This is a genomic window from Nocardiopsis sp. N85 (assembly GCF_028882275.1).
Classification (GTDB): Bacteria; Actinomycetota; Actinomycetes; order Streptosporangiales; family Streptosporangiaceae; genus Nocardiopsis; species Nocardiopsis lambiniae.
In genome coordinates this window covers 57672-113619 of the sequence record NZ_JARBUT010000012.1, presented here as the reverse complement: position 1 = coordinate 113619, position 55948 = coordinate 57672, and the positions used below count along the sequence as shown (strand labels likewise).

The 55948-nt window shown below is 72.1% G+C and carries 54 protein-coding genes (2 of these 54 only partly in view); 17 read left to right on the top strand and 37 right to left on the bottom strand.

Going from position 1 to position 55948, the window contains the following annotated elements; genetic code table 11:
- From PWG71_RS17945 to PWG71_RS17905, 9 genes are all read right to left on the bottom strand, one after another.
- Nucleotides 1-150, bottom strand: partial view of a hypothetical protein gene (locus tag PWG71_RS17945; protein WP_274810942.1) — the beginning only. Its footprint begins 756 nt before the window's first position; 150 of the gene's 906 nt are visible here — the first part of the coding sequence; it begins with the start codon at nt 148-150; its stop codon lies beyond the left edge, outside the window.
- Between the two features lie 128 nt (nt 151-278).
- Complete coding sequence (locus PWG71_RS17940; protein ID WP_274810941.1) at nt 279-1520, bottom strand: cytochrome P450 family protein; 1242 nt, start codon at nt 1518-1520, stop codon at nt 279-281.
- Entirely contained in the window at nt 1520-2740 is a 1221-nt protein-coding gene (locus PWG71_RS17935; RefSeq protein WP_274810939.1) for a cytochrome P450, read from the bottom strand. Before PWG71_RS17935 ends, PWG71_RS17940 begins: the two co-directional genes overlap by 1 nt.
- 77 nt (nt 2741-2817) lie before the next feature.
- Nucleotides 2818-4062, bottom strand: coding sequence for a cytochrome P450 family protein (locus PWG71_RS17930; RefSeq protein WP_274810937.1), 1245 nt, complete (start codon nt 4060-4062; stop codon nt 2818-2820).
- A gap of 65 nt (nt 4063-4127) precedes the next feature.
- Complete coding sequence (locus PWG71_RS17925; RefSeq protein WP_274810936.1) at nt 4128-5345, bottom strand: cytochrome P450; 1218 nt, start codon at nt 5343-5345, stop codon at nt 4128-4130.
- The gene (locus PWG71_RS17920; protein WP_274810935.1) at nt 5342-5950 is read right to left on the bottom strand and encodes a GTP-binding protein; all 609 of its coding nucleotides are present in this window, start codon (nt 5948-5950) and stop codon (nt 5342-5344) included. Before PWG71_RS17920 ends, PWG71_RS17925 begins: the two co-directional genes overlap by 4 nt.
- Nucleotides 5931-6290 (bottom strand): DUF742 domain-containing protein, encoded by a 360-nt coding sequence (locus tag PWG71_RS17915; RefSeq protein WP_274810934.1) that lies wholly within the window; start codon nt 6288-6290, stop codon nt 5931-5933. The genes PWG71_RS17920 and PWG71_RS17915 overlap by 20 nt, the downstream gene beginning before the upstream one ends.
- On the bottom strand, nt 6287-6691 hold the full coding sequence (locus tag PWG71_RS17910; RefSeq protein ID WP_274811056.1) for a roadblock/LC7 domain-containing protein: 405 nt from the start codon (nt 6689-6691) through the stop codon (nt 6287-6289). The genes PWG71_RS17915 and PWG71_RS17910 overlap by 4 nt, the downstream gene beginning before the upstream one ends.
- Nucleotides 6691-8043 (bottom strand): ATP-binding protein, encoded by a 1353-nt coding sequence (locus tag PWG71_RS17905; RefSeq protein ID WP_274810933.1) that lies wholly within the window; start codon nt 8041-8043, stop codon nt 6691-6693. Before PWG71_RS17905 ends, PWG71_RS17910 begins: the two co-directional genes overlap by 1 nt.
- Nucleotides 8044-9514: 1471 nt before the next feature.
- Between PWG71_RS17905 and PWG71_RS17900 the strand changes: the two genes are divergently transcribed.
- Complete coding sequence (locus PWG71_RS17900) at nt 9515-9898, top strand: RNA polymerase-binding protein RbpA (RefSeq protein WP_274810931.1); 384 nt, start codon at nt 9515-9517, stop codon at nt 9896-9898.
- A gap of 67 nt (nt 9899-9965) precedes the next feature.
- Here the strand turns inward: PWG71_RS17900 and PWG71_RS17895 are convergent, their stop codons facing one another.
- The 5 genes from PWG71_RS17895 to PWG71_RS17875 form a co-directional block, all read right to left on the bottom strand.
- Nucleotides 9966-10769, bottom strand: a complete 804-nt coding sequence (locus tag PWG71_RS17895; protein ID WP_274811054.1) for an HAD-IIA family hydrolase — start codon at nt 10767-10769, stop codon at nt 9966-9968.
- Nucleotides 10770-10926: 157 nt separating this feature from the next.
- Nucleotides 10927-11691 carry an SCO1664 family protein gene (locus PWG71_RS17890; protein WP_274810930.1) on the bottom strand — a complete coding sequence of 255 codons (765 nt, stop codon included), beginning with the start codon at nt 11689-11691 and terminating at the stop codon, nt 10927-10929.
- A 7-nt stretch (nt 11692-11698) separates the two neighbouring features.
- Entirely contained in the window at nt 11699-12277 is a 579-nt protein-coding gene (locus tag PWG71_RS17885) for a DUF3090 domain-containing protein (RefSeq protein WP_274810929.1), read from the bottom strand.
- 10 nt (nt 12278-12287) lie between these two features.
- Nucleotides 12288-13031 carry an MSMEG_4193 family putative phosphomutase gene (locus PWG71_RS17880; protein ID WP_274810928.1) on the bottom strand — a complete coding sequence of 248 codons (744 nt, stop codon included), beginning with the start codon at nt 13029-13031 and terminating at the stop codon, nt 12288-12290.
- Between the two features lie 112 nt (nt 13032-13143).
- Nucleotides 13144-13983, bottom strand: coding sequence for an undecaprenyl-diphosphate phosphatase (locus PWG71_RS17875; protein ID WP_274810926.1), 840 nt, complete (start codon nt 13981-13983; stop codon nt 13144-13146).
- A gap of 231 nt (nt 13984-14214) precedes the next feature.
- Here PWG71_RS17875 and PWG71_RS17870 point away from each other — a divergent pair, with 231 nt between their 5' ends.
- The gene (locus PWG71_RS17870) at nt 14215-15168 is read left to right on the top strand and encodes an aldo/keto reductase (RefSeq protein ID WP_274810925.1); all 954 of its coding nucleotides are present in this window, start codon (nt 14215-14217) and stop codon (nt 15166-15168) included.
- Between the two features lie 312 nt (nt 15169-15480).
- Nucleotides 15481-17226, top strand: a complete 1746-nt coding sequence (locus PWG71_RS17865) for a helix-hairpin-helix domain-containing protein (RefSeq protein WP_274810924.1) — start codon at nt 15481-15483, stop codon at nt 17224-17226.
- 151 nt (nt 17227-17377) lie between these two features.
- On the opposite strand, the gene PWG71_RS17860 is transcribed toward PWG71_RS17865, so the two are convergent.
- On the bottom strand, nt 17378-17860 hold the full coding sequence (locus tag PWG71_RS17860; protein ID WP_274810923.1) for a glutathione peroxidase: 483 nt from the start codon (nt 17858-17860) through the stop codon (nt 17378-17380).
- Nucleotides 17861-17990: 130 nt separating this feature from the next.
- Here PWG71_RS17860 and PWG71_RS17855 point away from each other — a divergent pair, with 130 nt between their 5' ends.
- The gene (locus tag PWG71_RS17855) at nt 17991-18704 is read left to right on the top strand and encodes a response regulator transcription factor (protein WP_274810922.1); all 714 of its coding nucleotides are present in this window, start codon (nt 17991-17993) and stop codon (nt 18702-18704) included.
- Nucleotides 18701-20158 (top strand): sensor histidine kinase, encoded by a 1458-nt coding sequence (locus tag PWG71_RS17850; protein WP_274810920.1) that lies wholly within the window; start codon nt 18701-18703, stop codon nt 20156-20158. The genes PWG71_RS17855 and PWG71_RS17850 overlap by 4 nt, the downstream gene beginning before the upstream one ends.
- 62 nt (nt 20159-20220) lie before the next feature.
- Here PWG71_RS17850 and PWG71_RS17845 read toward each other — a convergent pair whose 3' ends face one another.
- The 4 genes from PWG71_RS17845 to PWG71_RS17830 all read right to left on the bottom strand — a co-directional run bounded on the left by PWG71_RS17845 (nt 20221) and on the right by PWG71_RS17830 (nt 24236).
- Nucleotides 20221-21897, bottom strand: a complete 1677-nt coding sequence (locus tag PWG71_RS17845; protein ID WP_274810919.1) for a CotH kinase family protein — start codon at nt 21895-21897, stop codon at nt 20221-20223.
- 5 nt (nt 21898-21902) lie between these two features.
- A complete protein-coding gene (locus PWG71_RS17840; RefSeq protein ID WP_274810918.1) occupies nt 21903-22589 on the bottom strand; it encodes a DUF4956 domain-containing protein in 687 nt (228 codons plus the stop codon).
- Nucleotides 22586-23452: a polyphosphate polymerase domain-containing protein gene (locus PWG71_RS17835; protein ID WP_274810917.1), complete on the bottom strand. Its 867-nt coding sequence runs from the start codon at nt 23450-23452 to the stop codon at nt 22586-22588. The genes PWG71_RS17840 and PWG71_RS17835 overlap by 4 nt, the downstream gene beginning before the upstream one ends.
- A 160-nt stretch (nt 23453-23612) precedes the next feature.
- Nucleotides 23613-24236 (bottom strand): TetR/AcrR family transcriptional regulator, encoded by a 624-nt coding sequence (locus tag PWG71_RS17830; protein WP_274810916.1) that lies wholly within the window; start codon nt 24234-24236, stop codon nt 23613-23615.
- Nucleotides 24237-24298: 62 nt separating this feature from the next.
- On the opposite strand from PWG71_RS17830, the gene PWG71_RS17825 reads away from it, so the two are divergent.
- Nucleotides 24299-25723 carry a serine hydrolase domain-containing protein gene (locus tag PWG71_RS17825; protein WP_274810915.1) on the top strand — a complete coding sequence of 475 codons (1425 nt, stop codon included), beginning with the start codon at nt 24299-24301 and terminating at the stop codon, nt 25721-25723.
- A gap of 60 nt (nt 25724-25783) precedes the next feature.
- Here PWG71_RS17825 and PWG71_RS17820 read toward each other — a convergent pair whose 3' ends face one another.
- The 5 genes from PWG71_RS17820 to PWG71_RS17800 all read right to left on the bottom strand — a co-directional run bounded on the left by PWG71_RS17820 (nt 25784) and on the right by PWG71_RS17800 (nt 30284).
- On the bottom strand, nt 25784-26545 hold the full coding sequence (locus tag PWG71_RS17820) for an SDR family NAD(P)-dependent oxidoreductase (protein ID WP_274810914.1): 762 nt from the start codon (nt 26543-26545) through the stop codon (nt 25784-25786).
- A 99-nt stretch (nt 26546-26644) separates the two neighbouring features.
- Nucleotides 26645-27409, bottom strand: a complete 765-nt coding sequence (gene fabI, locus PWG71_RS17815; protein WP_274810913.1) for an enoyl-ACP reductase FabI — start codon at nt 27407-27409, stop codon at nt 26645-26647.
- A 59-nt stretch (nt 27410-27468) separates the two neighbouring features.
- A complete protein-coding gene (fabG, locus tag PWG71_RS17810; protein WP_274810912.1) occupies nt 27469-28173 on the bottom strand; it encodes a beta-ketoacyl-ACP reductase in 705 nt (234 codons plus the stop codon).
- Between the two features lie 186 nt (nt 28174-28359).
- Nucleotides 28360-29019, bottom strand: coding sequence for a response regulator (locus tag PWG71_RS17805; protein ID WP_274810911.1), 660 nt, complete (start codon nt 29017-29019; stop codon nt 28360-28362).
- Complete coding sequence (locus PWG71_RS17800; RefSeq protein WP_274810910.1) at nt 29016-30284, bottom strand: sensor histidine kinase; 1269 nt, start codon at nt 30282-30284, stop codon at nt 29016-29018. Before PWG71_RS17800 ends, PWG71_RS17805 begins: the two co-directional genes overlap by 4 nt.
- 345 nt (nt 30285-30629) lie before the next feature.
- Here PWG71_RS17800 and PWG71_RS17795 point away from each other — a divergent pair, with 345 nt between their 5' ends.
- From PWG71_RS17795 to PWG71_RS17785, 3 genes are all read left to right on the top strand, one after another.
- Entirely contained in the window at nt 30630-31397 is a 768-nt protein-coding gene (locus PWG71_RS17795) for an ABC transporter ATP-binding protein (RefSeq protein WP_274810909.1), read from the top strand.
- Between the two features lies 1 nt (nt 31398).
- Nucleotides 31399-34053: an ABC transporter permease gene (locus PWG71_RS17790; protein WP_274810908.1), complete on the top strand. Its 2655-nt coding sequence runs from the start codon at nt 31399-31401 to the stop codon at nt 34051-34053.
- Between the two features lie 101 nt (nt 34054-34154).
- The gene (locus tag PWG71_RS17785) at nt 34155-35759 is read left to right on the top strand and encodes an MFS transporter (RefSeq protein ID WP_274810907.1); all 1605 of its coding nucleotides are present in this window, start codon (nt 34155-34157) and stop codon (nt 35757-35759) included.
- Between the two features lie 32 nt (nt 35760-35791).
- Here the strand turns inward: PWG71_RS17785 and PWG71_RS17780 are convergent, their stop codons facing one another.
- From PWG71_RS17780 to PWG71_RS17760, 5 genes are all read right to left on the bottom strand, one after another.
- Nucleotides 35792-36208, bottom strand: coding sequence for a hypothetical protein (locus tag PWG71_RS17780; protein WP_274810906.1), 417 nt, complete (start codon nt 36206-36208; stop codon nt 35792-35794).
- Between the two features lie 14 nt (nt 36209-36222).
- A complete protein-coding gene (locus PWG71_RS17775; protein ID WP_274810905.1) occupies nt 36223-36468 on the bottom strand; it encodes a hypothetical protein in 246 nt (81 codons plus the stop codon).
- Nucleotides 36469-36548: 80 nt separating this feature from the next.
- A complete protein-coding gene (locus tag PWG71_RS17770) occupies nt 36549-37367 on the bottom strand; it encodes a polyprenol monophosphomannose synthase (RefSeq protein ID WP_274810903.1) in 819 nt (272 codons plus the stop codon).
- A gap of 131 nt (nt 37368-37498) precedes the next feature.
- Complete coding sequence (locus PWG71_RS17765) at nt 37499-38305, bottom strand: DeoR/GlpR family DNA-binding transcription regulator (protein WP_274810902.1); 807 nt, start codon at nt 38303-38305, stop codon at nt 37499-37501.
- Nucleotides 38306-38357: 52 nt separating this feature from the next.
- Nucleotides 38358-38522 (bottom strand): hypothetical protein, encoded by a 165-nt coding sequence (locus PWG71_RS17760; protein WP_274810900.1) that lies wholly within the window; start codon nt 38520-38522, stop codon nt 38358-38360.
- Between the two features lie 104 nt (nt 38523-38626).
- Between PWG71_RS17760 and PWG71_RS17755 the strand changes: the two genes are divergently transcribed.
- Nucleotides 38627-39388, top strand: a complete 762-nt coding sequence (locus tag PWG71_RS17755) for a 4'-phosphopantetheinyl transferase family protein (protein WP_274810898.1) — start codon at nt 38627-38629, stop codon at nt 39386-39388.
- Between the two features lie 171 nt (nt 39389-39559).
- On the opposite strand, the gene PWG71_RS17750 is transcribed toward PWG71_RS17755, so the two are convergent.
- Complete coding sequence (locus tag PWG71_RS17750) at nt 39560-40720, bottom strand: acyl-CoA dehydrogenase family protein (RefSeq protein ID WP_274810897.1); 1161 nt, start codon at nt 40718-40720, stop codon at nt 39560-39562.
- Nucleotides 40721-41140: 420 nt separating this feature from the next.
- On the opposite strand from PWG71_RS17750, the gene PWG71_RS17745 reads away from it, so the two are divergent.
- Nucleotides 41141-42103, top strand: a complete 963-nt coding sequence (locus PWG71_RS17745; protein WP_274810896.1) for a LysR family transcriptional regulator — start codon at nt 41141-41143, stop codon at nt 42101-42103.
- Here the strand turns inward: PWG71_RS17745 and PWG71_RS17740 are convergent.
- Genes PWG71_RS17740 through PWG71_RS17725 form a run of 4 tightly spaced genes read right to left on the bottom strand, consistent with a single transcriptional unit; the run spans nt 42057 to nt 45914 of the window.
- Nucleotides 42057-42494 (bottom strand): hypothetical protein, encoded by a 438-nt coding sequence (locus PWG71_RS17740; protein ID WP_274810895.1) that lies wholly within the window; start codon nt 42492-42494, stop codon nt 42057-42059. The genes PWG71_RS17745 and PWG71_RS17740 overlap by 47 nt on opposite strands.
- The gene (locus PWG71_RS17735; RefSeq protein WP_274810894.1) at nt 42491-43057 is read right to left on the bottom strand and encodes a hypothetical protein; all 567 of its coding nucleotides are present in this window, start codon (nt 43055-43057) and stop codon (nt 42491-42493) included. The genes PWG71_RS17740 and PWG71_RS17735 overlap by 4 nt, the downstream gene beginning before the upstream one ends.
- Nucleotides 43054-44010: an enediyne biosynthesis protein UnbU gene (locus PWG71_RS17730; protein ID WP_274810893.1), complete on the bottom strand. Its 957-nt coding sequence runs from the start codon at nt 44008-44010 to the stop codon at nt 43054-43056. Before PWG71_RS17730 ends, PWG71_RS17735 begins: the two co-directional genes overlap by 4 nt.
- A complete protein-coding gene (locus tag PWG71_RS17725; protein WP_274810891.1) occupies nt 44007-45914 on the bottom strand; it encodes an FG-GAP repeat domain-containing protein in 1908 nt (635 codons plus the stop codon). The genes PWG71_RS17730 and PWG71_RS17725 overlap by 4 nt, the downstream gene beginning before the upstream one ends.
- 204 nt (nt 45915-46118) lie before the next feature.
- Between PWG71_RS17725 and PWG71_RS17720 the strand changes: the two genes are divergently transcribed.
- Nucleotides 46119-48560, top strand: coding sequence for an excinuclease ABC subunit UvrA (locus PWG71_RS17720; RefSeq protein ID WP_274810890.1), 2442 nt, complete (start codon nt 46119-46121; stop codon nt 48558-48560).
- Between the two features lie 67 nt (nt 48561-48627).
- On the opposite strand, the gene PWG71_RS17715 is transcribed toward PWG71_RS17720, so the two are convergent.
- Genes PWG71_RS17715 through PWG71_RS17705 form a run of 3 tightly spaced genes read right to left on the bottom strand, consistent with a single transcriptional unit; the run spans nt 48628 to nt 50830 of the window.
- On the bottom strand, nt 48628-49392 hold the full coding sequence (locus tag PWG71_RS17715) for an ABC transporter permease (RefSeq protein ID WP_274810889.1): 765 nt from the start codon (nt 49390-49392) through the stop codon (nt 48628-48630).
- 20 nt (nt 49393-49412) lie between these two features.
- Complete coding sequence (locus PWG71_RS17710; protein WP_274810888.1) at nt 49413-50399, bottom strand: ATP-binding cassette domain-containing protein; 987 nt, start codon at nt 50397-50399, stop codon at nt 49413-49415.
- A 53-nt stretch (nt 50400-50452) separates the two neighbouring features.
- A complete protein-coding gene (locus PWG71_RS17705; RefSeq protein ID WP_274810887.1) occupies nt 50453-50830 on the bottom strand; it encodes a hypothetical protein in 378 nt (125 codons plus the stop codon).
- A gap of 270 nt (nt 50831-51100) precedes the next feature.
- On the opposite strand from PWG71_RS17705, the gene PWG71_RS17700 reads away from it, so the two are divergent.
- The 5 genes in view from PWG71_RS17700 to PWG71_RS17680 are tightly spaced (at most 19 nt apart) and all read left to right on the top strand, a layout consistent with a single transcriptional unit that may run on beyond the window.
- Complete coding sequence (locus tag PWG71_RS17700) at nt 51101-52366, top strand: ester cyclase (protein ID WP_274810885.1); 1266 nt, start codon at nt 51101-51103, stop codon at nt 52364-52366.
- A gap of 17 nt (nt 52367-52383) precedes the next feature.
- Nucleotides 52384-53862, top strand: coding sequence for a Dyp-type peroxidase (locus PWG71_RS17695; protein ID WP_274810884.1), 1479 nt, complete (start codon nt 52384-52386; stop codon nt 53860-53862).
- 19 nt (nt 53863-53881) lie between these two features.
- Nucleotides 53882-54325, top strand: a complete 444-nt coding sequence (locus PWG71_RS17690) for an SRPBCC domain-containing protein (protein WP_274810882.1) — start codon at nt 53882-53884, stop codon at nt 54323-54325.
- Nucleotides 54322-55530 (top strand): AarF/UbiB family protein, encoded by a 1209-nt coding sequence (locus tag PWG71_RS17685; protein WP_274810880.1) that lies wholly within the window; start codon nt 54322-54324, stop codon nt 55528-55530. Before PWG71_RS17690 ends, PWG71_RS17685 begins: the two co-directional genes overlap by 4 nt.
- Nucleotides 55531-55546: 16 nt before the next feature.
- Nucleotides 55547-55948, top strand: partial view of a hypothetical protein gene (locus tag PWG71_RS17680; protein WP_274810879.1) — the beginning only. It continues 957 nt past the right edge of the window; 402 of the gene's 1359 nt are visible here — the first part of the coding sequence; its start codon is at nt 55547-55549; its stop codon lies beyond the right edge, outside the window.

The following is a 55948-nucleotide window of genomic DNA, read 5'->3' as shown; positions in this document are numbered from 1 at the left end:
CTCCCCCTCCGGGCTCGGCGGGGCGGCCGGGGCGTCGGTGATCCCGGGTTCCCGGGTGCCGCCGTCGGTGGGATCGATGGTCTCGGCACCGCCGCCGCAACCGGCGAGGAGGAGGGCGAGGGGCAGGGTGAGGAGCCTCGTCGCGACCATGTCCGCCCCTCTTCGTCGAGAACACACGACGCGGGGAGCTTATGGCCTTATGTCGCAAAAAGGGGCTTTTGCGAAGGCAAGGAGTTCACACGGAGCGGTGGGGCCGTCACGTGGACGGCCCCACCGTCTCACGGACGCAGTACGACCGGGAACTCCTTGAGGCTGTTGACCGACAGGGCCGAGGCGACTTCGAGCTCCTCGTCCGGGACGGCGAGCCCGAGGTCGGGGAAGCGCTCGAAGAGCATCGGCAGGATGATCCCCGCCTCCAGGCGCGACAGGGGCGCCCCCGGGCAGATGTGCGGGCCGTACCCGAAGGAGATGTGCCGCCCCTTCTCCCGGTCGGGGTCGAACACCTCCGGGTCCTCGCCGAACTCGGCGCGGTCGCGCGAGGCCGCCCCGTAGTGGGTGAGCAGCGCCTCGCCCTTCTCGATGATCCGTCCCCCGATCTCGACGTCCTCGGTGGCGAACCGGAACATCATGAGGTTGTTGGGCGGGTCGTAGCGCAGCGTCTCCTCCACGACCGCCTCCCAGGTGACCTCGCCCCTGCGCAGCCGCTCCAGCTGCTCGGGGTGCGCGAGCAGGGCGCGCACCACGTTGGTGAGGAGGTTGACGGTGGTCTCGTGCCCGGCCGCCACCACCGTCAGCAGGGTGAGGATGATCTCCATGTCGTCGAGACCGTCGCCGTCCTCGCTCGCGCGGATGAGGTCGGCGGTGAAGTCGTCGTGTTCGTCGAGGGTGGCGCGCTTGCGGGCGACCAGCTCGCCGAAGTACTGGAACAGGGTGCCGTAGATCCGGAGGTGCTCGCCCTCCTCCGTGGTGCCGGAGAACAGCTTGGCGTACATCTCGCCCAGGTTCTCGTACTCGGCCTCGGACACCCCGTACAGCTCGCCGATGACGGCCATCGGCACCCGGAAGGTGAACTCCGACTTCAGGTCCAGCGTCTCGGACGCCCTGGGCTCCAGGGCGTCCAGCGCCAGGCGGGTGATGCGCTCGATGCGCGGGCGCAGCCGCTCGACCCGGCGCGCGGAGAACGGGCCGGCCGTGAGCTGTCGCAGCCGTCGGTGGGCCGCGCCGTCCAGGGCCAGCATGTTGGTGTTGTCGGTGGGGATGGTGCCCAGCAGCGGCCACCCCTCGGGGACCCGGCCCTCCTGGTAGTCGGCCCAGTGGTCGACGCTCTTGCGGAACCTGGGGTCGTTGAGCGTGGCCTTGCTCGCCTCGTGGTGGGTGGTCGCCCAGGCCCGCACGCCGCCGGGCAGCTCCACCCGGGTGACGGGGCCCGCCCGGTACAGGCGCTCGCGGTCGGCCTGGACGTCGTCGGGAACGGCGTGGATGAGGGGGACGCCGTCGGCCGCCTGGTGGGGGCAGGACATCAGAGCACTCCTTGGGGGGTTGCGGGGGTGAAGGTGACCGGGAGCGCGACGACGCCCCGGACCCAGGGGGAGGGCCGCCAGCGGACCTCATCGGCGGGGACGGAGAGCTCGATGTCGGGCAACCGGTCGAGGAGCACCTCGATGGCGGTGACCGCCATCGTCTCGGCGAGTCCGCGTGCGGCGTGGGGGCAGCTGTGTTCTCCGTGGGAGAAGGACAGGTGGGCGTGGTTGACGCCGTGGCCGGTCTCGGGTGCCTCGGCCCGCAGCCGGGGGTCGTTGTTGGCGGCGGCGTAGCCGAGCAGGAGCAGATCGCCCTCGCGGATGAGGTTCCCGCCCAGTTCCACGTCGTGGGCGGCGAAGCGGCCCGCGTTCATCTGGGAGGGCGAGTCCTCCCACAGGACCTCCACGAGGGCCTCGCGGGCGCTGCTGCGGGCGCCGAACAGGGAGGCGCCGAAACGGTCGTCGGTGAGCATCGACCGCAGGGCGTTGCCGATCCACTCACCGGTGGTCTGGTGGCCGCCGCCCAGGATCGCGATGAGTTCGGCGTTGAGGTCCTCGTCGCCGTACCCGACGGCGTGGGTGATCATCCGGGAGACGATGTCGGGGCCGGGCTCGGCCCGTCGGGCGGCGATGAGCCCGGTGAACACGGCGACGATGCGCCCGTGGGCGGCGACGGCGTCGGCACCGGCGTTGAACACGGTGTTCATGTCGGAGGTGACGGCGTCGCCGGTGGCGTCGTCCAGGCCGAACATCCGGCACAGCACCAGGGCGGGGATGCGCTCGGAGTACCGGGAGCGCAGGTCGGCCTCTCCGGCACCGCAGAACCCGTCGATGAGGCGGTCGGCGATGCGGGAGATGAGCGTGCGCAGCTCGTGCGGGTCGGCGCCGTTGATGGCGTCGTTGACGGCGCGGGTGCGCCGCCGGTGGTCCTCCCCCTCCGCGGAGAGGAGGTTGGGCAGGGGGGCGAGCACCGGCAGCAGGGGCCAGTCCGGGGGCACCTTCTCCCAGGAGTTCCAGCGGCGGGGGTCACGGGCGAACGTGTCGGAGTCGCCCAGGACACGGTGCAGTTCGCGGTAGCCGATGACCAGCCAGGCCGGGATGTCCCCGTCCATGAGGACGGGCACGACCGGGCCGTGCGCGGCGCGCATCTTCCGGTAGAAGCCTTGGGGGTCGGCGTTGAAGGCGGGATCGTAGAGCCGGACCGGGGTCGTGGTGTCCACCGGGCACCTCACGTGTTCTGGGGGGCGGTTACGACGAACGGGGCGGGCCGCCCCGGCGGGACGGCCCGATCGCCGGATCAGGGGCGCAGGAGAACGGGGAGTTCCTTGAGGCTGTTGACCACGATCGAGGGGTGATGGCCCAGCTCCTCGTCGGGGACGGCCAGTCGCAGGTCGGGGAAGCGCTCGAAGAGCATCGGGAGGGCGATCCGCCCCTCCATGCGGGCCAGCGGCGCTCCGGGGCACACGTGCGGGCCGTATCCGAAGGACATGTGGCGGCCCTGGGCGCGGGTGAGGTCGAAGGTGTCGGGGCGGGGGTCCTCACCGTGCTCGGCGCGGTCGAGGCCGATCGCCCCGTAGGAGGTCATCAGGGCCTCGCCCTTGGCGATGACGACCCCGCCGACCTCGACGTCCTCGGTGGCGAACCGGAAGATGAAGTTGGAGGTGGGCGGGTCGAAGCGCAGGGTCTCCTCCACCACGGCGTCCCAGCCGACCTCGCCCTTCCTCACCGACTCGAACTGGTCGGGGTGGGCGAGCAGGGCGCGCACCGCGTTGCACAGCAGGTTGACGGTGGTCTCGTGGCCGGCGGCCACCACCACCTGGAGGGTGCCGCGCACCTCCAGGTCGCTGAGGGAGTCGCCGTCCTCGCCCGTGTCGAGCAGTTCGGTGGTGAGGTCGTCACCGGGGTTCGCGCGCTTGGCGGCGATCATGTCGTCGTAGTAGCGCTCCAGGGTCGCGTAGGTCTCCAGGAACTCCTCGGGCGCGGTGACCGAGCTGAAGAACTTCACGTACAGGTCGCGCAGAACGCCGTGCTCGTCCTCGGGCACGCCGTACAGTTCGCCGATGACGCTCATGGGGAGCTTGAAGGCGAACTCGGCCTTGAGGTCGAGCGGTGCGTCGGCCCGGGACTCCAGGGAGTCGAGGAGTCCGCGGGTGATCTCCTCGACGCGGGGGCGCAGTCGCTCGACGCGGCGGGCGGAGAACGCCTTCGCGGTGAGCAGCCGCAGCCGCCTGTGCTCGGCGCCGTCGGTGCCCAGCAGGTTGGTGGGGGTGGGCGGGATGGTGCTGAGCAGCGGCCAGGTGCGGGGGATCCGGCCCTCCTGGAAGTCCGCCCAGTGGGCGATGTCCTTGACCAGCCGGGGGTCGGTGAGCAGGGCGCGGGCCTCTTCGTGGTGGGTGACCGACCAGGCGCTCACCCCGCCGGGCAGTTCCACCCGGGTCAGGGGACCCGCGGCGTGGAGGGTCTCCCGCTCGGCGCGCAGGTCGGTCACGTAGGGGTCCAGGACCACGGCGGCGGGGGAACCGTGGGGCACGGGGCAGGGCATGCAGACTCCTCGTCGAGGGTGCGGGGGGTGAGGGGCGCCGTGGTCGCGGGGAGGGCGCCCCGGGCTCAGAGGGGAGGGGAGTGGAGCGGAGGCGCGGAGGAGAAGACGACCGGCAGGCCGGTGACCCCGCGCATCCACGGTGAGGGTCGCCAGCGCAGTTCTCCGGCCGGGACGGCCAGTTCGAGATCGGGCAGGCGGTCCAGGAGGACCTCGACGGCGGTGACCGCGATGATCTCGGCCATCTCCCTGGCCGAGTGGGGGCACCGGTGATCGCCGTGGGAGAAGGACAGGTGGGAGCGGTTGGCCTGGTGTCCGCCGGGGACGCGGTGCAGGGCCGGGTCGCGGTTGGCCCCGGCCAGGCCGAGCAGGATCAGGTCTCCGGTACGGACGCGGTGCCCGCCCAGGTCCACGTCGTGGGCGGCGAACCGGCCCGCGTAGATCTGGGTGGGGGTGTCCTCCCACAGCACCTCGTTGAGGGCTTCGGAGACGCTGAGGCGGGAACCGGACAGGGAGGCGCCGAAACGGTCGTCGGTGAGCATCAGCCGCAGCGCGTTGCCGATCCACTCCCCCGTGGGCTGGTGGCCGCCGCCCAGCAGCACGATGAGTTCGGGGATCAGTTCCTCGTCGGTGAACTCCTCCCGATGGCCGATGAGGTGGGAGACGACGTCCGGTCCGGGTGCGGCACGGCGTGCGGCGACCAGGGCGGTCATCTCCGCCAGGAGGGTGCCCTGGGCGGCCATGGAGTCCGGTCCCCCGTCGAGCATGGTGGTCATGACCGTGGCCAGGGCGTCGCCGTGCTCCTCCTCCAGGCCGTACGCCCAGGCCAGGACCAGGGCGGGCAGGCGGGAGGAGTAGGCGGCGCGCAGGTCGGCGGAGCCCGCGGCGCAGAACCCGTCGATGAGGCGGTCGGCGAAGCGGGTGGTAACGGTGCGCAGTTCGTGCTGGTCGATGGCGGCCAGGGCCTCGGCGATCGCGCCGGCGCGACGCCGGTGCTCCTCCCCCTCGGCGTTGAGCACCGTGGGCATCGGCATCACCAGGGGCATGAGGGGCCAGTCCGGGGGGACCCGGTCCCAGGCGTTCCACCGGCGTGAATCGCGGGCGAACGTGTCCGGACGGGTGAGCACGTCCTGGAGTTCGCGGTAGCCGATGACCAGCCAGGCGGGGACGTCCCCCTCCAGGAGTACCGGGATGACGGGACCGTGTTCGCAGCGCAGGCGGTCGTAGAACCCACCGCCGCCCGCGCCGATGTCGGGGCCGTGGAGGACGACGGGTTCCGTGCTCATCGGGCGGCCTCGGCGACCAGGGAGCGGACGTGTTCGATCAGGGCGATGAGGACGCCCTTGGCGGAGGTGCGGTCGCGGGCGTCGCAGCGCAGCAGGGGCACCGCGGGGTCCAGGTCCAGGGCGGCGCGGATGTCCTCCAGGCCGTGGTCGCCCTCGCCGAAGTCGTTGTGGGCGACGACGAACGGGGTGCGCTGGGCCTCCAGGTGGTCGATCGCGTAGAAGGAGTCGCCCAGTCGGCGGGTGTCGACCAGGACGACCGCGCCCAGGGCCCCGCTGAACAGGCGGTCCCACAGGAACCAGAAGCGCTGCTGGCCGGGGGCTCCGAACAGGTACAGGACCGAGGTGGCGTCCAGGGTGATGCGACCGAAGTCGAAGGCGACGGTGGTGGTGTGCTTGTCCTCCACACCGTTCAGGTCGTCGATGCCGTCGCCGGCCCGGGTCATCGTCTCCTCGGTGTTGAGGGGGCGGATCTCGCTGACCGAGCGCACCAGGGTGGTCTTGCCGACCCCGAAGCCGCCGACGACGGCGATCTTCAGGGCCTGGTCGACGGTCGAGGGCAGGGACCGGACCGGGTCCGCGGTGGGTTCAGAGGTTGTGGAGTGCAACGAGGACCTTCTCCAACACGTCCGGGGAGGCGAGGGGATGGGCGGGCGAGGGGGCGGTCCGGGGGTGGCGCGCCGTGATCCGTCCGGTGTCCAGCAGGTCGGTGAGCAGGATGCGGGTCACCGTCAGGGGCAGACCGAGGTGCGCGGAGACCTCCACCACCGCCATGGGTCCGCGGCACGTCCGCAGGATCGCGGCGTGCTCGGACTGCATGTCGGGGGTGGGTTCGCTCTCGGCGACGATGAGGGTGACCGCGTCCAGGGACTCGTCGGCCCCGTCGCTGCGCCCGGAGGTGATGACGTAGAGGCGGTCGGGCGTCTCGTGGCGGTGGGAGCGGGTCATACCGTTCCGGTGGTGGCCCGGGGCGGGGTGGACAGGTGCTCGCCCAACTGCTCGACCAGTTCGTTCATGTTGTGGCCGACCAGTCCGGGGTCGGCCTCGTCGGAGGTGATGACGGCCAGGTGGGCGCCGGCGCCGGCCTCGACGATGAACAGCAGTCCGCCGTAGAACTCGGCCATGGCCTGACGGACACCGCCGCCGCCGTTGCCGAACTCCACCGAGGCGCTGTGGGCCAGGCTCTGCACCCCGGCGGCGATGGCGGCGAGATGGTCGGCGCTGTCGGCTTTCAGGCTCGGGGTGTGGCACAACTTGAGGCCGTCACGGGAGAGCACGAGGGCGTGCCGGGTGCCCGGTGTGCGCTCCAGGAGTCCTTCGAGCAGCCAGGTCGATCGTGCGAGGTCCATCATGCGTCCTTCGGTGTTCCGTTCTGGTCCTGACCGCGCACCGCCGCACGGAACGCCCCGAAGCCGCGGGGCGAGGTGGGCGGTCCGCTGTCCTCGACGGGGCGGGGCGCGGTGGCCTGGGCCGCCGCCAGGGTCTGCCCCCGGCGGCGTTGGGGCAGGCCGGTGTCCGGGTCGGTGGCGATGTCCGGGGCGTTGTCCGGGGCCGCGACCCGGACGGGTTCCGAGTCGGCCGGTTCCGGCCGCGCGGCGGGGGCGGATGCCGCGGGCAGGGGCTTGATGAGCTTGTTCGGAAGCAGCAGGACGACGGCGGTACCGCCGCGCGAGGAGGAGCGGAAGGAGACCGACAGGTCGTAGCGGCGGGCGATGCGGCCGACGACGGACAGGCCCAGGCGGCTGCCGGAGATGGTGGTGATGTCGGCGTCACCGGAGACGCCCTCGCGGGCGCGGCGCAGCGCCTCCTCCCCCATGACCAGGCCGCTGTCCTCGATCATGATCGCGATGCCGGCCTGGACCTCCTCCACGTGGACGTGGACCTCGGAGGTGGGCGGGGAGAACTTGGCGGCGTTGTCGAGGAGTTCGGCGACGGCGTGGATGACGCCCTCGGCGGCGAATCCGGCGATGGCCTGACGGGGCACGTTGTGCAGGCGCACCCGCCGGTAGGCGCCGATGCGGGCCATGGCTCCGCGCAGGATGCTCTCGACGCCGATGGCCCGGCTCCAGCGGCGGCCCGAGCGGGCCCCGGTGAGGACGGCGATGCTGTCGGCGATGCGCCCGGCCTGGGCCGTGCTGTGGTCCAGGTGCATGAGGTCGCCCAGGATCCCGGAGTCGGTGTCCCCGTCGCCGTACCGCTCCTGCATGCGCCGCAGGTCGGCGAGCATCGTGGTGGTGAGGGCCTGCATGCGCCCGGCGGCGGTGGCGCAGGCGACCATGGCGGCCGAACGGCGGCGCTCGGCGGTGGCGATCTCGGCGGCGACGGCGCGCACGACGTTCTGTCGGGCGGCGTCCTCGGGGAGGGGGATGCGGTGCAGGGCGGTCTCGGCGGAGTCGCCCTCGCGCAGACGCTCGACCAGACGCGGCAGGTGGACGCGGGCCAGGGACTCGGTGCTGACGTGCAGTTCGTCGAGTTCGGCGCGCAGGACGCGGACCGCGCGGTCGCGCCGGTCCAGGAACAGGGCGAGGACCAGGATCAGGAGGAGGGCGAGGGCGCCGACGCCCAGGGCCCAGGGGTGCCGTGCGTCGGGGAACACCAGCAGGGTTCCGCCCCAGAGGACGAGCAGCGCCGCCGGGAGGTGGGACCAGCGGGGTGATGAGAGCGGCGGGGAGCCCGCGCCCCGGGGGGTGGTGGTAGTCATGTCTCACGTCCGACTGCGGAATATCCCCTGGTCGTTCCGGTGGCCACACCGGTCGGACCGAAGGGGTGGGGGGTCAGGCGCGCACCGAATACGAGAAGGGACGCTTTTCCGCAACGCGTTCTTTTCGACGCACAGCGAGTCAACATATCACCAGATTCACACAAAGGGTATTGCGGAACGGCGAACGGGTGAATGCACCGACCCCCGGTCCGCTTTTCTCCCTCCTGGAGAACAGCGCTGAACTGCGGGAACGGTGTTCCGTGGGTCACACGGCCGGGCGGCGTCCGACCGGCGGCGGTGGCCGGTGGGAGCGCCGGTGGACGGTCAGGAGGAGGGGCCATCGGGCGGGCCGCGCTTCTTCGGGGCGTCACGGTGGTCGGACACCGGTCGGGCGGCGACGTGCCCTCGGAGCGGGGTCTCGGGGATCACGCGTCCGGCATGGGCCAGGACGCGGGCGGCGACCCCGGGCACGCGTCGCCGGGGCCGGCCGGGGAGGCGTTCTCCCGGGCGAAGGCGAACATCTCCTCGTGGGAGCCCTGCCACTTCTCGCGCAGGACCTGGAGCCGGGAGCGGCGTCCGCGGTGATGCCCGGAGTCCCGGGCGCACGGCTCCGGCCGGGCGCGGCCGGGCTCCTCTCGACGGGCCCGCGCGCCCGGGCCGTACCGCTGGAGGTCGTTCCAGGGGCGAGGTCCACGGGAGCGGGTTCGGCCGCGCGCGTCAGGGGCCGGACCGTCGGTTCGAGGAGTTCGAAGAAGCGACGGAAGCGGCCCCTCCCACCCCGGAGGCCCGGCTCCCGACGCGGACCCCCGGGAGGCCTTGACCCGGGTGGTCCCGCCCGGCGGGAGAAGGAGGGGGCCGCCGTCGCCGTGACGATCCTCCGGGGCGGACGGGTGGGGGATGCGCGCGTCGGAGAGCACGTGTAGGCGCGGATCCTCCCGAGGGGGTCGTCGATGTCCAGGAGTTCGCGGGCCTTGGCGAGATCGCCCGTGCGGACGGCGGGCGGCCCCACCGCCGGATCCCGATCGCGCCAGATGACACCGAAGGTGATATCCGCCTTCTCGACCTGGCGTTCCGCGATTTTCCCAACGCCCTTCCCAGGGAGTCCCAGGAGAAGCACAGCGAACTTATATCGGACATGAGACCACCTTCTTCACGTTTTTTGATATCGATAACGAAAGGCATGCAAAGCGATCATGTACACGAAAAGGGATCAGTCTCCATCGATCGGATACGGAACGTCACCGGAAGGTTTTTCCGCACTCCGTACCGGCCGCGGGGTGTGCATACGGAGGAGAGAGGGAAGGAGTGCCACAGGTCACACGCACGGCATCGCGTCGGTCGACTCCACGGCGATCCGTTGGGCCCGCGGGGATTCGTCCCGTGGTTCGAGCACGGACGCAGGGGAATCTTGGCGTATACGCGCGTGTTACACCCCGCGAGACCGCACAAGCGCCTGGGAGGCACCCACACGATGGCCGAGCGAGCACTGCGCGGCACCCGACTCGGGGCGACGAGCTACGAGAACGACCGCAACACCGACCTGGCTCCGCGGCAGGAGGTCACCTACGACTGCACCCGGGGTCACCGCTTCTCGGTCACCTTCGCGACCGAGGCCGAGATCCCCGTGGAGTGGGAGTGCCGCTTCTGCGGCGACCGGGCCCTGCGCCGCGACGGCTCCGGCGAGGAGCCCAAGACCGCCAAGCCGACGCGCACCCACTGGGACATGCTGCTGGAGCGCCGGAGCATGGAGGACCTGGAAGAGGTCCTCGCCGAGCGTCTGGAAGTGCTCCGCGCCCGCCGCCGCGAGGAGGCGGCGAAGGTGGAGGAGATCGCCAAGCAGCGGCAGAGCGCCTGACACCGCGCACATCGGGGGGGCGGTGGACACGATCCGTGTCCACCGCCCCTTCGTCGTCTCCGGGACCCTACTGCAAGGGGCCGAACGGGTCGTGGGTGGAGCCCACCAGTTCCTTGACCGACTCGATGACCCGCGTGGGGCGGTAGGGGAACTGCTCGGCGGTGTCCCGATCGGAGATGCCCGACAGCACCAGGACCGTTTGCAGGCCGGCCTCCAGGCCGCTGAGCACGTCGGTGTCCATCCGGTCGCCGACCATCAGCGTGTTCTCCGAGTGGGCGCCGATCCGGCGCAGGGCCGAGCGCATCATGAGCGGGTTGGGCTTGCCCACGAAGTAGGGGCGCCGACCGGTCGCCTTCTCGATGAGCGCCGCCACCGCGCCGGTGGCGGGCAGCGGGCCCTCCGCGCTGGGGCCGGTCTCGTCCGGGTTGGTGGCGATGAACCGGGCTCCGGCGCGGACCAGGCGGATCGCCCGGGTGATGGCCTCGAAGCTGTAGGTCCGGGTCTCCCCCAGCACCACGTAGTCGGGGTTCCTCTCGGTCATGACGTAGCCGACGTTGTGCAGCGCGGTGGTCAGACCGGACTCGCCCACCACGTAGGCCGACCCGTTGGGGCGCTGGGTCTGGAGGAACTGGGCGGTCGCCAGGGCCGAGGTCCAGATGGACTCCTCGGGGATGTCCAGTCCCGTGTTGAGCAACCGGGCCCGTAGGTCGCGCGGGGTGTAGATGGAGTTGTTGGTCAACACCATGAACGGGGTGCCGTGCTCGCGCAGCTCGGAGATGAGCTCATCGGCGCCCGGGATGAGGTGCTCCTCACGGACGAGAACGCCGTCCATGTCGAAAAGGTAGTTCCATTCGTTGCTCACGTGCCCCATTGTGCCCGTAACGACGCGGAACACGCCATTCCTACTCCCGGGTAGTCGATACTCCTCACACCCGGGGGACCTGCGGACCCTCCGCGGTCGGCGGTGTGGCGAGACGCTCCCGGGCCGCGTGCGCGACTCGGCCGGTGGCCCGACCGGGCCGGCGGGGTCACACGGGCGGCCAGGGCACCGCCGGCCAGTCCGGGGCGGGGTAGGGGTGGATGCGGTGCCCGATGAGCAGGTCGACCCGGGCGTGCACCGCGTAGACCTCCGGGCCGGTGAGGTGGCGGTCCAGCTCACGGGCGACCGTGCTGTCGGGGTCGGCCAGCAGGTCGCGCAGCCTCTCCAGCCCGACCATCGCGTCGTCGGGCAGCGGCGACCCCTGCCACTGCCACAGCACCGTGCGCAGTTTGTAGTCCTCGGCGAAGGACACCCCGTGATCGCAGCCGTACAGATGCCCCTGCGGGGTGGGCAGCAGGTGGCCGATCTTGCGGTCGGAGTTGTTGATGACCGCGTCGAAGACGGCCATGCGGCGCAGGGCCGCGTTGTCGGTCTCCCGGGACAGGGCGACCAGGTCCACGGTGGTGTCGCCGTGTACCCACAGCTGGGCCATGCCCTCGCCGAAGGGGCCGTCGCGGTGGACGGTGGGCGGGACGACGGCCCAGCCCAGCGCCTCGGAGACGGCGTGGGCGGCGACCTCCCGGCCGGCCAGGGTGCCGTCGGGGAAGTCCCACAGGGGCCGCTCCCCCGCCACGGGTTTGTACACGCAGGCCGCCGAACGGGATCCGTCGGAAACGGTGCAGTACAGGGTGGCGTTGGAGGCGGCGGTGAGCCGCCCCTCGACGGTGATCCCACCGGTGCGCAGCAGGTCGAGCCCCTCGGCGGGGGTCAGCCCCTCGAAGGGCCCCTCGATGGCGGTGTCGTCGTGCGTCAAGGCCGGATCAGACCAGACGGTCGGGGCGGTAGCCGTTCTGGCGCACGCAGATGTGCCCGGCCGGGTCCAGGGGGCGACCGCACAGCGGACAGTCGGGCCGACCGGCGGCGACCACCTTCAGGGCCCGGCCGGCGAAGGCCCGGGCCTCCCCGGGTGTGAGGTAGACGCGCAGGACGTCGCGGTGCGGCGGCCCCTCCTCGGTGAACACTTCGAGTTCGTCGTCGTCGTCGACGAGGTCCTCGCCGGCGCCCTCGTCGATCTCCTGGGCCTCCACGATGACGCGGGCGGCCTCGGCGTCCCAGGCCAGGGCCAGGGTGCCGACGCGGAAGTCCTGCTCGATGGGCTGTTCGAGGGGGCCGTCGTCCTCGGGGACGGTCGTATCGCCAGGGGGCGCGCCGAAGCGTCGGTGCACCTCTTCCAGTAGCTCCTCGATTCGGGTCGCCAGCGCCTCGACCTGTGCCTTCTCAAGGACGACGCTGGTGATGCGGCCCTCCCCCACCGCTTGGAGGAAGAAGGTGCGCTCTCCCGGCTGGCCCACGGTCCCGGTGATGAACCGCTCCGGCGGATTGAACTGAAAGACGGGCATGCCTAGAACCTTAAGGGATGTCGGTGACGCTGTGTTCGGCCCCGGCTCCACCGCCCACCGCCGCGTCCCCGGCGGCCTCGGCGGAGGTGGGCAGGACGGGGCCGGGTCCCCTCCCCGTGTCGTTGAGGACGTTGAGGAAGGGGCGGGTGCGCGTGTAGGTGATGGAGGTGACCGAGCAGGGGTCCACCCGCAGCCGTTGGAACAGGTCCAGGTGCAGGCCCAGGGCGTCGGCGACGATGGCCTTGATGATGTCGCCGTGGCTGCACACCACGTACACCGGGGGCGCGTCGGCGGGAGTCAACAGCAACCGGGAGTTCCAGTCGCGGACGGCCTCGACGGCGCGCGCGGAGGCGGCGGCCAGGGCCTCGCCGCCGGGGAAGCGGACGGCGGCCGGATGATCCTGCACGACCCGCCACAGGGGCTCGTGGGCCAGGTCGGTCAGGGCCCGGCCGGTCCATGAGCCGTAGTCGCACTCGATGAGCCGGTCGTCGGTGGTGATGGGGACGCCGAGGACCTCGGCGACGGCCTCGGCGGTCTCCCGGCAGCGTTCCAGGGGGCTGGAGAGCAGGGCGGCGGGACGCACCCCGGACAGCCGACGGGCCAGGTGTGCGGCCTGGGCGCGACCGGTGTCGTTGAGGTGGACCCCCGGGGCGCGGCCGGCCAGCCGGGGCCCGGTGGCGTCGGTCATCCCGTGTCGGACGAGGATGAGGGTGACCGCCTGCGGAAGGGTGTCCTGGGATGGTGGTGTCGCCATGGCCCCAGCCTAGAACGGTGTCGCCCGCACCGCCCACGTCCTTTCCCGCGCGGCGGCCGGAACGCGCACGGGCCGGCCCCCGGGAGGGGCCGGCCCGTGACGGGGCGAGGGGTCAGCCGACCCCGGCGCCGCCCTGCGGGTCCAGGACGCCGGAGAAGACGAGCACGAGGATCAGGACGCCGAGCGCGATGCGGTAGTACACGAACGGCATGAAGCTGTGCGTGGAGATGAACCTCATCAACCAGGCGATGACGACGTAGCCGACGACGAACGCCACGATGGTGCCGACGATGGTGGCGCCCCAGCCGGCGTACTCTCCGCCGCCGATGTCGAGCATCTTGTACAGGCCGGAGGCGAACACCGCGGGCAGGGCGATGAGGAACGCGAACTCGGCGGCGGCCGGGCGGGTGAAGCCCAGCAGCCGGCCACCGGTGATGGTGGCCCCCGACCGGGAGACGCCCGGGATCAGGGCCAGCGTCTGGAACAGGCCGAACGCGATGCCGCGCCCCAGGGTGAGGTCCTCCAGTTCCCGCTCGCGGCGGGCGAAGTGGTCCACGGCGCCCAGGATGAGGCCGAAGACGATGAGGGTCAGCGCGATGAGGCGCAGGTCCCGGAAGGTGCTGTCGATCTGGTCTTCCAGGAGCAGGCCCAGGACGCCGATGGGGATGGTGGCCAGGATGATGTACCAGCCCATGCGGGCGTTGACGTCACCGCGCAGGTCGCGGTCGACCAGGGAGCGCGACCAGGTGGAGGTGACCGCCCAGATCCTCTTCCGGAAGTAGACCACCACCGCGAGTTCGGTGCCGATCTGGCTGACGGCGGTGAAGGCCGCGCCGGGATCGGGCCACTGGAAGAAGGCCGCGAACACGCGCAGGTGGGCACTGGAGGACACGGGCAGGAACTCGGTGAGTCCCTGGATGAGGCCGAGGACGACCGCCTCGAAGATGGACACTCGGTTTCGGGCTTTCGTGAAGGTCCGGCGCGGAGGGGGCGCCGGAGCACCGCTGGGGATCTCCCTCTGAGGACCGGGGGCGGGGGCCTCGGGGATCGCGTCCCGGCCGGATGGAACCGGTCCGGGCCGCACTGACGGCGTGGTGAACGTCCCCGGTCAGGGCTTCGACGAGGATACGCCGTGAGAATGTACGTCGGGACGACTTCGCATGAACACGGTACTCTCCGCCGCATGGAACAGCGACAGGTGGGCAGATCGGGACTCTGGGTGTCCCGCACCGCCCTCGGTACGATGACCTGGGGCAAGGACACCTCCGAGGAGGAGGCCGGGCAACAGCTCACCGCGTTCGCGGACGCGGGCGGCACGCTCGTGGACACCGCGGACATCTACACCGGCGGGCAGAGCGAGCGGATCCTGGGGCGGCTGCTGCGCTCCTCGGTGCGCCGCGAGGACATGGTGGTGGCCACCAAGAGCGGGCACACCCCCGAGGGCTACCGACCGGTGGACGCCTCGCGCCGGCACCTGCTGGCCTCCCTGGACGCGTCGCTGCGCAGGTTGCAGACCGACTACGTGGACCTGTGGCAACTGCACGTGTTCGATCCGGTGACGCCGCCGGAGGAGACCCTGGCGGCGATGGAGGCCGCGGTGACCGTCGGCAAGGCCCGCTACGTGGGGACCGGCAACCTGGACGCGTGGCAGTTCGCGACGTTGGCGACCTGGCAGCGGGCCAGGCCGGGGCGGGTGCCGCTGGTGAGTGTGGGCGCGGAGTACTCACTGCTCAACCGGGGTCCGGACCGGGATCTGCTGCCGGCCGCGGCCGCCGCGGAGGCGCACCTGATCGCGTGGGCGCCGTTGGGCCGGGGGGTCCTCAGCGCCAAGTACCGCACCGGCACACCGGCGAACTCGCGCGCGGCCTTCCCGCACATGGCGTCGTACGTGGAGCCGTACCTGGACGATCGCAGCCGGCGGGTCGTGGAGTCGGTGTGCACCGCCGCGGAGGGCCTGGGCGTGTCTCCGCTGGCGGTGGCGCTGAGCTGGGCGCGCGACCAGGAGGGGGTGGCGGCTGCCGTGGTGGGGCCGCGCACCCTGGCACAGTTGGAGGAGGTCCTGGGCGTGGAGGGCGTGGAGCTGCCCTCGGAGATCCGGGACGCCCTGGACGACGCGACGTCCGGGGGCGGTCGCTGACCCGGCGGCCGAGCGGGGCCCGGGGCGACGGGGACGGGCCCGCCGGCCACCCCGTGCCCGTCGGGTGCTCCGGGTCCGGGGAGCCCGCCCGGGCGGCGCCGGCCGAGCCCTGTTCCGCGCCTCCGCCCGGCATGCCGCCGACGCCATCCGACGGGCCGTGCCGGAACCGGTGCGCCGCCGTGCGCGGTGGTCGGCCCCGCGCCGCCGTGCCCGCCCCTGGCGGACCTCGTCCACGGTCCGCCACCGGACGTCGTCACCTCTCGATAGGCTGCCGGGGAACGACGCACGCGCGAACGAGGGGGACCGGCCGAGGTGTCCGAGGCAGTCGAACAGGTCAGTACCGTCCTGGACGGAATGGGCGCGCCGCGCGCCCTGGCCCCGCGGTTGCTGGCCGCCTTGGGCCCGACCGCCGCCACCGACCTCACCGCCGACCCGTGGCTGCTGCTGCGGTTGCCGCAGGTGACCGTCGAACAGACCGATTTCTGCGCCCGTCGGGCCCTGGGTGAGCGGGCCCACCCCGACGACCCGCGCCGGACGGCCGCGCTGACCGAGCACGCGCTGCGCACCGCCGCCGCGCGCGGGCACACCGCCGTGGAGGAGAAACGGCTGGCCTCACTGGTGGGGCGGCTGGGGGTGAACGCCCCGGCGCAGGCCTTGGAGGCCGCGGTGGCCGGAGGCGCCGTGGCGGTGTTCGAGAGCACCGACGACTCCGACGACGACTTCGACTTCGCCGAGGGCGGGGTGCCGGACCTGCCCGACCCCGACCGGTTCTACGCGCTCACGGACCTCGGCCACGCGGAGCAGCGGCTGGGAGAACAGCTGGTGCGGTTGATCTCCGCCAACGACCCGATCATGGACTCGGCCACTGCGGCCGAGACCGTCGACGCCGCCTGCGGCAAGGGCGGTTTCACCGTGTCGGAGCACACCCGGGCGGCGCTGGTCACCGTCGCCCTGCGCCCGGTGACGGTCCTGTGGCACGGGCCCGGCGACACCGCCGAGACGGCGCGCGCCCTGGCGTGCCTGGCCGCGATCGCCGACGAGAGCCAGGTGGGGATCACGGTGGTGGCGCCCACCGCGCAGGCTGCCGCCGCCGTGGCGGCCGACCTGGCCGAGGTCGGTCAGGGGGACCCCGGGACGCGCGTGCTCTCCCTCGCCGGCGCCGTGCGGGAGGGGCCCCTGACCTCGGGCCTGGTCGTGCTGTGCGAGTCGATGGCGGTGGGCGTGACCCGCGCGGCGGCACTCGCCTCGCTGTGCTCCGACGGCGCGCACCTGGTACTGCTCGCCGACCCCCGTCAGGCCCCGTCCGCCACCCCCGGCCGGGTCGCGGAGGACATCGTCCGCTCCCGTACCGCGCACACCGCCGAGATCGCCTCCCCCGAGGAGGACGCCGCCCCGGGGCCCATCGCCGCGCTGGCGCTGGCGGTGTCCGAGGGGGAGGTCCCCCACGTGGACGCGCCCGGCCGCGAGGTGGTGCGGGTCCCGGCCGCGTCGGCGGAGGAGGCCGCCCACCGGGTCGTGCAGTTGGTGACCGACTCCATCCCCCGGGCGTTGGGCGTCCCGGCCGAGGAGGTGCGCGTGGTCGCGGCCCGCGAGGACGGGCCGGCCGGGGCCCGCGCGCTCAACGTCGCCTGCAAGGAGCGGCTGAACCCGGGGCCGGGCGCCCTGGGCGGGTTCGACCCCGGGGACGCGGTGCTGCTGGTCGCCGAAGGGCCGGGGTTCGGTCCGGGTGACACCGGTGTGCTGCGCGGCCCGGTCGAGGGCGGGGTCGAGGTGGAGCTGACCGGCGGCGCGAAGGTCACCGTCACCGACCCGGCGGCGCTGCGCCCGGGCTGGGCGCTCACCGTGGCCGCCGCCCACGGCGGCCGGTGGCCGGCCGTGGTGGGGGTGTTCCCTCCCGGGGTGCCGGTCTCCCGGCCCCAGGTGTACACGGTGCTGACCCGGGCGGTCCGTCACGTGTCCCTGGTGGACGCCACCGACGGCGCGTTGGAGACGGGCGTGCGCGAGACCACCGCCCCCGAACGCGTCACCCGTCTCGTCCGCGTCCTGCGCGAGGGCTGAGCCGTGGGCGGTGGCCCCTCGCGGGGCGGGTCCCACCCATGGGACCGCCGGGGACGAGCGTGCGGCTCCCTGACGAGGTCGGGGACACCGCCGGCCACCCGGTCCTCCCGCACCCGGAGGACCGGGTGCGGGAGGACGCCCGGTACCGCTCCTAGGCCAGGTGCTTCTCGACGAGGTCGACGATCGCCGGGTCGGAGGGCGGCGTCGTGGGGCGGAAACGGTGGACCTCGCCGTCGGGCAGGATCAGGAACTTCTCGAAGTTCCACTTGACCTTGCCCGCCTTGCCCTCGGCGTCGGGGGTACGGGTGAGCTCTTCGTAGAGGGGGTGGCGGCCCTTGCCGTTGACCTTGGTCTTGCTCATCATCGGGAAGGTCACGCCCCAGGTCATCGAGCAGTACTCGGCGATCTTGTCGTCGTCGCCGAACTCCTGGAGGAACTGGTTGCTGGGGAAGCCCAGGACGGTGAACCCGCGCTCGCCGTAGGTCTTCTGCAACTCCTCCAACTGCCCGTACTGGGGGGTGAGCCCGCAGCGGGAGGCCACGTTCACCACCAGGCGGACCCGGCCCGCCCACTCCCCGAACGTCGTCTCGCGTCCGTCGATCAATGTCACCGGGATGTCGTCCAGCACCGTCATCGTTCTCCTTCTCGTCGGCCGACCTTTCGCGCCTGCTCCCAGAGTGTCAGAGCCCGTCGGCGCGTTCTCACCGGCCTCTCACCCGGGAGGCGTACCCTGCCGCACGGCACGATCGAGGCAGGAGCGGACGATGACGCACCCACCCACCGGGGCCGAGGGGCCCCGGGTCCTCATCGTCGAGGACGAACCCAACATCCTGGAGTTGCTCACGGCGTCGCTGGAGCTGAGCGGGTTCACCACCCGGGGCGCGGCGAACGCGGAGGGCGCGGTGGCGGCCGTGACGGGGTTCGCCCCCGACATCGCCCTGCTGGACGTGACCCTGCCCGGACGCAGCGGTCTGGAGCTGGTCGACGATCTGCGGGCACGGGCACCGGCCCTGCCGGTGCTGTTCCTCACCGCGCGCGACACGGTCGCGGACCGGATCGCCGGGTTGCGGGCCGGCGCCGACGACTACGTCACCAAGCCGTTCAGCCTGGAGGAGGTCGTACTGCGGCTGCGGGCCGTGCTGCGCAGGTCCGGGACCGAGTCACCCGGGGAACCGCTGCGGTTCGGGGACCTGGAGCTGGACGAGGACGCCCACGAGGTGCGTCGCGGCGGAGTCCCCGTCGACCTGTCCCCCACCGAGTTCGCGCTGCTGCGCTACCTGTTGGCCAACGCGGGTCGGGTGCTGACCAAGACGCAGATCCTGGACCGGGTGTGGGGCGGGGAGAGCGACGACGTGCGGGTCGTGGAGACCTACATCAGCTATCTGCGGCGCAAGATCGACCGGGGCCGGGCACCGTTGATCCGCACGGTCCGGGGCGTCGGCTACGGGCTGCGCCCGCCCCGTGGGGAGGGACGGTGAGGCGGTCGAGGTCGCTGCGCGGCGGGCTCACCCTGGCGGTGCTGCTCCTGGTGACCCTGGGGTTGGTGGTGTCGGGTGCGGCCGGGGTGCTGCTGTTGCGGCACGCCTTGGTCCACGAGGTCGACCGCCGGTTGGGCGGGTTGGCCGCCGCCGAGGCGGGCGGGCCCTCCGGTGGGGCCGTTCCGCCCGGAGGCGCCGGGCACCGGCCGCCGCCGCTGCCGACCGAGCTGCGGTCGTTGTCGGTGTCCGCGTCGGGGGAGATCACGGAGAGCAGCGGACAGAGCGTCGGTGACGAGGGGCTGCCCGACGTGTCCGGGGTGGGCGCCGAGGGTCTGCGGGAACGCGCGGGCGCCCCGTTCACCCTGCCGGACACCGAGGGCGGGGACGACTGGCGGGTGTTGGCCACCCCCCGGGAGGACGGGAGCGTCGGGGTGGTGGCGCAGTCACTCGGCGGCGTCGACGTCACCGTGCGCACCCTGGTGTTCATCGAGGTCTCGGTGGGCGTGGTCGTCCTCGTGTCGCTGGGCCTCGGCGCGGCCGTGCTCGCGCACCGCAGGTTGCGGCCGTTGCGGGAGATGGAGGCGACCGCCCGGGCCATCGCCGCCGGCGACCTGGACCGGCGGGTGCCCCACCACGGGGCGGCGACGGAGGTGGACCGGGTGGGCGCGGCACTGAACACGATGGTGGGCGAGCTGGCCCGGGCCTTGGCCGAACGCGACCGGTCGGCGGCCACGACACGCAGGTTCGTCGCCGACGCCTCGCACGAGCTGCGCACGCCGCTGTCCTCGATCCGGGGGTTCGCCGAGCTGTACCGCCAGGGGCGGGGGCGGGGGGTGATCGCCGGGGACGAACGCGGGGACGACTGGGTGGCGCGGATCGAGGGCGAGGCCGAGCGGATGGGAGCGCTGGTCGAGGATCTCCTGGTGCTGTCCCGGTTCGACGAGGAGCCCGCCCTCGAACAGGCCGACGTGGAACTGGGGGCGATCGCGGCGGAGGTGGTGGCGGCCGCGCGGGCGCGGTCGCCACGGGCCGGGGTGGAGGTGACGGCGCCCGTGCCGGTGCGGATCGTGGGCGATCCGGGCCGGTTGCGGCAGGTGGTGGAGAACCTGGTGGGCAACGCGATCGCGCACACCCCCGAGGGGACGCCGGTCCGGGTCCGGGTGGAACGGGGACCGGTGCCCGAGGTCGGCGCCCCGGCGCGGACGGGCGCGCTGCCGCCGGACGTGGGCGAGGTCGCGATCATCACGGTCGCGGACGAGGGGCCGGGGATCGCGGAGGCGGATCTGCCGTTCGTGTTCGACCGGTTCTACCGGGCGGACGGGCCGCGCGGCTCGGGCGCGGGGCTGGGTCTGGCGATCGTCTCCGCGCTGGTGGGCGCGCACCGGGGGATGGTGACGGCCGATTCCGGGCCGGGGCACGGCACGGTGTTCACGGTGCTGTTGCCCCTGGGGTGAGACGGGTCGGGGTACGGTCCGGCGCCGACGGCGGGGACGGTCGCCGTCGGCGCCGGGGCCGGTCACGAGCCCGCGGAGCCGTCGGTCCCCCGGGCGGTGTCGTCCGGTGTCGGACCGGCGTCGTCCGCCGTGCCCTGTCCTCCGGGCGCCGCGCCCCCGGTGGGGGCGGCGGATCCGCCCGGTTCGGCGGTGATCGCGGTGATGCGCTCGGCCAGGGTCGCGCCGACCTCGGCGGCGGCGGTGTCGCCGGCTGTCTCGGCCCGTGCGGTGACGGAGGCCAGGAGGTCGTCGGCGGTACCGCTCTCCACCAGTTCGGTGTAGAGGTCGGCGTGGGCGGCCTCGTAGAGGGCCGCGAAGTCCGCGTTCGCCAGGAAGCGCTCCTTGAGCGCCCCGCTGCCGCGACCGCCCCCTCCGCCGGGGCCGCCGCCCTCCGGCATCTCCATTCCCTCAGGAGGCTCCATCCCCTGGGGAGGCTCCATGCCCTCTGGCATCTCCATGCCCTGGGGCGGTTCCCCGCTCCCGGGCGCCCCGGTGTCCTCGGTCTCCGTGTCCCGGTCCGCGCCGCCCGTGGGGCCGCCCGTGCCCCCCATGCCACCGAAGGCCAGGTTGAGGTCCCACGACAGGACCGTGAACCGGTCCTCGGTGATGTCGTACCAGAGGTAGAAGTTGTTGCCGGGGCCGTCCATGGCGTCACCGTTGGAGATGAGGTCCTGGAGGGCCAGGTAGCGGGCGAAGGAATCCACGTCCAGGTGCTCGCCCAGTTCCTCGGCGAACTCGGCGTCGTCGGCCTCCTCGACGAACCGCAGCAGCCCCATGACGGGTGTCAGGTCGTAGGCCCCCTCGGCGTTGATCTGCTTGAACGCCTCCTCGTACTCGGTGGGGTCCTCTCCCAGATAGTCGAAGGACCCGTCGGCCCGACCCTTGTACAGCACCCCGTCGCCGAGCCGCCGCGCCCAGGCCGCGTCGGGCGACTCCAGCAGCAGGCGCACGGCGCCCTCGCCGCCGTTGACCGCGAACGAGGTGAGCGTGTGGTCCTGGGTCGCCTGGCCGGCGGCCGCCGTCAGCTCCAGGGCCAGGGCCTCGTTGAGGGCGGTGTCGGATCCGGAGGCGGCCGGGCGCAGGGCGAGTTCGGTGCGCCCCTGGTAGGCGCGGCCTTCGACGTACTCGTCGAAGGAGATGAGCCAGGGCAGGTTCTCGGGCTCCTCCTCCGACAGGGAGACCCCGCTCGGCCCGCCCGCCCGGGCCCCGTCCCGGGCGTCCCCGTCCGTCGCCGCGCCCTCCGCCGACGCGGTCCCGGTCGGCGCGGTCCCCCCGCCGGGGGCGCCGGTGTCGCCGCGCAGGCTCATGAGGGTGGAGTTGCCCTTGAGTCGCAGGCCCACATCGTCGATCTCGGTGCCGTCGATGACGATGTCGGCCTGGATGTACTCCTTCTCCCCCTCCTCCTGGAAGGTGTCCACCATCTCGGCGTACTCCTGCTCGTCGAAGGTCACCTCGATGGTGTGGGACCCGTCGGCGAAGAGGTCCACCGCACCCTCCACGTCCTGCGTGATCTCGTCGTCGGGGACGAGCGCGGAGGTGACGTAGGGCATGATCCGGGTCGGCCCCAGGAGCAGTACCAGGGCGAGCAGGCCGGCCCCGAAGACCCCCGCCTTCCATCCGTGGTGGCGGAGCCGGACGGGCAGTCGGTGGCGGAGCCGCCGGCGGGGCTCCGGTGCGGTGCCGTCGTGAGTGTCGTCCATGGTGATCACAGGTCGGTCTGGTCGTAGCCGGTCAGGACGGTGGCCTTCTGCCCGGAGTTGACCGATCGCAGGGCCGAGACGACGTCGCCGGGCGAGGCGCCCTTCTTCAGCCTGGCGGTGTAGACGAACTCCAGCAGGGAGCCGCCGCGCACGCTCTCGGTGCCGATCAGTTCGTACTCGTCGGTGAACCGGATGAGGACGTCGTCGACGAACGGGCCGTGGTCGGTGCCGTCGGCGGGCACCTGCACCTTGACGACCTGGCGCTGGACGTTCAGCGAGAACCAGTCGAACCGGTGCATCATCAGCATGACGGCGCAGATGAGCACGGTCGCGAGGACGGCCAGCAGGTAGAAGCGGGTGCCGCAGGCCATGCCGATCCCCATGACGAGGAAGATGAAGCCGACGTCGCGGGTCTCCTTGATCGCGTTGCGGAAGCGCACCACGGACAGGGCGCCCACGAGTGCGAAGGCCCGCGCGATGTTGGAGCCCACCACCAGCATGATGAGGGCGATGAGCATGCCCAGCACGATGAGGGTGTGGACGTAGCTCTGGCTGTAGGAGATGTTGCGGTGGGTGGCCCGGTAGGTCCAGGCCACGACCAGGCTCATGGCGAACGCCAGGGACAGGGACAGGGCGACGTCCATGACGCTGAAAGTGCCGGACAGGTCGGTCAGGGAGAAATCGAGGTTCATCGGATCCGCTCGGGTGTGAGGTGGTGGTCGGTCATGGGGCGGGCCTCGTCGACGGGGTCGCCGTCGGGCAGGTGGAAGACGGAGCGCGGGGCCCGGCCGCACGCCTCGACGCTCTGGCAGTACTTGGAGATGCGCTGCACCTGGAGGTCCAGGCGGGCGGCCATGTCGGTCACCCACGAGGGGGCGCGCTCGTCGACCTTGACCTCCAGTACGGCCAGGTCGGGCCGGATGATGTGCCGGTTGTCGGTCTCGGCGCGCAGGTCGAAGTCGCGGTCGCGGCCGCGCACCCGGTGGTCGAGGGTGACGCGCAGGCCCGTGTCGGCGTCGACACCGACGTAGGGTTCGCGGCGGTACCCGGTCATGGCGACGGGGCGCAGGTCCAGGCGGTGGATCAGGTCCAGGACCTCGCCGACGAAGGCGGGGTCGGCGCCGGGGTGCGTGACGGGCGTCCGCCGATCGCACAGGTCGCGGGCCAGATGGTAGGGCAGCATGACCCGGCGCTTCTGGGTGACCCGGTTGACGCGCTGCTTGATCTCGACCGAGACCGGGGTGTCCTCCGGGGCGGGGCCGAGCTCGCCGTAGCGGCGGATGCGGAGTTTGCGGCGGAAGCGGAGACCCTCGATCTTCTCCCAGTAGAAGCGCAGGCGCTCGGTGTCGTAGTACAGGCTCCACACCCCGTACCCGTGCTCGCCGGCGTACGGGTCGCGGCGCATCCGGCCCCGGAGCTCGGCGCGCACGTCCGCCAGCCGGGACCGCGGGACGAGGTACTTGAGCTCGTAGCGGTTGAAGGCGTGCAGCCGGTTCGGGGCCCGGAGGCGATCACCCGTATCTCCGACGTCCGATGGTGTCGTGTTCGTGGGCACGGTCCGCTTCCTCTCGACTCGTTCGGTGACGACCAGAGGAACGGAACACGACGCCCCGGGGACTTTCCCGAGGGTTTCCTGGGAGTTCCCTGAGAGCGGGAGCGTCATCCCCGGTGGGAGGGCCGGTCCGGTCCCGGGTTGGAATCGGGTGAGAGGCGCCTCAGCGGCCGTACTGGCGGCATTCGCCGGTGAAGACGGTGGCGATCTCGGCGCGCAGGGCCTCCGTGGTCCGCGCGGTCTCCTCGGGGGCGCGGTACAGGGCGGCGCCCAGCCCCTCGGTGACGGCGGCCAGGCGGGCGGCGGCCAGGGCGGGGTCGGCGACGGGGTCGACCTCTCCGCACTCGAACCCGTTGGTCACCGCGCGGGCGATCTCGGCGCGCAGGGCGGTGGAGGTCCGGGCGTCCACCTCGGCCAGGCGGGGGTTGTCCAGGGCGCGCCCGGCGAAGGTGCGGGTGACGCGGAACTCGGCGCGGCGGCCCTCGTCCAGCGGCAGGTTCTCGGCGAGGGCCGCGGTGAGGACGTCGGCGATGGAGCGCTCGTGCCGGGCGCCCTCCTCGATGAGGCGGGCGACCCGCTCGGCGACGGTGGCGCCGACCCGCTCGAAGGCGTGCAGCAGCATGTCGTCCTTGGTCGGGAAGTAGTGCTGGACCAGGCCGACGGAGATGCCCGCGCGGGCGGCGGTGCGGGCGACGGTGACCGCTCCCAGGCCGTCCCGGGCGATGAGTTCGCACACGGCGTCGGCGATCTGGGCTCGGCGCTGATCGTGGTCTGCGGTTCGTGGCACGAGTTGACCGTATCAGGATACGGTTATAACAATATGTTCATACGGTTATCGAAGGGAACCCGATGCGCCTCCCACTCGCCCTGCTGCTCGCCCTCGCCCCTCCCCCGCCGGTCGACGCCATGGACGCCCACGCCGAAGCCCACGCGGCGGCGCTCGACGTCCCCGGCCTGGCCTACGCCGTGGTCGGCCCCGACGGTGTGGAGCACGCCTTCCGCACCGGGGTCGACGGCGCCGGGGAGCCGGTGGACGCCGACACCGCCTTCCTGTGGGGGTCGGTGGCCAAGCCGGTCACCGCCACCGCCGCCGTCGTCCTGGCCGAGGAGGGCGGGCTGGACCTCGACGCGCCGGTGGGCGACCACCTGCCCGCCTTCGCCGGGCGCGACATCACCGTCCGCCACCTGATGACGCACACCTCCGGGATCCCCGAGCGCGCCGCCTTCGCGGTGACCGACCGGTACGGGGAGGACGCGATGGACCTCGACGGGCGGGTCGCCCTGCTGGCCGACGTGCCGACCGGGGAACCCGGAACGCACGAGTACTCCAGCGCGAACCACGTGCTGCTCGGCGCCGTGATCGAGGACGTCACCGGGGACCCGCACGGCCACCTGCGGGAGGCGGTCCTGGAACCGGCGGGGATGTCCGGCGCGTTCACCGACGCGCGCGAGGCCCGGGCCGCCGGGCTCACCCCCGGACACCGGTTCCTGTGGGGCCGGCCGGTCGCCGACGCCGACGGGGTGGACGACGAGGGCGTCACCTACGGCTACCTCGGCGGGACCCTCGACGACCTGGCCGCCTTCGCCCGGCTCCAGCTCGACCCGGAGCCGCCGCTCCTGGACGCCGACACCCTGGCCGCCATGCGCGAGGGCGTGGTCCCGGTGCCGGGGTCGACGCAGACCTACGGCCTGAGCTGGCGGGAGACCGTGCTGTCCGGCACGGAGGAGCCCGTCGTGTTCCACGGCGGCGCCACCCCCGGCCACGCCGCGATGGTGGTGGTGCTCCCCGAACGCGCGCGGGCGGTCGTGGTGCTCCAGAACGCCTACGCGGTGGCCGCCGACGGGGACCTCCAGCGGATCGCCTTCGACCTGGCCCGGCTGCTCGTGGACGTCCCCGTGGAGGAACCCGCCGCCGGATGGATCGCCCCCGCCGTCGTGTGGGGCGCCACGGGGACCGCGCCGGCCCTGGGCGCGGCGGCCCTGCGGCCGGGGCGGGGGCGCACCCGGACCGTCCTGGGCGTTCTCGGGGTGCTCGCCGTGGTCGCGGCCGTCGGGACGCTGTCGTTCCTCGGGCCGCGCGCGTCCCTGCTGTGGTTCCCCGACGTCACCGTGGCCGTGACGGCCGGCGGGGTCCTGGGCGCGGTCCTGGCGGTGCGAGGCCTGTCACCCCTGGCCCGGCGCGGCCGTGTCGGCGCCCCGCAGGCGGCCGGGGCACGGAGCCCCGGCCCGGACGCCGCCGCGCGTGGAGGACACGCGGCCATCCGGCGGCGGTGACGTCGCAACGACCAGCGGAACGCCGCGCGCGGAGGACGGGCGCGCCGACCCGGCCCGGGGTCAGACCCGGTCGAGGAACCCGCCGTCGACGACGAGGTTCTGGCCGGTGACGAAGGTCGCCGCCGGGGAGGCCAGGAAGACGACCGCGCGGGCGACCTCCTCCGGGCGACCGAGCCGGCCGGTGGGGACGCGCGAGCGGACGCCCTCGTAGAAGTCGGGGTCGTTCTCGCGGCGTCGGGCCCAGCCACCGCCCGGGAACTCGATCGGCCCCGGCGAGACGGTGTTGACCCGCACCCCCTCCGGCGCCCAGGCGCGCGCCAGGGAGGAGGCGTGGTGGTTCAGGGCCGCCTTGATCGCGCCATAGGCGTGGGCGCCGGCGGGCCGGGTGACGTGCAGGGCCGAGGTGGTGGAGATCAGCACCACCGACCCGCCCACCGAGGAGGCCTTGAGGTGGGGTTCGGCCGCCTCGGTCAGCCGCAGGAACGGGACGAGGTCGGTGGCGTGGGCGCGGTCCCACTGGTCGGGGGTGGGGGCGCTGCCACCGGACACGTTGGAGACCAGGACGTCCAGACCGCCCAGGGCGGTGACCGCGTCGTCCACGAAACCCGGCAGCGCGTCGTGGTCGGTGACGTCCAGCGGACGGGCGAACACCGTGACGCCCGTGGCGCTCAGCTCCCCGGCCGTCTCGGCCAGGGGCTCTGCCCCCCGGGCGCACAGGGCCAGGTCGGCGCCCTCGCGGGCGAACACCTCGGCGATGGCCCGGCCGATCCCCCGGCTTGCGCCCGTCACCATGACCCTGGCCCCCGACAGCCCCAGATCCATGCCCCGTCCCTTCTCTGGCTTCGCGTCCGCGCGACCGCCCCGAAGACGACGCGCGGCCGACCCCCGGAAGGGGCCGACCGCGTCAACCTAGCAGTGTCGTCAGGCGCCGGTGGAGTGGAAACCGCCGTCGACGTGGACGACCTCACCGGTGGTGGCCGGGAACCAGTCCGACAGCAGGGCCACGACGGCCTTCGCGGCCGGCTCGGGGTCGGAGACGTCCCAGCCCAGGGGGGCGCGCTCGGGCCAGTGCTTGGCCAGCTCCTCGAACCCGGGGATGCTGCGCGCGGCCATGGTGCTCAGCGGGCCGGCCGAGACCAGGTTGACCCGGATGTCCTGCTCGCCGACGTAGCGGGCCAGGTAACGGGCGGTGGAGGTGAGCGCGGACTTGGCCACGCCCATCCAGTCGTAGATGGGGTAGGAGACGCTGTTGTCGAAGTCCAACGCCACGACCGAGCCGCCGTTCTTCATGAGCGGCATCAGCGAGGTGGTGAGCGACTTCAGCGAGAAGGTCGAGGTGTGCATGGCGGTGGCCACGTCCGACCACTCGGTGTTGAGGAAGTTGCCGCCCAGGGCGTCCTGCGGGGTGAAACCGATGGAGTGGACGATGCCGTCGAGGCCGTCGACGTGCTCGCTCACCCGCGCGGCCAGGGTCGAGAGCTGTTCGTCGTCGGTGACGTCCAGCTCCAGGACCGGGGGCGGCTCGGGCAGACGCTTGGCGATGCGCTCCACCAGGCTGAGTCGGCCGTAACCGGTGAGTACGACCGTGGCGCCCTGTTCCTGGGCCAGGCGGGCCACGTGGAAGGCGATGGAGGAGTCGGTGAGCACCCCGGTGACGAGGATGCGCTTACCTTCGAGAAGTCCCATGGTGTCGGGTTGTCCGTCCTGTGTCTGCGCTGCTGGGAGAGGCGGTGGGAGGGGCCGGCTCAGTGGCCCATGCCCATGCCGCCGTCGACGGGGATGACCGCGCCGCTGATGTAGGCGCCGCCGGGCCCGGCGAGGAAGGACACCGTGCGGGCGATGTCGTCCGTGGTGCCGTAGCGGCCCAGGGGGATGTTCTTCTTGATCTCGGTCTGTCGGGCCTCGGGCAGGGCCGCCGTCATGTCGGTCTCGATGAACCCGGGGGCCACCACGTTGACCGTGATGTTGCGCGAGCCCAGCTCACGGGCGAGGGAACGACCGAAGCCGACGAGACCGGCCTTGGAGGCGGCGTAGTTGGCCTGACCGCCGGAGCCGAGCAGGCCCACCACCGAGGAGATGAGGACGATACGGCCGGAGCGCTTGCGCATCATGCCGCGCACGGCGCGCTTGGCGACCCGGAAGGAGCCGGTGAGGTTGGTGTCCAGCACCGACGAGAAGTCGTCCTCGCTCATGAGGGCGAGCAGTTGGTCCTTGGTGATCCCGGCGTTGGCGACGAGGACCTCGACGGGCCCCTGCGCCTCCTCGACCTCCTTGAAGGCGGCGTCGACCTGGGCGGAGTCGGTGATGTCGCAGCGCACCCCGAGCAGGCCCTCCGGGGGCTCGCCGGACCGGTAGGTCACGGCCACGTCATCGCCGCCGGCCGCCAGTTCACGGGCGATGGCCAGGCCGATACCGCGATTGCCGCCGGTGACCAGTACCGAGCGGGACATAAGGGCTCCTGTTCTACCCGCGGCCGCGCGTGAGCGGCCACGACACGTGACGAGGTCGGGGATCGCATTGCAGCGTATCGAGGCCACCCGGGGTGGGCGCAATCGCGACCGGGTACAGGACTCCTCCCCGGCTTCCTGTGGGGTTCCGACATGAGCGGGTTCGTCCGGGTGACGGGGGTCACCCGGTCAGGCCCAACCGGCGTCGTGGGCGAGGATGGCGGCCTGGACCCGGTTGGACATGCCCAGCTTGGCCAGGACGCGGCTGACGTGGGCCTTGACGGTGGCCTCGCGCATACCGAGGGCGCGGCCCGCCTCGGCGTTGGACATGCCCTGGGCGACGGCGATCAGCACGGCCCGTTCACGCTCGCTCAACACCTCCAGGCGCCGTCCGGCGGCGGCCCGCCCCTCGGCCGAGTCGGCGGGGGCGGGCAAGGCGAAGCGCTCCAGCATGCGTTTGGTGACGCTGGGCGAGAGCATGGCGTTGCCCTCGTGCACGGTGCGCACCGCGGAGATGAGGTCGCGCGGCGGGGTGTCCTTGAGCAGGAAGCCGACGGCTCCGGCGCGCAGCGCCGCGTGCACGTACTCGTCCAGGTCGAAGGTGGTCAGCAGCACCACGCGCGGAGGATCGGGCAGGGCGGACAGGCGACCGGCGGCGGTGAGGCCGTCCACACCGGGCATGCGGATGTCGAGCAGCACGACGTCCGGCGCGAGTTCCTCGGCGAGGCGGACCGCCTCGGCGCCGTCGCCGCCCTCGCCCACCACCTCGATGTCGGGGGCGGAGTCCAGGATCATCCGCAACCCCGATCGGACCAGTTGTTCGTCGTCGATCAGGACGGTACGGATCACGGGGCGGCCTCCTCGTCGCCTGCGGGTGTGTCGGTCGGCACGATAGCGCGCAACCGCCAGCCGCCGTCCGGGCACACCCCGGCGGTGAGGTCCCCGCCCGCCAGCACGACCCGTTCGCGCAGACCGGTGAGGCCGAATCCGCTGCGCGGCGCGGGGGACCCGGCGGGGACCGGAGCCGGCCCGTTGGAGACCTCCACCTCCACGCGGTCCGGGGCCCGGTGCACGAGCACGGTGACCGGTGCGCCCTGGGCGTGTTTGGCCGCGTTGGTGAGCCCCTCCTGGACGATGCGGTAGGCGGTGCGCTGCACGGCCCCGGGCAGGGGGCGCGCGTCCCCTGTCTCGTGACGCTCGATGACCATCCCCGCCGCCCGCCACTCGGCCAGCAGCCGGTCCAGGTCGGACAGGACGGGTTGGGGAGCGGTGGGCGCGGCCGCGCCGTCGTCGCGCAGGACGCCGAGGATGCCGCGCAGTTCGGCCAGGGCCTCGCGGCCGGTGGTGCGGATGAGCCCGGCGGTCTCGACGGTGCGGGGGTCGTCGGTGGAGACCTCCAGACCGCCGGCGTGCAGCACCATGAGGCTGACCCGGTGGGCGACCACGTCGTGCATCTCCCGGGCGATGCGGGTGCGCTCGGCGGTGATGGCCTGGTCCGCCATCAGATGCTGCTCGCGTTCCAGGCGTTCGGCCCGCTCGTGGAGGCGGTCGATGAGCTGGCGCCGGGTGCCCACCCACAGTCCCAGGACCAACGGCATCACGAGGAACCCGATGATGAGGAAGAAGTGGCCGAGGAAGGTCGCCTGGTAGGCGGCGACCATGGCCAGGCTCTGGGCCGCGAGCCAGCCGAGGAGGATCCTGCGGTTCGAGAAGTAGACGGCGTAGGAGTACAGGGCGATGGCCGCCGGGACGAAGTTGCCGAACAGCGCCAGGAGCCCGAACGCGGTGATCATCGGCCAGCGCGGGTCGACACGGCGCAGCAGCACCGTCACCGCGGCCCAGAAGGCCGGGAGCACGTAGATCGCGAAGGCGCCGATGAGGCCCGCCAGGACGTTCGCCCCGCCCAGCGCGGCCAGGGCCGTGGCGGGCAGTCCGCGGAGGAGGCCCACCTCGTCGGAGGCGGCGGAGGCGAGCTGGAGGAGGCCGCTGAAGGGCAGGGGGAGCACCGCGTAGAGCCAGTCGGCGATGACCAGTCTGCGTTCCCACCACCAACGGCCGTTGCGCGTCCACAGGGAGCCGAACGCCCGCCCCCGCTCGTCCAACCAGGTCCACATGGTGCGGAGTCTATGGCGGCCCCGGCTCCGCGCCGGTGAACCGGCCGGCACCGGGGAGCCCTTCGACCTTCGTCGCCCTCGCAGGTCAACGCACGCGCGCGGGGGCCTCCGCCACGTTCGGTACCGGCCCGGACCCCGACGAAAGTAGGGGGGCACCCCTGACGAAGGAGTCGCCGGACCGCCCGGCCTCATTCCTTTGGACGAGGGTGGGAACCGTCCTGTGGGCCGAGGCGGAGGGGCTTTTCCGGACCTAGCGTGAAGGACATCGGTGACGAGGCCGGGCGTCGCTCCCGGATCGGCACCCGAACCTTCCGTGTTCCCGCACATCGTCTGGAGTCGTCCATCGTGAACGCACCCGCATCGGACCCCCGTTCCCCGGTCGCACCGCCGCCGGTGGTGGTGGCCCGGGGGCTGACCAAGATCTACGACACCGGGGGGACCCGGGTCCACGCCCTGGACGGGGTGGACGTGGAGTTCCACCGAGGGGCGTTCACCGCGATCATGGGCCCCTCCGGTTCGGGCAAGTCGACGCTCATGCACTGCCTGGCCGGGCTGGACGTGCCCTCCTCCGGGACCGTGCACCTCGGTCGGACGCAGATCACCGGTCTGCGCGACGCCGAGCTGACCCTGCTGCGCCGCGACCGCATCGGGTTCATCTTCCAGTCGTTCAACCTGCTGCCGATGCTCACCGCCGAGCAGAACATCCTGCTGCCCTCCCAGATCGCCAAGCGCAAGGTGGACAGGGAGCGGTTCGACCGCGTCGTCGAGGTCGTGGGGCTGCGCGAGCGGCTGCACCACCTGCCCGCCAAGCTCTCCGGCGGCCAGCAGCAGCGCGTGGCCGTGGCCCGCGCCCTGCTCAGCGCCCCGGAGGTGGTCTACGCCGACGAACCCACCGGAAACCTGGACTCGCGGTCGGGCTCCGAGGTGCTGGAGTTCCTGCGCACCTCCGCCGAGGAGATGCACCAGACCATCGTCATGGTCACCCACGACCCGATCGCCGCCTCCTACGCCGACCGGGTGGTGTTCCTGCGCGACGGGCGTCTGGTGGACGAGGTCTCCGAGCCCACGGCGGAACTCGTCTCCGCCCGACTGCTCAAGCTGGAAGAGGCCTGAGATGTTGCGCACCACACTGGCCGGGCTGCGCCTGCACAAGTCCCGGTACGTCACCACCGTGCTCGCGATCATGCTCGGCGTCATGTTCACCACGGGCACCATGGTCTTCGCCGACACCCTCAAGGCGGGCTATGAGAAGACCGTCATGGGGTCGGCCACCAGCGTCGACGCCATCGCCGTCGACACCCACACCGAACCCGAGGGCCTCGACGAGCCGTGGGAGACGGTCCCCCTCACCGAGGAACACCTGACGGCGATCCGAGGGCTGCCCGAGGTCTCCGGTGCCGGCGGGATGGCCCAGGGCCAGGCGGTCCTGCTGGACGGCGAGGGGCGCGCCTTCGGCTTCGCCCCTCCGGCCGCGGTCTCCATCGAGGAGCACAGCCGGTTCTCCGCCGACGAGGGGCGCCTGCCCGTCGGCGGCGGCGAGATCGCCCTGGCCACCTCCACCGCCGAACAGATCGGTTTCGAGATCGGTGACACCGTCACCGTGCTCGACCGGGAACAGGAGAAACGGGACTTCGAGCTCACCGGCCTGGTGGACTTCGGCGCCGACCGGACCTACAGCCAGCTCGGCACGGTCGTGTTCGACACCGCCACCCTGCGCGAGATGACCGGGGCGGAGGGCTACTCCGAGATCGACGTGATCGCTTCGGAGGGCCACACCGACGATCAGGTCGTCGAGGCGGTCTCCACCGTGCTCGGGCCGGACTTCGAGGTGTCGACCGGCGAGGAGTTCGGTCTGGCCATGGCCGAGGGGTCGGGCGCCGACACCGAGATGCTGCGGGTCGTCCTGCTGCTGTTCTCGTTCATCGCGATGTTCGTGGCCGGGATCGTCATCTACAACACCTTCGCGATCCTCATCGCCCAGCGTCAGCGCGAGCTGGCCCTGCTGCGGTGCGTGGGAGCCAAGCGTTCCCAGGTGTTCCGGTCGGTGCTGGCCGAGTCGGTGGTCGTGGGTCTGGTCGCGTCGGCGTTGGGCGTGTTGGCGGGCATCGGCATCGGACTGGCCGGAGCGACCTTCGGCGGCCCGCTGTTGGGCACGGAGGGCTCCACGCTGGTGATCACACCTCTGGCGGTGGCCGTCGGCCTGGTCCTGGGCACCACCGTGACCGTGTTCTCCGCGCTGGTACCCGCCACCCGGGCGACCCGGGTGGCCCCGCTGGCGGCGCTGCGCACCAGCGCGACCGCCGCCGGGCTGGAGAAGGGCACCGGCTGGATCCGCGTGGTCCTCGGGGTGGCCGCCTTCGCCGTCTCGGCCGCCCTGGTCGGCTTCAGCCAGGCCACCGGGCCCGACCCGCTCGGTCCGGTCGTCGTGACCGCCGCCGCGCTGGTCGCGTTCGTCGGTGTGGTGGTGCTGGGTCCGCTGCTGGTGCGCGGGATCGTGCGCGTGGTGGGCGCGCCCCTGCGCAGGGTGGGCGTGCCGAGCATGCTGGCGGTGGACAACTCCGTGCGCAGTCCGCGCCGGGCCGCCACCGCGATGATCGCCCTGACCGTGGGCGCCACGCTCATCACCGGCTACTCGGTGGTCAGCGCCTCCACCGAGGCGACCCTGACCGAGGAGCTCGAAGACCGGTTCCCGGTGGACTACCAGATCATGGCCCAGTACGGCGCCGAGGCCATCGCCGGCGAGGGGACCGAGGAGATCCCCGAGGACGGGGGCGCCGCCGAGGGGACCGAGGACGCCCTCGGCGAGGAGACCGGGACCGACGACGTCGAGGGCATGGCCTGGCCGTTGGACCCGGGCATCCCGACCGAGGTGCGTGCCCTGCTCCAGGAACAGGACGTGCTGGAGCGCGTCATGGCCGACCGCGGTGTGGCCCTGGCGACGGAGGGGGACGATCTCCTGCCGGTCACCACCTACGTCAACGGTCGGCTGGGCGTCGACCTGACGGCCGACACCGTCGAGGGCGAACTCACCGACCTGGGCCCCGGCAAGGTCGTGCTGTCGGAGGGCTACGCCGACGGCGCGAAGGTGGGCGACACCTTCGGTGTGCCGGGCCTGTGGGACGGCCGCGACCTCGACCTGGAGGTCGTCGCGATCACCGAGGACGCGCAGAGGCTGAACGGCGCCGTCATCGACCCGGAGGACTTCGCCGCCGCGTTCCCGGAGATCACCGAGGACCGCGCGCTGTTCGTGATCGCGAAGGACGAGGCCGATCCGGCCCTGGTGCGCGAGACGGTCATGGGTGCCGTCGACGGGTACCCGACCCTCCAGGTCGTGTCGGTCGCCGAGATGAAGAACCAGTTCTCCGAGGTCCTGGACATCGCCTTCTACACGGTGGCGGCGATGCTGGGCCTGGCGATCATCATCGCGGTGTTCGGCATCTCCAACACCATGGCGCTGTCGGTCCTGGAGCGCACCCGTGAGTCCGCCCTGCTGCGGGCCCTGGGACTGACCAGGGCGCAGCTCCGGCGGATGCTCAGCGTCGAGGCGGTGCTGCTGTGCCTCATCGGCGCCGGTATCGGGATCGTGCTCGGCGTGGTGTTCGGCTGGGCCGCCGCGGACTCGGTCCTGCCGGGGATGGTGTTCTCCGCCCCGGTCGACCAGATCGCGGTGTTCATCGCCTTGGCGCTGCTGGCCGGGCTGATCGCGGCGGTGCTGCCCGCCCGCCGGGCCGCGGGCACCTCGATCACCGGGGCGCTGGCCAGCGAGTAGGCCCCTCCCGCCGATCACCTCGACACACGGGACGGAAGAGGTGAGGACCCCCGCCGGAGCGGGGGTCCTCACCGTACGGTGGGGCGAGGAGGTGGGGTCCGGTGAGCGATTCGACGTCGGTTCCGGTCGCGGCGGGGGGCGTGGCCTGGGGTTCGCCCGAGGCGAGGTGGATGCTGACCGCCACGGTGCTCGGTTCGGGGATGGCGTTCCTGGACTCGACCGTGGTGACGGTCGCGTTGCCGGCCATTCGGGAGGACCTGGACACCGGTCTGGCCGGGCTCCAGTGGATCGTCAACGGGTACATGGTGACGCTGTCCGCGCTCATCCTGCTCAGCGGCTCGTTGTCGGACCGGTTCGGTCGGGTGCGGCTGTTCATGTGGGGCGTGGCCGTGTTCGCTCTGGCGTCGGCGCTGTGCGTGTTCGCGCCGACCCTGGAGTGGCTGGTGGCGGGCCGGGTCGCCCAGGGGGTGGGCGGGGCGCTGTTGACCCCCGGCAGCCTGGCGATCCTCCAGGCGGGTTTCCGGGAGGAGGACCGGGCACGGGCCATCGGCGCCTGGTCGGGGCTGACCGGGGTGGCCTCGGCGATCGGCCCGTTCGTCGGCGGGTGGCTGGTCCAGATCGGCGACTGGCGGCTGATCTTCCTCATCAACGTGCCGTTGGCGCTCGCGGTACTGGCCATCGCGTGGTTCAAGGTGCCCGAGTCGCGCGACCCCGAGGCGGCACGCCGACTGGATCTTCCCGGAGCGCTGCTGGGCGTCGCGGCCCTGGGTGGCATCACCTACGCGCTCATCCAGTGGGGTGCGGTCGGCGCCACTGCGGCGGTGTGGGTCGGCACGGCCGTCGGCGTGCTCGCGCTGGCGCTGTTCCTGGTGGTGGAGACGCGGGTGGCCGATCCCATGCTCCCGCTGGGGATGTTCTCCTCGCGAGGGTTCGTCGCGACGAACGCGGCGACCGTGCTCATCTACGGTTCGCTGGGGACGCTGTTCTTCCTGCTGGTGATCTACCTCCAGGAAGTGGCGGGGTACTCCCCCGTCGCGGCCGGGGCGGCGTCGTTGCCGATCACCCTGCTCATGTTGGCGCTGTCGGCGCGGTCCGGGAGGTTGGCGTCCCGGATCGGTCCCCGGCCCCAGTTGATCGCGGGTCCGCTGTCGGTGGCGGCGGGGTTGTGGCTGTTGTCCCGGATCGGCCGTGAGGCGCCCTACCTCACCGAGGTCCTGCCGGGGGTGCTGCTGGTGGCGTTGGGGTTGGCCACCACGGTGGCGCCGTTGACCGCGACCGTGCTGGCGTCGGTCACGGAACGGCACGCGGGGGTGGCGTCGGGGGTGAACAACACCTTCGCCCGTGGCGCCCAGCTCATCGGGGTGGCGGCCATCCCGGCGCTGGCGGGGATCGTCGGGGGCGGAGAGACGGGGGGCGGCGCCGAGGCGGGTTCGCTGATCGCGGGGTTCGGCCCGGCGATGCTCGTTCTGGCGGGGATGTGCGTGGCGGCCTCCCTGTGCGCCCTCCTGCTCCCCCGGGGGCGGATGCCGGGGGCCGGCGAGGCCTCCGGGCGGGGCTCCCCTCCGCGGGAGGTCGGCGCGGTACCGCCGGACGGCCGGGAACGGACCCTGCGGTTCTGCGGGGTGTCGGGGCCGCCGCTGCGCTCCTGCCCGGGGTCGACCGCCGGGGACGTCCCCGGCGACCCCCGCTCGGGCCGGAACGGCTGACGGGCGGCGGCCCCGCCGCGCGGACCGCCGGATCAGACGTCCGGCGCCCCCGTGTCCCTGGGGTCATCGGCGTCCGGAACGTACGCGTCGGGGTCCGGATCCCGGGTACGGTCGTCCCTTCCACGGGGCGAATCCGCCCGGTGGCCCCTCGTACGGCCCCGTCCCGGGTCGCGGACCGAGGCGTCCTCGGCGACCGAGCCGTCGCCCTCGACCCGCAGGGCCTCCTCCTCGGCGGAGGGGGCCTCCACGTCCCAGCTCTGGCGGGGGAGGACGTCGCTGCGCTCGTCGGCCACGGCGCGATCGATCCCGCGCTCTCCGCGGCTGTCGTCGTCCTCGAACGCGTAGCCTTCGATTCCGTGGTCGTTCTCGATCCGCCGTTCGCGCTCCTCGATCAGGCTGCGCTCCGGATCGTCCCCCATATCGGTGTCCACATCGTAGGGCTCGGTCATCGGGTCCCCCTGTCTCAGGCGTCATCCTCGTGGAGTGCGCCGGTCCGGATACCCGGGCCGTCCGGGTCCCGGTCCCCGCGCTCGGGGACGGGGGCGTTCTCCTCCCGTGCCTCCTCGGAAACGCCCGCCCCGTCCCGGTCCTCGTCGTCCTCGAACGCACGGCCCCGGACCGGGTCCGCGCGGATCCCGGTCCCGGCGATCGCGTTCTCCCGGGGGTCCTTCCCCGGGACGTCGTCGACGGCGTGGGATCGTTCGGTCACGACACCCCTCCCCTTCCCCGTCGTCCTCCGATCATCGCGGTTCGACGGTGGTTTTCGCAGGAGGCGGCCCGGGACGACGGTCAGCGGCGGAAGTTCTCGGCGCGGCGCAGGCGCAACGGACGCAGGGCCGCTTCGAGGGCGACGGCGCCGTCGAGTTTGCTCTGACCGATGACACGGTCCTCGAAGTGGATGGGGATCTCCATGATCTTCTGGCCGCGGCGGAAGGCCCGGTAGTGCATCTCCACCTGGAAGGCGTACCCGGTGCTCTCGATGCTCGCCAGGTCCAGCACCTCCAGGGCGGAGGCCCGCCAGACCTTGAAACCGGCCGTGACGTCGCGGACGGGGATCGACAGCACCGTCTTGACGTAGGTGTTGGCCCACCCGCTGAGCAGTCGGCGTTTGAGACCCCACTGCTCGGACAGACTGCCGCCGGGCACGTACCGGCTGCCGATGACGACCCCCGCGCCGGTCGACAGCAGGGTGCCGAGCAGCTGGGGGACGTACCCGACCGGGTGGCTGAGGTCGGCGTCCATCTGCGCGACGTACTCGGCGCCGTCCTCCAGGGCCCGGGTCATGCCGGCCACGTAGGCGCGACCCAGGCCGTCCTTGGTGGTGCGGTGCAGCACCGACACCCGTCCGGGGAACTCCACGGCGAGCTTGTCGGCGACCTCGCCGGTGCCGTCGGGGGAGTTGTCGTCGACGACCACGACCCTGAGACCGGACAGGTCCAGGGACATGAGCCGCCGGACCAGCACCGGCAGGTTCTCCGCCTCGTCGTAGGTGGGCACGACCACCGTCAGCCGCGCCGACGACCAGGGCTCGGGCAGTGCCACGGGCTCGGGGGTGACGCGCACCGGCGCGGACGGGGAGTGCTCCGGGGGCGTCGATGGAGAGGGCATGCTCGGCGGCTCCTGCCGGTGGATGAAGGGGTCGGGGTGCGGAGTGCGTTCGGGATCACCCATCGGGCACCGACGGCACAATGGGCGTGAACGGTAGGGTACGCGCTCTCAAGGGGCGAACGGGTGGAAATTCACTGCCCGCGCTCCTGCGCGACGACGGCGACGTGGACCAGGGCGCCGGTCTCCTCCAGGGTCATGAGGACCTCCGGGTCGGCGCTGCTGTCGGTGATGAGGTGCGCGATCTCCTCGGGCGGGACGGTGGCGACCATGGTGTCGGCACCGATCTTGGTGTGGTCCGCCAGGACCACGGTCTCCTCGGCGCAGGCGGCCAGTGCGGCGTCCACACCGGCGACGGCGGGGTTGGGGGTGCTCAGTCCGCGTTCGGCGCTGACCCCGTTGCCCGAGAGGAAGGCGCGGGTGACGCGCAGACCGGTGAGGCTCTGCTCGGCGGCGGCGCCGACCAGGGCCCGTGCGGGCCCGTACAGGGTGCCGCCGGTGACCACCACTTCGACCCCGACGGCGGAGGCCAGGGCCTCGGCGACCCGCAGCGAGTTGGTGACGACGGTGATGTCGGTGCGCGCGGCCAGTTCCCTGGCCAGGGCCTCGGTGGTGGTGCCGGGACCGATGGTGACGGCGTCGCCGGGCCGGACGAGGCGGGCGGCGGAGACGGCGATGGCGGCCTTCTCCGCGGCGCACTGTCCGCTGCGGCCGATGTAGCTCTGCTCGTGCCCGATCCGTCCGGGCAGGGCCACTCCCCCGCGGCGGCGGTCGACGAGCCCCTCCGTCTCCAGGGCGCGCACGTCCCGGCGCACGGTGACCTCGGAGGCGTGCACCTTGACGGCGATGTCCCGCAGGGACATGGTGCCGTTGGCGCGCACGAGTTCGAGAATGCGCTCTCGGCGTTCGGCGGCGAACGCCGGACGGTTCTCCTCGACCATGGATCTGACCTTCCGTACTCCGAGGGGGGCACGGGTGGGTCCCGCACCGCGTCTAGAGTACGGACCGGTCGATGACCGGGCGTTCCTCCTCCGGCTCCTCCGTGTCGAGGGTGTCGATGTGGTCGGGGTCCTCGGTCAGGAGGGTCACCAGGATGACCGCTGTGAGGGCCACCAGCCCGACGAGTGCTCCGGCTCCGAACAACATCACAACGGACATCTCCGGCCTCCCCAGGGGACGGGCTGACCTGTCCTTTACCGGATTCCCGATTCCGCGCCCTCTCACACCCCGATCGCGCCGCCACACGGTCCACAATTGAGAACATGACTCTCCCTCGCTTGACGCCCGAGGTCTGGTGGGCGCACACGTCCTCGGCCATGGATCGACTGTCGGACCTGTTGGACGAGCGGGAGCGGGCCCGAGGCGACCGGTTCCTGCACAAGGCCGACCGGGACCGCCATCTGTTGGGCCGGGCGATGGCCCGGTCGGTGCTGGCCGAACGCGTGGGATGCGATCCCCGGGAGGTGACCTTCGAGCTCCGGTGCCGTTCGTGCGACGACAAGGAGCTGGCCGGTGCCGAACGCGACTCCGAACCGCACGGCAAACCGCATCCGACGGGCGCGGCGGCGGGGTGGGAGATCTCGGTGAGCCACTCGGGCGACTGGGTGGTCCTGGTCCTCGCCGAGGGGGTCCCGGTGGGTGTGGACGTCGAACGGGTGGCGGAGTCGCGGGACCTTGAGGGGCTGGCGGCCTACACCCTGTCCGACACCGAGCACGAGGCGTGGAAGACGCTGTCATCGGACGCGCGGGTGGGCGCGTTCTTCGGTTACTGGGCGCGCAAGGAGGCCCTTCTCAAGGCCACGGGGCTCGGGCTCTCCGGAGGGTTGCGCCGGGTGACGGTGAGCCCGCCGCACACCGACGCGCGGCTGGTGTCGTGGACCGGCGGCGGCGACCCGAAGGCGTCCTGGCTGACGGATCTGGATCGGGGCGAGGAGTACCGGGCGGCGTTCGCGGCGCTGACCGACCGACCGGTGACCCCGGTGCTGCACCCCCCGTCGGCCACCCTGGACCTCTTGCGCCGCTGAGGTCCGGGGCGGCCCTCACCGCGAGGACGCCCCGGAGGCCTCACGGTCGTCCGTCCGGTCGCGCGCGGTGGATTCCCGAGCAGGCCGACGGATCCCGCAGAAGGCAGCCGGTGGGCGTCGGGGCAGGCCGTGGGTCGGACCCGTCGGAGAGGCCACCGCGCATCCTCACGGTCAGGCCTCGGCGCCGCGGGCGAGATGGCGACTGATGACCAGGCGCTGGACCTGGTTGGTGCCCTCGACGATCTGGAGGACCTTGGCCTCGCGCATGTGGCGCTCGACCGGGAAGTCGCGCGTATAGCCGTAGCCGCCGAAGACCTGGACGGCGTCGGTGGTGACCTTCATGGCGGTGTCGGTGGCCATGAGCTTGGCCATGGCGGCCTGCCGGGAGAAGGGCCGACCGGCGTCGCGCAGGCGGGCGGCGGCCAGGTACAGCTCGCGGGAGGCGGCGATCTGGGTGGCCATGTCGGCGAGCATGAAGCCCACCCCTTGGAGGTCACCGATGGCCGAACCGAACTGACGGCGCTCGCGGGAGTAGGCGAGGGCGGCGTCGAAGGCGGCCTGCGCGAGGCCGACGGCGCAGGCGGCGATACCGAGCCGGCCGGAGTCCAAGGCGGACAGGGCGATACCGAACCCCTCGCCCTCCTCGCCGATGAGGGCGTCGGCGTCGAGGCGGACGTCGTCGAAGAGCACCCCGGCGGTGGTGGAGGAGCACATGCCCATCTTGCGTTCGGGCGCGGCCGCCGACAGGCCCGGGGCGTCGGCGGGGACGTGGAGGCAGCCGATACCGCGCGCGCCGGAGTCGGGGCCGCCGGTGCGGGCGAACAGGGTGTAGTGGTCGGCCTCGCCCCCGTGGGTGATCCACGCCTTGGCGCCGTTGATCCGGTAGCCGTCCCCGTCGCGCTCGGCGCGGGTGGTGAGGGCTGCGGCGTCGGAGCCGGAGGCCGCCTCCGACAGGCAGTAGGCGCCCAGTCGGTCGCCGCCGAGCATGGCGGGCAGGTGTTCGGCCTTCTGGGCGTCGGAGCCGAAGGCCGCCATGGGGTAGCAGGACAGGGTGTGGACACTGACGCCGAGACCGACCGCGAGCCATCCCCGGGCGAGTTCCTCCACGACCTGGAGGTAGACCTCGTAGGGCTGGCCGCCGCCTCCGTACTCCTCGTCGAAGGGCAGGCCGAGCAGGCCGACCGCGCCGAGGGTACGGAACAGATCGCGGGGGAAGGCCCCCGTCTCCTCGTCCCGGGCCGCGCGCGGGGCGAGCTCCTTGTCCACGAGCTCGCGGGTCAGTTCCAAGAGCTGCTCCGCCTCGGGTGTGCGCAGCATGCGTTCGACCGCCATGAGTTCTCCCACCGGTTCCGCGCCACTCCCGCGGGATCGCCGCGAGAATGTAGTAGGACGTCCAACTATAAGGTGACGAACGGCACTTTACCCCACGAAGGACCGCGCGCCGGCGCGCGACTTCGACATCGGCGACCGCTCGCCCCGGAGAGCTGTACGGTGCGTTCCCTCCCATCGCTTCGCCCAGCACATCTGTACACCGGCGCTCGGAGCGCCTAGATTCCACGCTGTGACCCCTCTCAGCGCTCCGAAGGAAGAATCCGACGACCCGACTCCGCTCCCACGGAGGACGCCCTTCCCCGAGTGGTGTGCATGGGAGTCACATCCGCCCCACAGAACCGCGTTGTACAGTCGACAGGGGCCACCGGGCGCCCCCGGAGAGTCCCGTCCGCCGTCCGGTGACCGGCACAGGAGGATGTGATGGACCTCGAACTCCGCCACCTGCGCACCATCTGCCTCCTGGCCGACACCGGAAGCGTGACCAGGGCGGCCGCCGCGCTCTCCACGTCGCAGCCCGCCCTGACCACCCAGCTCCAACGGATCGAGCGGGAGGTGGGCGGCGCCCTGTTCCACCGCGGACGTTCGGGGGTGCGCCCGACGGAGCTGGGCGAGTTCGTCCTGGTGCGCGCCCGCGCGGTCCTGCTGTCCATGGACGACCTGTTGCACGACATCACCGCGCGCGGTGCCTCGCCCACGACGCTGCGAGTGGGCGGGGTCGGGCCGCTGGCGATAGAGCTGTCGGCGCGGCTGCCGGAGATCTTCCCCAACGTGCCGGTCCACGTGCGCACCGAGTACTCCCCCAAGCTGGTCACGGACCTGGTCCGGGCGGGGCGGTTGGACCTGGGCACCACCATCGACTACGTGGACCGCGACCTGTCCACGGACGGACCGCTGTCCTGGGCGATGCTCGCGGTGGAACCGCTGCACGTGGCACTGTGGGCCGGCCACCCCCTGGCCGACAAACCGTCGGTCGCCCTGAGCGACCTGGCGGACTGCCCGTGGGCGCTGACCCCGCCCGACGGCACCGGCTGGCCGGAGTGCTTCTACCTGGCCTGCCAGCGGGCCGGGTTCACCCCCCAGGTGCCCTACCGGCTCTACGAGCGCTCGGAGATCCGCGACCTGATCGCCCGGCGTCGGGCGATCGCCCCCTGCCAATCGGACTTCGACACCGGCGGTGAGGTGGTGATCCGCCGGCTGGAGGGCGAGCCGATACAGCTGCGGCACCTGCTGGTCTGGCGACGCGACAGCGCGGTCAACGGCTCCTCCGACGACCTCGCCCGCCTGGCCCGCGAGGTCCTGGGGCGGGGCCCCCGCCCGACCGGACCCCGGACGGCCTTCACCGCGCCGCGGAACGAACGCGCGATCGGCGCAGTAGAGGGATGACGGCCCACAGGGCCAGCCCCGTCCCCGCCGACAGGATCAAGGCGGTGACGACCCATTCGCCGGAACCCCCGGGGTCGACGACACGGGTCTCGACACCGATGTCGACCGCACCCCTGACCGTGCCCGCGGTGCAGTCGTCACCGCCCCCGACCAGCGGCACCCCGGTGAGCCGGACCGAGCCGTCGTCCGCCGCGTAGTCGCCCAGACAGGTACAGGAACTGTGGCCCAGGTGGCTGACGCAGTCGGAAGAGGTGACGGCGAAGCGACCGGGGGCGCCGTCCGCGCGCGCCGCGCGGACGGCCTGGTCGAACCCGCTCGCCCCCACCGCGATCAGACACAGTGCGGCGAGCAGGATCACCACCTCGAAGGGCCCGAAGCGACGACGTCTCACCTCACGTGCTCCGGTTCGTCCTCATGGGCGGCGCACCCGCAGGCCATGGCCGCGCGCTCGTCCGCGCGGGGTCTGCGGTGCAGCAGCACGGCCACCACCATGGGTGCGAAGACCAGGGCGTTGTAGAGCAGGTGCAGTTCCACCCGCGGAACGAGCAACTGGACGAGGCTGGTCGGGGCATCGCCACCGCCGATGTTCATCCCCGACAGCGCCTGGAGGAGCAGGAGCAGGTGCTCGAAGTGGTGCCAGATCTGGATGCCCAGGGAGATCTTCCACCAGGTGCGGGAACGCCCGGTGAACCCCGGCAGCAGGAGCAGCAGGCCCACCAGCATGAGCAGCGCGTATCCGTAGTGCATCCACTCGGAGGTGACCAGCCAGGGGAAGGGCAGGCCCAGTACGCCCCGGGCCTCCGGGATCGGCCAGTTGAAGATGTAGATCTGGGCGGCCTGGGCCAGGTGCTCCGCCCAGTGGGCCACGACGATGACCATGAACAGGGCGAGCCCGCTCCGGTGACCACGGGTGTTGAGGAGGTCCAGGGATCGGGGGCGGTGGGTTCGGATCATGATCGTCCTTCCTGACGTGGAACGGCGGTGGGGCGGGCGGGGAGGGGGAGCAGGAGGATCACACCGCGCAGCGCGCAGACGATCACCAGGGCGAAGAAGAGGCCGAAGACGATGTGCCAGGTGACCAGCAGCCCGTAGACGGCCGCCACGGCGCCCCCGAAGATCACCTGGTTCCGGGGCCGCGTCGGGGTCGTGCCGGGGTCGGTGATCATGTAGTTGGTGAACAGGATGAACGCCAGACCGCTCATCGGCAGCAGGGCCGCGACCAGGGCGTGGTCCAGCACCAGCCAGCGGATCACCGCCTGGCCGGCGAAGCCTCCGACCCAGCCGAGGATGAGCGGCCACCTGCCGCTCAACCGGATGTTGAGCATGGTCCCGGCCATGAGGACGCCGAGCGGCAGCAACCAGTCCAGCGCCCCCGAGATGTTGTTGGTGAAGTGGTAGGGCGGCGCGATGCCCACCCAGGGAAAGAGCAGAAGGGTGACGACGATCCCGAAGTTCGACGGGTTGAGCACGTGCCGGCGGCGACCGTTCACCGGGATGCGGATGAGGTGCTTGCCGACGACCGCGACGGTGACGGCGAACAGGTAGGGCCACAGCGACTCGTTACCCCACAGGAGCATCGCGCAGGCCAGACCGGCGATGTGGGTGGGCAGCAGGTAGGTGACCAGGGCGCCGGGTCCGCCGGCGTACCCGGGACGCCGGCCCTCGGCCCGGGCGCCCAGGGTCTCCATGAGCAGGTCCACGGCGTAGCCCACCAGCACGACCGCGATCGGGGTCACGGCGGACTGCTCGAAACCGAGGAACAGGTGACCGAGCACGGTGAACGCGGTGATGCTGGTGGCGAACATGCGCAGGGCCTTGACCCTGGTGTCCGTCGCGGGCGGAGGCGGGGCGACCGGCTCCCCCGCCGGGGCTGTGGTCTGCGGGCTCGAAGGTCTCGTCGTCGTCATTTCACCGTTCCGTCGTCGTCGAGGTGGAGGGTGCGGGTGCCCGGCGACAGGTCCAGGTCGACGGAGTGGAGGGCCCCCGTGGTGGACCGCCAGGTGACGGTGACCGGAAGCGATCCGGTCTCGGGCGCGGCCAGGTGCAGTTCCTCGGCGGAGACACCGGTGTGGCCGTTGGAGGGGAAGAGCTGGCGGGTCTGGGCGGGAGAGCCGCCGTCGCGGACGGTCACCGTCGCGCCGATCGCGGGCCGCCACCGGTCCTCGGCCGCCGTGGCCGGGACGAGGGGGCGCAGCACGATTCCCGGCGCCGCCTCGGTGGAGTCGTTGAGCAGAACCGCGGAATCCTCCCACTGGTTGGCGACGACGGCGTCGAGCAGGCCATCGCCGTTGACGTCGCCCAGGGCGATGGCACGGGAGACATCGGTGGTGTCCAGGCCCAACGGGGCGGCCAGGTCGGCGTAACGGCCGTCGGCACCGCGGACCCAGAAGGGGTTGTGCTCGTGCCCGGACAGGTCGTCACCCTCGCGGAAGACGGGCCAGGCCCACGGGTACCGCAGCAGTTCGTCGTTGCCCATGGCCAGTTCCTGGAGCTGGGGCCAGCGGTCGACGTCCCCCTTGAGGAAGCCGGTGGCCTGCATCAGCTCGTCGACACCGTCGTTGTCGAAGTCCCCGGCCTTGACGTCCCAGGCCCAACCGCCCCGGGACAGTCCCAGACTCTCGCTGTCCTGACGGTAGGGGACGCGCCCTTCCAGCAGATCGGCGCCGTCGCCGTCGGGAACGAACGCGAAGTTGCTCTCGTGCAGCGCGTAGGGGGTGGTGATGTTGCTGACCACGATGGTGGGCAGGGCGGCGCCGTCGGTGTAGGTGAAGGTCACTCCCATGCCCTTGTAGGAATCGTTGCCGAGCACGCCGGACTTGGGGGTGACGAGGTCGCGATCGCCTCGGACCACTTCCAACGACACGTCACCGGGGGTGGAGCGGTTGACCAGGAGGTGATCGTTGCCGAAGTCGTTGGCGATGTAGACGTCGGGCGCCCCGTTCCCGGTCAGGTCCTGAAGGCCGGTCGCCAGGGTCCACCCCGTGACCGCCTCCTCCGGCAGGGCGGTACCGGCGTCGATGATCCGCGGCGGGGTGTCCGGGGTGCCCGTGGGTTCGGTGAGCAGGAGCCGGTTGCGGCCCGCGTTGCTCGCCAGCCCCATGCCGTCCTGCATCTGCATGCGGGTCTCGTCGTCGGCCTCGGGGTCCAGGACACGGGCGCCGTCGGGGAAGTAGTTGCCGACCAGGAGGTCCAGATGACCGGACCCGTCGATGTCGGCCGCGTTGAGGGTGGTGGTGTTCCACACCTGCATCGGCTGCACGAGTTCGTGGGCGGTGAACCAGGAGGCGGTGGGCGCGGAACCGTCGCCCGGACCCGCGGTGTTGAGGAACAGGACCGGCGAGCGCCCCCAGTAGTGGACGATGAGGTCCATGTCGCCGTCCTCGTCGAGGTCGGCCGGGGTGCATCCCATGGGTGCCATCGTCCGGTCGTAGGGCAGGTCCACGGGCCGGAGTTCGACCGGCGGGTACTCCTCGGTGTCCGAGCCGGGGACGGCCCTGATGGTGACGCCGTCGTCGCGCGGATCCACCAGGCAGGCGTCGGCGGACCGGCCGTTCCCACGCAGGTCGGTGAGGGAGACCGCCGCGCCGACCGCCGATATCCATCCCGCGAAGTGCTCCAGGTCGGGTGCCACCTCGCGGCGGTGCGCGGCGTCGGACGGCTCCTCGTTGAGGCTGAGCCGTGAGAAGGAGAACGCGGCCGCGCGGTCGGCGGCCTCCGCTTCGTCGGGGGTCGGCCGCTGGGTGAGGACGGCGAGGGTACCGAGGAGGACGAGGGCCACGACGACCCTCAGCGCGTGGAACGGTGACCGCATCGGCGCTCCTTTCGAGAACGGACTCCGGACATCGCCCCATCGTGTGTCGCGGATGAGACCCCGTCCTCTTCCGTCTTGCTGTTCGATCGGGGTTGAGCACGAATGGAGAAGGGCGATCGAGGAGAAGGAGGAGGGCAACCCGGGAGAAGAGGCGCCGGTCTAGGCTGGTGCGGCGAACAGCGAACGCGAGGTGGAGGGACGCCCATGGCGGAGCCGATCGACCGTTCCCGGAACGCGCCCCCCGACCTGCTGCGGGTCCGCGGCGCGCGCGTGCACAACCTGCGCGACCTGGACGTCGACCTGCCGCACCGCGCGTTGGTGGTGGTGACCGGGGTTTCGGGCTCGGGCAAGAGCTCGTTGGTCCACGGGACGGTGTACGCCGAGGCCCAGCGACGGCACCTGCAACCGCTGTCGGCGTTCACCCGCCGGTTGGTGGGCGGCTCGATGCGCCCGGACGTGGACTCGGTCTCAGGGGTGTGCGCCTCGGTCGCGGTCGCCCAGACGCGGGCGGCGACCAACCCGCGGTCGACGGTGGGGACCGCCACGAACACGCACGACCATCTGCGGTCGCTGTTCGCGGTGTTGGGCTCCCCGGACGGCTCCGCGGACGTTCCGGAGATGACGGCCCGCGCGTTCTCGTTCAACTCGTCGGCGCACGCCTGCCCGACCTGTGAAGGGCTGGGCACCTCCCTTCACGGGGATCCCGCGCTGGTCGTGGACGATCCGTCCCGCTCCCTGCGGGACGGGGTCCTGCGCCCCTGGCGGGACCGGCGGACGACGGTGGAACACGAGTTGTCGCTGCGGTTCGCCGAGTCGTTGGGCGCGGATCCGGACCGCCCCTGGTCGTCGTTGGACCCCGGGGTGCGACACCGGATGCTGCACGAGAAGGGCGCCGAACTGCGGGCGGAACTCACCATTCGCGGCCAGGCGCGTGTGCGCGACACCCGGTACGTGGGAGTGCTGCCGTGGTTGGCCCTGTCCCTGCGCGACGCCTCGGGCGAGGCCGCTCGGGCGCGCGCCACCGCGTTCATGAGCACCTCGGTGTGCCCGGACTGCCGTGGCGGCCGCCTCTCGTCCGCGCAGTTGTCGGTGCTGGTGGCCGGCCGGAACATCGCCGACGTGTGCCGGATGGAGATCGCCGACGCGCTGGCGTGGACCGACGAGCTGGCGGCGACGACGGCGGGAGATCCGCGCGCCGCGCTGGGCGTCGCCGAGATCCGCGGTCGACTGGACGACCTGGTACGGGTGGGCGTGGGGTACCTGACCCTGGACCGTCCCGTGCCGACCCTGTCCGGCGGCGAGGCCCAACGGGTACGGCTGGCCACCCATCTGGGCATGGAGATGTTCGGCCTCATGTACGTGTTCGACGAGCCCTCCGCGGGTCTGCACCCGCGCGACACCGGCCGCCTGTTGGACGCCCTGCGCTCCCTGCGGGACCAGGGCAACACCGTGCTGGTGGTGGAGCACGACCTGGACGTGATCGCCGCGGCGGACTGGGTGATCGAGATCGGCCCCGGTCCGGGCGTCCACGGGGGGAGGTTGATCCACTCGGGTCCGGCGGCGGAGTTGGCGTCGGTCGCGGAGTCGGTGACGGCACCGTACCTGTCCGCCCCGAACGGCGAGGGAGCGCGGCCGCGGTCCGCGGAGGATCCGGGGTGGACCTTCGCCGAGTTCACCGGGGCGGAGGGCAACAACCTGCGCTCGGTGTCGGTGCGTTTCCCCATGAACGCCATGACCTGTGTGACCGGGGTGTCGGGAGCCGGCAAGAGCTCGTTGGTGACCCACGTGCTGGAACCGGCGCTGGCGGCCGCCGCCGGCGCCGACGACCGGCCCGCGCCGCGATGCTCCTCGGTGTCGGGTCTGGAGGGTGTGACCGGCCTGGTGACCGTCGGTCAGGCACCCATCGGCAGGACCCCCCGTTCCAACGCGGTCACCTATCTGGGGGTGTTCGACCGGCTGCGGAAGATGTTCGCGGCGACCCCGGAGGCCGCCGACGCCGGGCTCGGCCCGGGGGACTTCTCGTTCAACAACGCCGGTGGGCGTTGTCCCGCGTGCGAGGGGGCGGGGGTCGTGCAGGTGGAGATGTTCTTCCTGCCCGACGTGGAATTGCCCTGTGAGACCTGTGACGGGGCCCGGTTCTCACGGGAACCGCTGCGCGCCCGCGTGCGCGGGTTGAACATCTCCGAGGTGCTGGGGTTGACCGCCGAGCGCGCGGCCGAGGTGTTCTCCGACGTCAAGGGCGTGAGCGGACCGCTCCGGTCGCTGGTCGACGTGGGTTTGGGCTATCTCCTGCTGGGCCAACCGGCCACGACCCTGTCGGGTGGGGAGGCGCAGCGACTCAAACTCGCCCGGGAGTTGTCCGGTGACACGGTCCCCGGGACGGTGTACCTGCTGGACGAACCCACCTACGGGTTGCACGCGGCCGACGTCGCCCGTCTGAACACCGTGCTGCGCAGGCTCGTGGAGCGCGGGGGGACGGTCGTGGCGGTCACCCATCACGCGGCCGTCATGGTCGCCGCCGACTGGATCGTGGAACTCGGTGACGAGGGCGGGGCCGGGGGCGGCAAGGTGGTCTCCCAGGGTGTGCCGGCCCGGGTGGCCCGCCAGGACACGCACACCGGCCGCGTCCTGGCCCGATGGCTGTGACGTCTTCGCCCCCCGGGCACGGCGTCGTCCCGCCCCCGGGGGTCGGGGGCGGGACGACGGCCGGCGGTCACACCGGTGACCTGCGTATGGAGCGCACCCCGACGAAGAGCCCGAGGGCCGCCACGAGCACGGCCGCCACGACGCCCCATCCCACCTCGGCGGTGAGGATGTGCCCGGCGAACAGCGCCCGCTCCGCGTCGACCACGTAGGTGAGCGGGTTGAACGAGGCGACCGTCGCCAGCCAGCCGGGGCCGGCGTCGACCGGCAACAGGATGCCGGAGAGGATGAGCACGGGGAACAGCAGGGTCTGCTGGATGCCCCAGAAGGCCCACTCCTGGTGGCGCACGGCGATGGCCAACGCGTAGGACAGCGCGCCCAGGCCGATGCCGAGCACGCCGAGCAGGAGGACACCCAGGACGGTGCCGAGCGGATCGGACGAGAATCCGAACGGCATGGCCACCAGGACGATCACCAGGGCCTGGATCACCAGTGGCGCGAACTCCTTCAGGGCGCGGCCGATGAGCATGGATCCACGGGTCAGCGGGGTGACCAGAAGGCGTTCGTGGGCGCCGGTCTGGATCTCGGTGAGCAGGTTGGACCCCATGGTCGAGGTGCCGACGAGGCTGATCATCACCACGATGCCGGGCACGAACCACTGGAGCGCGTTCCCGCCGCCGAAGGCGGACTCGTCGACGGCTCCGGCGAGCAGCGGGCCGAACAGGCCCAGGAACACCAGCGGTTGGATGAGACTGACCACGAGGAAGAGCGGGCCGCGGATGATGGGGCGCAGCTCGCGGACCGTGACGGTCGCGATGTCGGAGAGGGATTTCATGGATCGGTCGCCTTCGGCCGTCACGCCGTCACCTCCGGTTCGCCGTGGTACCGGTCGCCTTCGCGCAGGGAGCGGCCGGTCAATTCGAGGAACACATCGTTGAGCGTGGGTTCGGTCAGGACGAGACGGCGCACGGTCGTCCCCTCGGCGTCCAGGGAGCGCAACAGCAGGGGGACGACGGTGTCGCCGCCGTCGACGCGCAGGTGCACGGTGGCGCCGTCGACGCCGACATCGCGGGCGGTCGTCGTGTCCTCGACGGTCTTGGCGGCGCGCACGGCCTCGTCGGCGGCGTCGAAGTCCAGGGCCACGCGGTGTCCGACGTGATCGCGCTTGAGACGGGCCGCGGTGTCGTCGGCGATGACGCGTCCGTGGTCGATGACCAGGACCCGTTCGGCGTGCTCGTCGGCCTCCTCCAGGTAGTGGGTGGTGAGCAGGATCGTGGTGTTGAAGGTCCGGCGCAGGCCGTCGACGTGCTCCCAGAGGTGGGCGCGATGGTGGGGGTCCAGCCCTGTCGTGGGTTCGTCGAGGAAGAGCATCGGCGGGCGCGGTACCAGGCCCAGGGCGATGTCGACCCGGCGGCGCTGACCGCCGGACAGTGAGCGGACGGGGCGGGTGAGGAGGTCGCCCAGTTCGAGGAGTTCCACCAGTTCGGCGACGTTGGCGCGGATGTCGGCCCGGGGCAGCCCGTAGGCGCGCCCCTGCGCGTGCAGTTCGTCGTCCACCCGCTGTTCGTGGGCCGCGCCGTTGCCCTGACCGACGAAACCGATCCTGCGGCGGACCCCCGTGGGGTCGGCGACCACGTCGATCCCGGCGACGGAGGCACTGCCGGAGGTGGGTGGGACCAGCCCGGTCAGGACGCGCAGAGCGGTCGATTTACCCGCACCGTTGGGTCCGAGCAGGGCCACCAGCTCCCCCTCCGCGACCGAGAAGGAGACGTCCTTCAGGGCGTCGACATGCTCGTTCCGGCGTACCCGGAACCGGCACCCCAGTCCCTTGACGCTGATCATGGTCCTCCAAACAATCGTGGGCGCGACACGTCGTACCGCGCACGGCGGAAAGGTCAGGCGCGCTTGATGCGGTTGGCCGACCAACCGTCGTCGAGGGACACGCCGTAGACCGCCTTCCAGCCGACCTCGACCGCCTCGTCCATGACGATGGTCCTGTTGAGCTCCCGTTTCGTACCGCCCTTGGGGTAGGAGAGCCAGACCACCGTCGTGTCGGGGACGTCGGGCAGCCGTTCGGTGAGGTTCTTGCGCAGTTCCTCCAAGGTGGTCGAGAAGAGGTGGAGCAGATCGGGTGCGGCCTCGGGCTCGTCGGTGACGGTCGCCGCGGCCGGTAGTTCACCGAGGATGTCGAGGTAGTCCTCCGGCGCGTTGTGCGCGACGACGACGAATCCCGGTTTGATCCCCAGTTTCGCGGCTCCGCTTTTCTCCGCCATGAATTCCTCCCATGTTTCGTTCCCCATATTGGTGCGCGAGTGCGCTCGATAAGGGGTGGCACCCGCACAGTACCCGGTGACCGACACGATACGCGGTGTACGTCTTCTCATGGATTGCTGACTTTCCTCCAAGCCTTTAGATAAGGCTCTGAACAGGCTTTTCTTCGCCTCCCTCAGCCCCGCAAGTTGAGAGAAGGAGCGTTCGACGGACCGGGCTTAATGTCAAGAAGAATCCCGGCTTGTCCCGAACGAGGCAGGGAAAGGAGCACCATGAGCGAGACGACCAGACCAGAAGTCGTGGACGGTATCCGGCGATGGGTGAGGGAGGTCTTCAACGAGCACCGCGTCGATCGCGTCGAAACGTTGAAGGTCGCCGACTACGTCGACTGGAACCCCTACCCGGGGCAGGACGTCGCCCTGAACGGGTTCAAAGGCGTGCTGGAGGAATTCCTGGAGTCGTTCCCGGACTTCCGTTACGACGTCGACGAGGAGCTGTTCGAAGGCGACAGCGTGGTGTGCGTCGGCAAGTGGTACGGCACCATGCAGAACGAGTTCATGGGGCTGCCGGCCTCGGGCGAACTCATCACCGCGCGGCGCACCGACGCGGTACGGTTCCACGGCGACAAGATGACCGAACGCTGGGGCGTGGGCAACGAGCTGCGGATGTTGCGCTTCCTCGGCGTCATCGGCACCGGCCCCGAGGTCACGGCGGTCGAGACCTTCGAGGAGACGGCGCGGGCGTACCTGGACGCCGTGCTGGGCCGGTTCGACCTGGCGGCCCTGGACGCCCTGGTGGACATCGACGCGGTGTCGGACGCGGCGGGCTCCCTGGTCCACCTGTGCGTCGTCGGCGCCTTGGACGGATACGCGGTCGACGTGGAGCGGCTGGGTATCGACGGCGACACGGCGACGGCCGAGGTGACCGTGCGCGGCACGTTCGCCAGGCCGATGTGGCGGACCGCGCCCACGGGCGCCGAGGTCGCGCTGCCGTTGACCGTCACGCTGCACGGTTCGGGCACGACCATCACGTCCGTGACCCTGGCCTACGACCTGGAGGCGATGGCCTCGGCTCTGGGCGCTCCGGAGGGCGAGGGCGTCGTCGAGGTCACCACTCCCACCGGCACCACCGGTGACGGCAAGTTCGTGCTGCGCGCGTTCGTCAACGAGGTCCTCAACGGACGCGACGTGTCGGCGGTGGGGCGGTTGATCGCCCCGGAAGCCACCGACCTGCACCAGGAGACCGTCACCATGGCGGCGTTCCTGCACGCCTTCCCGGACTACCGGTTCAGCGTGGAGCGCGTGATCATCGACGGTGACCGGGCGTCGCTGCTGGCCGCCTTCGCCGGCACGCACCGGAGGGCCCTGATGGGCCACGACGCGACGGGCACCGCCGCGATCACCCGGTCCATCGACGTCTTCACCGTCACCGACGGGCGCCTGTCGGACATCATCTACGGGTTCGACATGTACTCGTTGCTGACGCGCCTGGAGATCTTCCCCGAGAAGGGCCGCTACCCCGGCGTCGCGGCCGGTTGACCCGACCAGGGGAACATGTGGACGCGAAGATCGCGGACGGCCGCAGGACGGCCCGGGAACCCCTCCTGGACCTGAACGAGATCCAGGGCAACATCCTGGTGCCGTTCGGCGGCCCCGTCCAACACCACCTCTACCTGCGGCTGACCGGGAACCCTCACCGGTGGCTGGCGCGTGTCGTCCCCCGGGTCACCTCCACCAGGGCCCTCATGGACCTGCGGGCGGGGGGCGGTGGGGGGACCTCCGTCGGAGTGTCGTTCTCCGCCTCCGGGCTGCGGATGCTGGGACTGCGCCCCGACACCCTGTTGGACGTGCCCTTCCAGGACGGTCTGGCCGCTCGTTCGTCGTTGCTGGGCGACCCCGTGGATCCGGCCGACCCCGGACACGCGGGGAACTGGCCGGTGGGCGGACCCGGAACGACGGCGGACGCGCTCCTGGTGGTGCGCGCCGCCGACGACGGGGCCGCCGCCGCGCTGGCGGATCGGCTGACGGCCGGCCCGGGGGGACCGCGCGTCCTGCATCGGGACCGGTGCGCGTCGCTGGCCGGCGAGGGGCACCGGTACGAACGGGAGCACTTCGGCTACCGGGACCCGGTGTCCCAGCCCGCCGTCCGGGGGGTGGCCGCAGACACGGGGGAACCGTTGTCGCCGGTCACCGACCCCGAGCGGCCCGAGGAGGCCCTGCCGGGACAGCGACGGTTGTGGCCGGGCGAGTTCGTCTTCGGACACCCCGGGCAGGATCCGCTGCTGTCGGACACGCCCGGACCGGTGGTCTCGGGAGGACCGGATTGGACCGTCAACGGTTCCCTGTTGGTGACGCGGCGCTACCGCCAGGACGTCGACTCCTTCTTCGCCTTCGCCGATCGGGCCGCGGCCGAACTGGCCCGCAGGGGATTCCCGGGGTGGTCGCCGGACGCGATCTCGTCCCGGTTGTTCGGACGCTGGCGCGACGGGACCCCGGTGAGCCTGCGGCCGAACGGCCCCGATCCACGGGTGTCGTCCTGCCCGTTGTCGGACAACGACTTCGGGTTCACCGCCGAACGCGGCCCCGTGGACGACACCCGGGGCTGGCGCGTCCCGGTCGGCGCGCACATCCGCAAGGCCTACCCCCGTGACCACGAGACCGACCTGGAGACCACGGCCGCGATCGAGACGCACCGGCTGTTGCGCCGCGGCATGCCCTACGCCGATCGGGGGGAGCGGGGGATGGCGTTCGCCTGCTACCAGACATCGCTGGAACGGCAATTCGAGTTCGTCGTGCGCTCCTGGCTGAACAACCCCTACCAGCAGCACGAAGGCGACAACCACGACCCGATCGTCGGCCGGCCCCACCGCCCCCTGGGCGATCGGGTCCCGCGCGAGTTCGTCCTGCGCATGCCCTCCGGGGACTCCGAGGGGACCCTGGTGCGCCTGCCGATGCCGGAGCCCTTCACCGCCCCCCGCGGCGGTGGCTACTTCTTCACCCCCTCGCTGTCCGCCCTGCGGGCTCTGACCCGTTGACCCACCCAGGGAGAACACGATGACCGTCCCCCTGTCCCCCGTCTCCATGGACGTCGACGTCCCGTCCCGCACACTGGCCCTCTCCTTCCCCTTCGACACGGCGCCGGAGCGGGTCTGGTCCGCGCTGACCGACCTCGCGTCGGTCGGCGCCTGGCTCGCCCCGGCCGTCGCCGAGGGGACCGACAGGTACGTCCTGACCTTCGACCACGAGGGGCACGTCCACGACAAGGTCTTCGAGGTGGCCGAGTGCGTCCCGGGACGGACGCTGACCGGTGTGCTGCACGATCCGGGCCATCCCGACTCGGTGCTGAGCGCCCGGATCGGGAAGGGAACGTTCACGCTCACCCACACCGACGTGTCCGAGGCCCTCATCGAGGGGTACAGCGCCGGCTGGCCGTACTACCTGGGCAGACTGGCGGGCCTCCTGGCGGAGGACGACGGGGCGACGGGATCCGCGTCGTGAGGGGCACCGCCGCGCGCACGGTCGTCATCCTGGGCCGCTCGCTGTACGCCGGCGCCCGGTGCCTGCCCCATCTGGTGCGTCGGCGCTCGTCCCCCGAGACCGCGGAACGCTCCGACGAACGGGTGGGGAGACTGGTCTCCGACCTGTGCGCGGACCTGGGACCGGCGTTCGTGAAACTGGGTCAACTGGTGTCGACCCGGGAGGACCTGCTCCCCCGGGGGTTGTGCCGCGTCATGCGCGATCGCCTGGCGCTGGGGTACGGGCTCGAAGGCGCCCGCCGCGGCGGGCCCCGGCGCTCGGGCAGCATCGCCGTGGTGGAACGACGCACCGGCCCTTCGGGGGACCTCGCCGTGAAGACCTGCCGTCCCGGTGTCCGCGAACGGTTGGAGACGGATCTGGCCGTGGTGGAGGCGACGGCGCGTGCCGTGGCACGGCTGCCCTTCTGCCGGGGGATGCCCGTGGTGGCCCTGACCGAGGACTTCTGCGCCGTGGTGCGTCGGCAGACCGATCTGGCGGCCGAGCGCGCGGCGCTGGAACGGTTCGCCTCTCTGGAGGACCGTTATCCGGTGGTCTTCCCCCGCCCCGTGGGCGTGCCCGGGGACCGCGACACCCTGCTCATGGAGTGGATCCCCGGGCAGGAGGAGGGGGGCCGGCACCACCCGGGACCCCAGGGTGGCCGACTGCTGTTGACCCTGGTCTTCGAGATGCTCTTCACCACGGGCGAGATCCACTGTGACCTGCACCCCGGGAACTGGTGGTTCCTGGAGGACGGCCGTCTGGCCGTGGTCGACGGCGGTTTCACGTACACGCTGGACCGGGCGACCCAGGAGCACTTCACGGAGTTCTTCCTGGGCATGGCGGCGGGCAACGCCGAGGTCTGCGCCGACCACGCCCTGGCCGTGAGCATGGGACCGGTGTCGGCCGAGGACGAGAAGGGGTTCCGTCGTGAACTGGAGCGACTCATCACGGAGGTCCACGGGATGACGGCCGGGGCGTTCAGTCTGACCGCGTTCATCGCCGACTTCTTCATGATCCAGCGCCGCTACAACGCCTACTCGCGCACCTCGTTCGTCTTCCCGCTGGTGGCCCTGCTCGCGGTGGAGGGACAGGTCAAACGGATGTGCCCGGACCTCAACTTCCAGGCGGTGGCGCACCCGGTCATCCTGCGCGGCCTCCTGGCCCGCAACCGCAAGCCCGTCTGGTGAGCGGCGGAGCGCACAGGTGCCGACCTCCCTTCGGACGGGCCCCGCGCTCCAGGGCGGCGGCTCCCACACCGCCGACCTGGTGTTCCGTGAACGCGCCTCCGGCGAGCGCGCGTTCCGTCGCGTCCCCGCGCGCACCGAGTTCGACGTCGGCCCCCGGTACGTCCGCGTGCGCACCGGGCGGCGGTGGTCCCCCGGCGACGGCGACCGGCTCCTGGCCGCGCTGGCGTGGGCCGAACGGTGGCGCGCGCCGTTGGAGGTGGTCGGGGACGGTCTGCCCCTGGGCGGGGTCCTGGCCGCGGCCGTCGCCGAGCGGCCGTGGCTACGGGTGAGGGTGAGATCGAACGGCGACCGTCCGCACGGCCCGGTCGACGCCACCTCCTGGGAACCGGTCACGGCGCCCCGGTGGCGGCCTCCCGTT

Bases quoted from the DNA above. Each gene is read 5' to 3' on its own strand.
- PWG71_RS17840 (WP_274810918.1), bottom strand. From the start codon at position 22,589: ATGAACCTCGATTTCTCCCTGACCGACCTGTCCGGCACTTTCAGCGTC.
- PWG71_RS17910 (WP_274811056.1), bottom strand. From the start codon at position 6,691: ATGGACCTCGCACGATCGACCTGGCTGCTCGAAGGACTCCTGGAGCGC.
- PWG71_RS17765 (WP_274810902.1), bottom strand. From the start codon at position 38,305: ATGGTCGAGGAGAACCGTCCGGCGTTCGCCGCCGAACGCCGAGAGCGC.
- PWG71_RS17790 (WP_274810908.1), top strand. From the start codon at position 31,399: ATGTTGCGCACCACACTGGCCGGGCTGCGCCTGCACAAGTCCCGGTAC.
- PWG71_RS17915 (WP_274810934.1), bottom strand. From the start codon at position 6,290: ATGACCCGCTCCCACCGCCACGAGACGCCCGACCGCCTCTACGTCATC.
- fabG (WP_274810912.1), bottom strand. From the start codon at position 28,173: ATGTCCCGCTCGGTACTGGTCACCGGCGGCAATCGCGGTATCGGCCTG.
- PWG71_RS17745 (WP_274810896.1), top strand. From the start codon at position 41,141: ATGGACCTCGAACTCCGCCACCTGCGCACCATCTGCCTCCTGGCCGAC.
- PWG71_RS17750 (WP_274810897.1), bottom strand. From the start codon at position 40,720: ATGGCGGTCGAACGCATGCTGCGCACACCCGAGGCGGAGCAGCTCTTG.
- PWG71_RS17700 (WP_274810885.1), top strand. From the start codon at position 51,101: ATGAGCGAGACGACCAGACCAGAAGTCGTGGACGGTATCCGGCGATGG.
- PWG71_RS17870 (WP_274810925.1), top strand. From the start codon at position 14,215: ATGGAACAGCGACAGGTGGGCAGATCGGGACTCTGGGTGTCCCGCACC.
- PWG71_RS17730 (WP_274810893.1), bottom strand. From the start codon at position 44,010: ATGACGACGACGAGACCTTCGAGCCCGCAGACCACAGCCCCGGCGGGG.
- PWG71_RS17855 (WP_274810922.1), top strand. From the start codon at position 17,991: ATGACGCACCCACCCACCGGGGCCGAGGGGCCCCGGGTCCTCATCGTC.
- PWG71_RS17905 (WP_274810933.1), bottom strand. From the start codon at position 8,043: ATGACTACCACCACCCCCCGGGGCGCGGGCTCCCCGCCGCTCTCATCA.
- PWG71_RS17900 (WP_274810931.1), top strand. From the start codon at position 9,515: ATGGCCGAGCGAGCACTGCGCGGCACCCGACTCGGGGCGACGAGCTAC.
- PWG71_RS17930 (WP_274810937.1), bottom strand. From the start codon at position 4,062: ATGCCCTGCCCCGTGCCCCACGGTTCCCCCGCCGCCGTGGTCCTGGAC.
- PWG71_RS17715 (WP_274810889.1), bottom strand. From the start codon at position 49,392: ATGAAATCCCTCTCCGACATCGCGACCGTCACGGTCCGCGAGCTGCGC.
- PWG71_RS17845 (WP_274810919.1), bottom strand. From the start codon at position 21,897: ATGGACGACACTCACGACGGCACCGCACCGGAGCCCCGCCGGCGGCTC.
- PWG71_RS17895 (WP_274811054.1), bottom strand. From the start codon at position 10,769: ATGGGGCACGTGAGCAACGAATGGAACTACCTTTTCGACATGGACGGC.
- PWG71_RS17710 (WP_274810888.1), bottom strand. From the start codon at position 50,399: ATGATCAGCGTCAAGGGACTGGGGTGCCGGTTCCGGGTACGCCGGAAC.
- PWG71_RS17755 (WP_274810898.1), top strand. From the start codon at position 38,627: ATGACTCTCCCTCGCTTGACGCCCGAGGTCTGGTGGGCGCACACGTCC.
- PWG71_RS17705 (WP_274810887.1), bottom strand. From the start codon at position 50,830: ATGGCGGAGAAAAGCGGAGCCGCGAAACTGGGGATCAAACCGGGATTC.
- PWG71_RS17860 (WP_274810923.1), bottom strand. From the start codon at position 17,860: ATGACGGTGCTGGACGACATCCCGGTGACATTGATCGACGGACGCGAG.
- PWG71_RS17780 (WP_274810906.1), bottom strand. From the start codon at position 36,208: ATGACCGAGCCCTACGATGTGGACACCGATATGGGGGACGATCCGGAG.
- PWG71_RS17725 (WP_274810891.1), bottom strand. From the start codon at position 45,914: ATGCGGTCACCGTTCCACGCGCTGAGGGTCGTCGTGGCCCTCGTCCTC.
- PWG71_RS17885 (WP_274810929.1), bottom strand. From the start codon at position 12,277: ATGCCCGTCTTTCAGTTCAATCCGCCGGAGCGGTTCATCACCGGGACC.
- PWG71_RS17925 (WP_274810936.1), bottom strand. From the start codon at position 5,345: ATGAGCACGGAACCCGTCGTCCTCCACGGCCCCGACATCGGCGCGGGC.
- PWG71_RS17735 (WP_274810894.1), bottom strand. From the start codon at position 43,057: ATGATCCGAACCCACCGCCCCCGATCCCTGGACCTCCTCAACACCCGT.
- PWG71_RS17940 (WP_274810941.1), bottom strand. From the start codon at position 1,520: ATGTCCTGCCCCCACCAGGCGGCCGACGGCGTCCCCCTCATCCACGCC.
- PWG71_RS17825 (WP_274810915.1), top strand. From the start codon at position 24,299: ATGCGCCTCCCACTCGCCCTGCTGCTCGCCCTCGCCCCTCCCCCGCCG.
- PWG71_RS17690 (WP_274810882.1), top strand. From the start codon at position 53,882: ATGACCGTCCCCCTGTCCCCCGTCTCCATGGACGTCGACGTCCCGTCC.
- PWG71_RS17720 (WP_274810890.1), top strand. From the start codon at position 46,119: ATGGCGGAGCCGATCGACCGTTCCCGGAACGCGCCCCCCGACCTGCTG.
- PWG71_RS17820 (WP_274810914.1), bottom strand. From the start codon at position 26,545: ATGGATCTGGGGCTGTCGGGGGCCAGGGTCATGGTGACGGGCGCAAGC.
- fabI (WP_274810913.1), bottom strand. From the start codon at position 27,409: ATGGGACTTCTCGAAGGTAAGCGCATCCTCGTCACCGGGGTGCTCACC.
- PWG71_RS17760 (WP_274810900.1), bottom strand. From the start codon at position 38,522: ATGTCCGTTGTGATGTTGTTCGGAGCCGGAGCACTCGTCGGGCTGGTG.
- PWG71_RS17800 (WP_274810910.1), bottom strand. From the start codon at position 30,284: ATGTGGACCTGGTTGGACGAGCGGGGGCGGGCGTTCGGCTCCCTGTGG.
- PWG71_RS17770 (WP_274810903.1), bottom strand. From the start codon at position 37,367: ATGCCCTCTCCATCGACGCCCCCGGAGCACTCCCCGTCCGCGCCGGTG.
- PWG71_RS17880 (WP_274810928.1), bottom strand. From the start codon at position 13,031: ATGGCGACACCACCATCCCAGGACACCCTTCCGCAGGCGGTCACCCTC.